This window comes from Thermococcus aciditolerans (assembly GCF_008152015.1).
Classification (GTDB): Archaea; Methanobacteriota_B; Thermococci; order Thermococcales; family Thermococcaceae; genus Thermococcus; species Thermococcus celericrescens.
The window spans coordinates 1701213-1756702 of the sequence record NZ_CP041932.1 but is presented as its reverse complement, the minus strand read 5'-3'; the positions used below and the strand labels follow the sequence as shown (position 1 = coordinate 1756702).

53 protein-coding genes, 3 tRNA genes and 1 pseudogene (2 of these 57 cut by a window edge) are annotated in these 55490 nt (G+C 54.4%); 26 read left to right on the top strand and 31 right to left on the bottom strand.

Annotation, left to right across the window (positions count from 1 at the left end; translation table 11 throughout):
- On the bottom strand, window positions 1–363 hold the 5' portion of the coding sequence (locus FPV09_RS09630; RefSeq protein WP_148883242.1) for a class I SAM-dependent methyltransferase. 237 nt of this gene lie to the left of the window's left edge; 363 of the gene's 600 nt are visible here — the first part of the coding sequence; it begins with the start codon at window positions 361–363; its stop codon lies beyond the left edge, outside the window.
- A gap of 99 nt (window positions 364–462) precedes the next feature.
- Here FPV09_RS09630 and FPV09_RS09625 point away from each other — a divergent pair, with 99 nt between their 5' ends.
- The 7 genes from FPV09_RS09625 to FPV09_RS09595 all read left to right on the top strand — a co-directional run bounded on the left by FPV09_RS09625 (window position 463) and on the right by FPV09_RS09595 (window position 6824).
- Window positions 463–1098: a hypothetical protein gene (locus FPV09_RS09625; RefSeq protein WP_148883818.1), complete on the top strand. Its 636-nt coding sequence runs from the start codon at window positions 463–465 to the stop codon at window positions 1096–1098.
- Window positions 1099–1322: 224 nt separating this feature from the next.
- A complete protein-coding gene (locus FPV09_RS09620) occupies window positions 1323–2342 on the top strand; it encodes a hypothetical protein (protein ID WP_148883817.1) in 1020 nt (339 codons plus the stop codon).
- Window positions 2339–3373, top strand: coding sequence for a hypothetical protein (locus FPV09_RS09615; RefSeq protein ID WP_148883241.1), 1035 nt, complete (start codon window positions 2339–2341; stop codon window positions 3371–3373). The genes FPV09_RS09620 and FPV09_RS09615 overlap by 4 nt, the downstream gene beginning before the upstream one ends.
- Entirely contained in the window at window positions 3370–4956 is a 1587-nt protein-coding gene (locus FPV09_RS09610) for a PEGA domain-containing protein (protein WP_148883240.1), read from the top strand. Before FPV09_RS09615 ends, FPV09_RS09610 begins: the two co-directional genes overlap by 4 nt.
- A 4-nt stretch (window positions 4957–4960) precedes the next feature.
- Window positions 4961–5731 carry an ABC transporter permease gene (locus tag FPV09_RS09605; protein WP_148883239.1) on the top strand — a complete coding sequence of 257 codons (771 nt, stop codon included), beginning with the start codon at window positions 4961–4963 and terminating at the stop codon, window positions 5729–5731.
- Window positions 5728–6165 (top strand): hypothetical protein, encoded by a 438-nt coding sequence (locus FPV09_RS09600; protein WP_148883238.1) that lies wholly within the window; start codon window positions 5728–5730, stop codon window positions 6163–6165. Before FPV09_RS09605 ends, FPV09_RS09600 begins: the two co-directional genes overlap by 4 nt.
- Entirely contained in the window at window positions 6162–6824 is a 663-nt protein-coding gene (locus FPV09_RS09595) for an ABC transporter ATP-binding protein (RefSeq protein WP_148883237.1), read from the top strand. The genes FPV09_RS09600 and FPV09_RS09595 overlap by 4 nt, the downstream gene beginning before the upstream one ends.
- Window positions 6825–6852: 28 nt before the next feature.
- Here the strand turns inward: FPV09_RS09595 and FPV09_RS09590 are convergent, their stop codons facing one another.
- The 8 genes and pseudogenes from FPV09_RS09590 to FPV09_RS09555 all read right to left on the bottom strand — a co-directional run bounded on the left by FPV09_RS09590 (window position 6853) and on the right by FPV09_RS09555 (window position 15675).
- Entirely contained in the window at window positions 6853–8259 is a 1407-nt protein-coding gene (locus tag FPV09_RS09590) for a DUF2079 domain-containing protein (RefSeq protein ID WP_246112260.1), read from the bottom strand.
- A 28-nt stretch (window positions 8260–8287) separates the two neighbouring features.
- Window positions 8288–8584 (bottom strand): DUF2103 domain-containing protein, encoded by a 297-nt coding sequence (locus tag FPV09_RS09585; protein ID WP_148883236.1) that lies wholly within the window; start codon window positions 8582–8584, stop codon window positions 8288–8290.
- A gap of 36 nt (window positions 8585–8620) precedes the next feature.
- Window positions 8621–9664, bottom strand: a complete 1044-nt coding sequence (locus FPV09_RS09580; RefSeq protein ID WP_148883235.1) for a hypothetical protein — start codon at window positions 9662–9664, stop codon at window positions 8621–8623.
- A gap of 2 nt (window positions 9665–9666) precedes the next feature.
- Window positions 9667–11373, bottom strand: coding sequence for an archaeosine synthase subunit alpha (gene arcS, locus FPV09_RS09575; protein ID WP_148883234.1), 1707 nt, complete (start codon window positions 11371–11373; stop codon window positions 9667–9669).
- A 9-nt stretch (window positions 11374–11382) separates the two neighbouring features.
- Window positions 11383–12285, bottom strand: a pseudogene (locus FPV09_RS09570) (coiled-coil protein).
- Between the two features lie 139 nt (window positions 12286–12424).
- On the bottom strand, window positions 12425–13270 hold the full coding sequence (locus FPV09_RS09565) for an SDH family Clp fold serine proteinase (RefSeq protein ID WP_148883233.1): 846 nt from the start codon (window positions 13268–13270) through the stop codon (window positions 12425–12427).
- Window positions 13271–13317: 47 nt separating this feature from the next.
- Window positions 13318–14265, bottom strand: a complete 948-nt coding sequence (arcC, locus tag FPV09_RS09560) for a carbamate kinase (RefSeq protein ID WP_148883815.1) — start codon at window positions 14263–14265, stop codon at window positions 13318–13320.
- Between the two features lie 147 nt (window positions 14266–14412).
- Entirely contained in the window at window positions 14413–15675 is a 1263-nt protein-coding gene (locus tag FPV09_RS09555; RefSeq protein ID WP_148883814.1) for a phytoene desaturase family protein, read from the bottom strand.
- 269 nt (window positions 15676–15944) lie between these two features.
- Between FPV09_RS09555 and FPV09_RS09550 the strand changes: the two genes are divergently transcribed.
- Window positions 15945–17642, top strand: a complete 1698-nt coding sequence (locus FPV09_RS09550; RefSeq protein WP_148883232.1) for a prenyltransferase/squalene oxidase repeat-containing protein — start codon at window positions 15945–15947, stop codon at window positions 17640–17642.
- A 105-nt stretch (window positions 17643–17747) separates the two neighbouring features.
- Here FPV09_RS09550 and gor read toward each other — a convergent pair whose 3' ends face one another.
- The 3 genes from gor to FPV09_RS09535 all read right to left on the bottom strand — a co-directional run bounded on the left by gor (window position 17748) and on the right by FPV09_RS09535 (window position 21358).
- Window positions 17748–19706, bottom strand: coding sequence for a glyceraldehyde-3-phosphate:ferredoxin oxidoreductase (gene gor, locus FPV09_RS09545; protein WP_148883231.1), 1959 nt, complete (start codon window positions 19704–19706; stop codon window positions 17748–17750).
- Window positions 19707–19868: 162 nt separating this feature from the next.
- Entirely contained in the window at window positions 19869–20996 is a 1128-nt protein-coding gene (gene fbp, locus FPV09_RS09540) for a fructose-1,6-bisphosphate aldolase/phosphatase (RefSeq protein WP_148883230.1), read from the bottom strand.
- A 125-nt stretch (window positions 20997–21121) separates the two neighbouring features.
- Entirely contained in the window at window positions 21122–21358 is a 237-nt protein-coding gene (locus FPV09_RS09535) for a hypothetical protein (protein ID WP_058939757.1), read from the bottom strand.
- A 94-nt stretch (window positions 21359–21452) separates the two neighbouring features.
- Here FPV09_RS09535 and FPV09_RS09530 point away from each other — a divergent pair.
- Window positions 21453–21593 (top strand) — tRNA-Trp (locus FPV09_RS09530).
- A gap of 43 nt (window positions 21594–21636) precedes the next feature.
- Here the strand turns inward: FPV09_RS09530 and FPV09_RS09525 are convergent.
- The 3 genes from FPV09_RS09525 to rlmD all read right to left on the bottom strand — a co-directional run bounded on the left by FPV09_RS09525 (window position 21637) and on the right by rlmD (window position 24331).
- The gene (locus tag FPV09_RS09525) at window positions 21637–22467 is read right to left on the bottom strand and encodes a DUF835 domain-containing protein (RefSeq protein WP_148883229.1); all 831 of its coding nucleotides are present in this window, start codon (window positions 22465–22467) and stop codon (window positions 21637–21639) included.
- Between the two features lie 116 nt (window positions 22468–22583).
- On the bottom strand, window positions 22584–23009 hold the full coding sequence (gene lrpA / locus FPV09_RS09520; RefSeq protein WP_058939759.1) for an HTH-type transcriptional regulator LrpA: 426 nt from the start codon (window positions 23007–23009) through the stop codon (window positions 22584–22586).
- 68 nt (window positions 23010–23077) lie between these two features.
- Complete coding sequence (rlmD, locus tag FPV09_RS09515) at window positions 23078–24331, bottom strand: 23S rRNA (uracil(1939)-C(5))-methyltransferase RlmD (protein WP_148883228.1); 1254 nt, start codon at window positions 24329–24331, stop codon at window positions 23078–23080.
- Between the two features lie 108 nt (window positions 24332–24439).
- Between rlmD and FPV09_RS09510 the strand changes: the two genes are divergently transcribed.
- Entirely contained in the window at window positions 24440–24655 is a 216-nt protein-coding gene (locus FPV09_RS09510) for a helix-turn-helix domain-containing protein (protein WP_058939761.1), read from the top strand.
- 49 nt (window positions 24656–24704) lie between these two features.
- Entirely contained in the window at window positions 24705–25538 is an 834-nt protein-coding gene (locus tag FPV09_RS09505) for a MinD/ParA family ATP-binding protein (RefSeq protein ID WP_148883227.1), read from the top strand.
- Here FPV09_RS09505 and pyrE read toward each other — a convergent pair.
- The gene (gene pyrE, locus FPV09_RS09500; RefSeq protein WP_148883813.1) at window positions 25494–26045 is read right to left on the bottom strand and encodes an orotate phosphoribosyltransferase; all 552 of its coding nucleotides are present in this window, start codon (window positions 26043–26045) and stop codon (window positions 25494–25496) included. The two genes, FPV09_RS09505 and pyrE, sit on opposite strands and share 45 nt — an antisense overlap.
- Before the next feature lie 115 nt (window positions 26046–26160).
- On the opposite strand from pyrE, the gene FPV09_RS09495 reads away from it, so the two are divergent.
- Window positions 26161–26904, top strand: coding sequence for a hypothetical protein (locus FPV09_RS09495; RefSeq protein ID WP_148883226.1), 744 nt, complete (start codon window positions 26161–26163; stop codon window positions 26902–26904).
- Here FPV09_RS09495 and FPV09_RS09490 read toward each other — a convergent pair.
- The 5 genes from FPV09_RS09490 to FPV09_RS09470 form a co-directional block, all read right to left on the bottom strand.
- Window positions 26888–28567 (bottom strand): ATP-dependent DNA ligase, encoded by a 1680-nt coding sequence (locus FPV09_RS09490; protein WP_148883812.1) that lies wholly within the window; start codon window positions 28565–28567, stop codon window positions 26888–26890. The two genes, FPV09_RS09495 and FPV09_RS09490, sit on opposite strands and share 17 nt — an antisense overlap.
- Window positions 28568–28611: 44 nt before the next feature.
- Window positions 28612–29514: a pantoate kinase gene (locus FPV09_RS09485; protein WP_148883225.1), complete on the bottom strand. Its 903-nt coding sequence runs from the start codon at window positions 29512–29514 to the stop codon at window positions 28612–28614.
- A 68-nt stretch (window positions 29515–29582) separates the two neighbouring features.
- The gene (locus tag FPV09_RS09480) at window positions 29583–31178 is read right to left on the bottom strand and encodes a Na+/H+ antiporter NhaC family protein (protein ID WP_148883224.1); all 1596 of its coding nucleotides are present in this window, start codon (window positions 31176–31178) and stop codon (window positions 29583–29585) included.
- 308 nt (window positions 31179–31486) lie between these two features.
- Window positions 31487–32074 carry a type-4 uracil-DNA glycosylase gene (gene udg, locus FPV09_RS09475; RefSeq protein ID WP_148883223.1) on the bottom strand — a complete coding sequence of 196 codons (588 nt, stop codon included), beginning with the start codon at window positions 32072–32074 and terminating at the stop codon, window positions 31487–31489.
- Window positions 32075–32083: 9 nt separating this feature from the next.
- Window positions 32084–32434, bottom strand: a complete 351-nt coding sequence (locus FPV09_RS09470) for a hypothetical protein (protein ID WP_148883222.1) — start codon at window positions 32432–32434, stop codon at window positions 32084–32086.
- 186 nt (window positions 32435–32620) lie between these two features.
- Between FPV09_RS09470 and tes the strand changes: the two genes are divergently transcribed.
- The 3 genes from tes to FPV09_RS09455 all read left to right on the top strand — a co-directional run bounded on the left by tes (window position 32621) and on the right by FPV09_RS09455 (window position 37264).
- Window positions 32621–34390, top strand: a complete 1770-nt coding sequence (tes, locus tag FPV09_RS09465; RefSeq protein WP_148883221.1) for a tetraether lipid synthase Tes — start codon at window positions 32621–32623, stop codon at window positions 34388–34390.
- Window positions 34391–34395: 5 nt separating this feature from the next.
- Window positions 34396–34698 (top strand): DUF3213 domain-containing protein, encoded by a 303-nt coding sequence (locus FPV09_RS09460; protein ID WP_148883220.1) that lies wholly within the window; start codon window positions 34396–34398, stop codon window positions 34696–34698.
- Window positions 34699–34954: 256 nt separating this feature from the next.
- Window positions 34955–37264, top strand: a complete 2310-nt coding sequence (locus tag FPV09_RS09455) for a methyl-accepting chemotaxis protein (protein ID WP_148883219.1) — start codon at window positions 34955–34957, stop codon at window positions 37262–37264.
- Window positions 37265–37276: 12 nt separating this feature from the next.
- On the opposite strand, the gene FPV09_RS09450 is transcribed toward FPV09_RS09455, so the two are convergent.
- Complete coding sequence (locus FPV09_RS09450; protein ID WP_148883218.1) at window positions 37277–38743, bottom strand: DUF2139 domain-containing protein; 1467 nt, start codon at window positions 38741–38743, stop codon at window positions 37277–37279.
- A gap of 89 nt (window positions 38744–38832) precedes the next feature.
- On the opposite strand from FPV09_RS09450, the gene FPV09_RS09445 reads away from it, so the two are divergent.
- Window positions 38833–39180, top strand: coding sequence for a CidA/LrgA family protein (locus tag FPV09_RS09445; RefSeq protein ID WP_148883217.1), 348 nt, complete (start codon window positions 38833–38835; stop codon window positions 39178–39180).
- Window positions 39177–39851, top strand: coding sequence for a CidB/LrgB family autolysis modulator (locus FPV09_RS09440; protein ID WP_148883216.1), 675 nt, complete (start codon window positions 39177–39179; stop codon window positions 39849–39851). The genes FPV09_RS09445 and FPV09_RS09440 overlap by 4 nt, the downstream gene beginning before the upstream one ends.
- Here FPV09_RS09440 and FPV09_RS09435 read toward each other — a convergent pair.
- Both FPV09_RS09435 and FPV09_RS09430 read right to left on the bottom strand, forming a co-directional pair.
- Complete coding sequence (locus FPV09_RS09435) at window positions 39813–40256, bottom strand: Tfx family DNA-binding protein (RefSeq protein WP_148883811.1); 444 nt, start codon at window positions 40254–40256, stop codon at window positions 39813–39815. The two genes, FPV09_RS09440 and FPV09_RS09435, sit on opposite strands and share 39 nt — an antisense overlap.
- A 162-nt stretch (window positions 40257–40418) precedes the next feature.
- Window positions 40419–40496, bottom strand: a tRNA-Tyr gene (locus FPV09_RS09430).
- Between the two features lie 70 nt (window positions 40497–40566).
- Here FPV09_RS09430 and FPV09_RS09425 point away from each other — a divergent pair.
- Both FPV09_RS09425 and FPV09_RS09420 read left to right on the top strand, forming a co-directional pair.
- Window positions 40567–41148 carry a transposase gene (locus tag FPV09_RS09425; RefSeq protein WP_148883215.1) on the top strand — a complete coding sequence of 194 codons (582 nt, stop codon included), beginning with the start codon at window positions 40567–40569 and terminating at the stop codon, window positions 41146–41148.
- Window positions 41145–41705 (top strand): aldolase, encoded by a 561-nt coding sequence (locus FPV09_RS09420; protein WP_148883214.1) that lies wholly within the window; start codon window positions 41145–41147, stop codon window positions 41703–41705. The genes FPV09_RS09425 and FPV09_RS09420 overlap by 4 nt, the downstream gene beginning before the upstream one ends.
- Window positions 41706–41764: 59 nt before the next feature.
- Here FPV09_RS09420 and FPV09_RS09415 read toward each other — a convergent pair whose 3' ends face one another.
- Together FPV09_RS09415 and cobO are read right to left on the bottom strand one after the other, a co-directional pair.
- Window positions 41765–42016: a UPF0147 family protein gene (locus FPV09_RS09415; RefSeq protein ID WP_014013138.1), complete on the bottom strand. Its 252-nt coding sequence runs from the start codon at window positions 42014–42016 to the stop codon at window positions 41765–41767.
- 113 nt (window positions 42017–42129) lie between these two features.
- Window positions 42130–42657 carry a cob(I)yrinic acid a,c-diamide adenosyltransferase gene (gene cobO / locus FPV09_RS09410; RefSeq protein WP_148883213.1) on the bottom strand — a complete coding sequence of 176 codons (528 nt, stop codon included), beginning with the start codon at window positions 42655–42657 and terminating at the stop codon, window positions 42130–42132.
- 154 nt (window positions 42658–42811) lie between these two features.
- On the opposite strand from cobO, the gene hsdR reads away from it, so the two are divergent.
- From hsdR to FPV09_RS09380, 6 genes are read left to right on the top strand one after another with little or no spacing between them, the layout of a single operon-like run.
- Entirely contained in the window at window positions 42812–45340 is a 2529-nt protein-coding gene (hsdR, locus tag FPV09_RS09405) for an EcoAI/FtnUII family type I restriction enzme subunit R (protein WP_148883212.1), read from the top strand.
- A gap of 3 nt (window positions 45341–45343) precedes the next feature.
- Window positions 45344–46840: a class I SAM-dependent DNA methyltransferase gene (locus tag FPV09_RS09400; protein ID WP_148883211.1), complete on the top strand. Its 1497-nt coding sequence runs from the start codon at window positions 45344–45346 to the stop codon at window positions 46838–46840.
- Window positions 46837–48156 (top strand): restriction endonuclease subunit S, encoded by a 1320-nt coding sequence (locus FPV09_RS09395; protein WP_148883210.1) that lies wholly within the window; start codon window positions 46837–46839, stop codon window positions 48154–48156. Before FPV09_RS09400 ends, FPV09_RS09395 begins: the two co-directional genes overlap by 4 nt.
- 1 nt (window position 48157) lies before the next feature.
- Complete coding sequence (locus FPV09_RS09390; protein WP_168194754.1) at window positions 48158–49402, top strand: DUF3800 domain-containing protein; 1245 nt, start codon at window positions 48158–48160, stop codon at window positions 49400–49402.
- The gene (locus FPV09_RS09385) at window positions 49392–50588 is read left to right on the top strand and encodes a hypothetical protein (protein WP_148883208.1); all 1197 of its coding nucleotides are present in this window, start codon (window positions 49392–49394) and stop codon (window positions 50586–50588) included. Before FPV09_RS09390 ends, FPV09_RS09385 begins: the two co-directional genes overlap by 11 nt.
- A gap of 46 nt (window positions 50589–50634) precedes the next feature.
- Window positions 50635–51066: an EVE domain-containing protein gene (locus FPV09_RS09380; RefSeq protein WP_148883207.1), complete on the top strand. Its 432-nt coding sequence runs from the start codon at window positions 50635–50637 to the stop codon at window positions 51064–51066.
- 409 nt (window positions 51067–51475) lie between these two features.
- Here FPV09_RS09380 and FPV09_RS09375 read toward each other — a convergent pair.
- Window positions 51476–51552: transfer RNA gene (locus FPV09_RS09375), tRNA-His, on the bottom strand.
- A 142-nt stretch (window positions 51553–51694) separates the two neighbouring features.
- Here FPV09_RS09375 and taw3 point away from each other — a divergent pair.
- The gene (taw3, locus tag FPV09_RS09370) at window positions 51695–52333 is read left to right on the top strand and encodes a tRNA(Phe) 7-((3-amino-3-carboxypropyl)-4-demethylwyosine(37)-N(4))-methyltransferase Taw3 (RefSeq protein WP_148883206.1); all 639 of its coding nucleotides are present in this window, start codon (window positions 51695–51697) and stop codon (window positions 52331–52333) included.
- Window position 52334: 1 nt separating this feature from the next.
- Here taw3 and FPV09_RS09365 read toward each other — a convergent pair whose 3' ends face one another.
- From FPV09_RS09365 to FPV09_RS09350, 4 genes are all read right to left on the bottom strand, one after another.
- Window positions 52335–53084 carry a lipoate--protein ligase family protein gene (locus FPV09_RS09365; protein WP_148883205.1) on the bottom strand — a complete coding sequence of 250 codons (750 nt, stop codon included), beginning with the start codon at window positions 53082–53084 and terminating at the stop codon, window positions 52335–52337.
- Window positions 53085–53296: 212 nt separating this feature from the next.
- Entirely contained in the window at window positions 53297–54610 is a 1314-nt protein-coding gene (hisS, locus tag FPV09_RS09360; RefSeq protein WP_148883810.1) for a histidine--tRNA ligase, read from the bottom strand.
- A 98-nt stretch (window positions 54611–54708) separates the two neighbouring features.
- Window positions 54709–55323, bottom strand: coding sequence for a MarC family protein (locus FPV09_RS09355; RefSeq protein WP_058937699.1), 615 nt, complete (start codon window positions 55321–55323; stop codon window positions 54709–54711).
- Between the two features lie 105 nt (window positions 55324–55428).
- Window positions 55429–55490, bottom strand: partial view of a cation:proton antiporter gene (locus tag FPV09_RS09350; protein ID WP_148883204.1) — the final stretch only. 1081 nt of this gene lie beyond the right edge of the window; the window shows 62 of its 1143 coding nt (coding positions 1082–1143); its start codon lies beyond the right edge, outside the window; it ends in the stop codon at window positions 55429–55431.

Sequence of the window (55490 nt, the reverse complement as noted above, 5' to 3'; positions counted from 1 at the left end):
TTTCATAGCATTCTCCGGGTTGGGAACGGTACAGAAGACGAAGGCAGAAACAACGGTGTCGAAGCTCTCGTCCGAGAACTCCAGCCTCTCGGCGTCCATAACGTAAAAGCTGGCATTCAGACCGAGCTCCTTGGCCTTCTTCTTCGCCACCTCCAGCATCTCTGGGACGGCGTCTATCGCGTGGAGTTCTATGTCCTCGGGATAGTATGGGAGCATGAATCCCGTGCCGACTCCGATTTCTAGAACCCTCCCGGCGGCATAGCCGGCAGCTTTTCTCCTCAACGGGTCGAAGAACCTCTCCAGGGGGCCGTCTATGCGCTCGTACCTCTCGCCCAGCTCGGCGTACTTTTCCCGGAATCCCATGGTTGTGACTCCTCCAGTCCGGTTAAAACCCTAACTGGGCAGTTCCGCGCAGTCGGCAGGCTTTTAAGACCAAAGGGCAAAGCGGGCGTGGTGGTGCTCATGCCGTACCTGCTCATAGAACACCTAGAGGAACTGCGCGACTGGGTCCTGCTCGAGTACAGGCACACGAGCGAGTGGTGGGGGGAGAGACTGATATTCACCAACGTGGAGCCCCACGAAAGGGAAGAACTCGCGAAGCTGGGAAGCGTTTTGAGCCAGAGCGTCACAGAGTTCCCCTTCGACCGCTCGAAGCTGATAATCCTCGACCCCTTCGCGGAGGAGGAGCTGAAACCCGAAGATATAGAAGAGGACAGCATAATCGTCGTCGGGGGAATCCTCGGCGACTTCGAGTTCACCGGAAAAACCAAGAAGTTCATAACCGAGAAGATAGAGGGCGCGAAGGCGAGGCACATCGGGAGCGTGCAGTTCTCCATAGACGGCTCGGCGATAGTGGCAAAGCTCATCGCGGAGGGGAAGAGGCTGGGGGAGATAGAGTACGAGCTTAATCCCACGATAGAGCTGGACGAGTTCAGCGAGATAACCCTCCACTACGCGGTGCCGAAGCTGGACGGGAAGCTTCTCCTCACGCCCGGGCTGATAGAACTACAGAAGAGGGAGCTGGGCTACACGGAAACGGACGATGAGATAAGCGACGAGGAGCTTGAGGCGTTTTTTGAGGGGAAGGGGGAGCTTTAAGTCGAATCCCCCCAAATCCTTTCGGATTCGTTGGGTTTCTACAGGGACATTCTCCGGGACGGCACACGATTACCCAGTTAGAGATTTATCTCCATACGACAGGCGTTGGCTGTTTTTAGACCTATCGGACCCAGTGTGTTAAACACAACCTTAAAACGTAAGACTTATAAGGAACGTCCCAGTACTACAATCGCACCGCACGTCCGGGGGGCACGCGCGTGGGAATGCCGCGGAGGCCAATCGTTTTTTTGCTGGTGGTCTTATCGGTGACCCTGCCCCTAGTTCACGCCCTCCCGTACTGGTTCCAGAACGGAACGTACGCAACCTACGCCCTGAAGGCTCCCAAAGACGCCACCAGGAAGGAGATAAACATCTTCGAAGTATGGCCAACCCTGTTACCGGAGGAAGCTTACGAGAAGATATCAACCGTTGAGGACATAAACAATAGTATTCCCATTTCCCTCTTTGTTCGGGGGGACGTACTTCTAACGTTCCGGATACTGAACGTAACTAAAGAATACGCCCGGATAGAGGTCACCCTGGAACTGAACGATGTGACGGTGGATTGCTTGAACTGCCGATATCTGAAAAAGCTGGTTCTGTCGAGAGTCCTCGTCCTGAACCTGACGGACATGATGTATCACGACGAAAACGGCGCCGTACTAGGAAGGCCCACTTTTTTCGTCGATCCTTCCAACCCGCCCTCCAGAGGTGACCTGATAGCATCTTCCGTTCCCCTAAAGAGACTGGAGATACATACCCAGGATCTGATCGTCTCAAACCTTTCGTTCACCTGGCAGGAGGGAAAGGTACTCCACACATACTTCCGCGACTTTCTGCCCCCATACATTCTGGTGGAAAGCAACCAAGTCCCGTTTTTGTGGAGCAAATACGGGGGAAGCATCACCGCGTCGGCCATGTCTTCAATGGTTTACGACTTTGATACTGGACTGATGATAACCACCTGGCTCCTGGATATAACCCCCGAATTCATATCCCTTGGAATCATAAATGGAGACAGTATGAATTATCAGGCATCAAGAGAACTCCAAAGACTCTTCGATGAGGGCAGGGCGGATAAGGAGTGGTGGCAGCCGGGCTTTAATCTCTACGACACGAACATCAGGTTTCTGAAAACCTCATCATCGGGAGCCCCCAACACTGGAATGAGATACTTCTTCGCGATTTCTCTGGCACTCCTAATTCTCACTGCTTTCCTGAATTGGAGGTGGCAGAGAGAATGAAGAAAACCACCCTTGTTATCCTGGCACTCCTGGCAGTCTCAGCAATCACACCCCCAGTTTACTCGCTCCCGTACTGGCTCAAAGAAGGAGCATACATCAAATACGCAATGAAAATGCCCCACAATCCTGAGAAAAACGAGGTAAACATCTTCATGATCTGGCCAAGACTCCTTCCGAAGGACGCTTACAAGGAGGTTAAAGAGCTCTATGAAGGGGATTCTGGTCTCTTCAAAATCGACAACCGCACCATGATATCACTCTTCGTTACGGGGGATTCGTACCTGACTTTTGAGATTCTCAACGTCACCAACGAAACAGCTTTCGTGAAGGTTACTCTAGAAATGAACAACGTGAGCATAGGGCCGGATGAAATCCTTCCCCGTCTGGTTCTGTCAAAAATCCTTATTCTCAACCTGAGCGACATGATGTATTATGAAGAAGACGGCACTCCCATTGGGCCACCTATGTTCTTCATAGACCCTGCCCACCCGCCGAGGAAAGAGGACTATCTTCTCGCCCCTGCTTTCCTGAAAAAATACAACCTCCGCTCGGACGATATCGTTGTAACCAACGTCTCGTTCACCTGGATGGAGGATAAAATCCTTCACACTCACTACAGGGACTTTATCCCGCCCTACCTGTTTGTTGAGAGCAGGGGAGCATACATTATCCATGACCTGAAGACCGGAAGTGGCCATGTCATAACAACGGAGCTAATTTACGAACCCGATACGGGTCTCCTTATAACAACGCTCCTCGTTGAGATGGCACCAGAAACTACAAGTCTTGGAGTGATAGGCGCAATCGCCCTTGACATGGTAAACTCACGGAAGCTGGAGAGGCTCATCGAGGAAGGAAAGGACGACAAGGAGTGGTGGGCGCAGGGCTTCAACCTCTACGACACCAACGTCAAGCTCCCTGACTATGGAAGCGGACGTTCACCTTCGACGCCGGTTAAGTACTTCTTCGCTTTCTCACTCGTCGTTCTCGCTATGATAGCTTTGTGGACGGAAAGGAGGTGGAAACGGTGAGATGGAAGGTCATTTTCCTGGCATTTTTGGTGGCCGGTCTGCTCGTTCCCCCGGCGTATTCGGCCGGAGAAAGCGCGATGGAGAGGCCCGGCTACCTGTTCGTTGAGGCGCCCGGAACCGTGGCTGAGATAGTTGGGATAGGCTCTTACGCCACCCCCGTTGGTCTGGTGCTCAAGCCGGGAAACTACACCATCAGGATACCCGGAAACGTCACGGTGGCTGCCCGGGTTTCGGTGGTGGCCGAAACGGCCACAATAATTCGCGTGAACCCCGAGGAGATTGAAGAGGCAGTTTCAGGGGAGGGAATCGTGTCGGTAAGGGCAATCTTCAACGAGAGCGCCAACTACAGCCGGGAGAAGCTCAACCCGCCCTTCAATCCCCTTCAGAAAATTACCGGCTGTGGCTTCGGGAGTCTGCACATAAACATATCCAGGCCGGTTCCAATGGCCCTCGTGGAAAGGGGAGAGGAAGAAGTGTACCTGATTCCAAACGGGACGTTCGTGCACCTCGGCGATTCCGAGGGAAAGCCCTGCATCGACTACGTTGAGACTTACGGGGGATCAATCCACGCAGAGAGCGTCAGAAACGCCACCTACCTCGTCCCTTGGGCGCGGCTGGAGATAACTTCGGTTCCCAAGGACCTAACGTTTTACATCAACGGGGGTCATAACATATACATCTTCTACACCCCCATGGGTATTTACGTCCCGGCAATCCCCCACGACGTCTACAACGCCACCGCCGTCGGTTACTACGGAACGATACGGATTCCGGTAATTCACAGGCTCGACACCCACGTCGTTGGAATAGCGGAGAACCACTACCTAATCGAAAGTGTCGTGAAAGTTGCCCCCAACGAGACGTACCACATCAACGTGGACATGGAAAAGGTGAAGTCCGCGCTGACGGTGGAGAGGGAGGCTGTGAGAGCGGTTCCCCTTGAGGTCGATTCCGAGCCGGGCAACGCTTCCACCGTGGTCACAGATGGTGTTCTAAGGGTCTTTGCCACCACACCGGCGACACTGTTCCTTCCCCCTGGGAACTACACGGTCATAGCATCTAGAGACAACCTCTCCGCCAGGGAATCGGTGGTTCTTACGGAGAGCGCAAGCGCCTTCCTGAAACTCTCCCCGGCCAACGCGACCCTCCACGTCGTGACGTATCCGGGCAACGCGACGGTGCTCCTGAACGGCGAGGAGGTCAAAGCTAAAAACCTCACCCTCAGCCCCGGATGCTACAACATAACCGTGGAGGCTCCCGGCTATCTCACGAAGAGCGTGGAGGTAATCCTGGCCCCTAACGAGTCAAAGACGGTTGAGGTGAGCCTGGAGGAGAACCCCTCGGTGGAGGATCCGGAAATCACCATCTCGCCCCCTTCGGGTGGGTCGGACGACATGAAATCGGGGGAAATGACTGAGACCGACGAGAAAGACACCCCCGGCGACACCCAAACCCCCCCGGCGCCTCCCGTCGATGATGTTCCCGGTCCGCCGGGAAGAGACAGCGGCTCCCTGTGGGCCAAGCTGGCCATCCTGGCTGGGGTTGTTGCGGCCGTTTACCTGGTACTGAGAGTGAGGAGGTGAGGCAATGCGGGCACAGATAAGGTGGGAGCTTGAGGATCCCTACAACCTCATCGTCTTTACCTTCGGCTTCATCATGCTCGGCATCACCTTCTTTTCCGGCCTGACGAGCAACGATACCGTGTTCATGGTGGCTGGACCGGACAGTATAATAGTCTCCGAATCGGCCAAGAACATTGGCCTCACTCTTCCAAGGCTGGGAGTCGAGGAGTACACGATATTCGCCCTCACCGGAGCGTTGCTGGTTTCGCTGATGCTAAGATACGACAGGGACACGAGGGTTGCCAAAAGCGTCTACAGCCTGCCCGTCAGGAACCACTCGGTGGTTCTTTCGAAGGCACTCTCGGCCATGGTGCTACTCTTCCTTGCCTCAACCCTGCCGGCATTCTTGGCCTTCATCTACATTCACGGGGACGTCCCCGAGCTGATGAGAAGGGCGCTCTTTGGCGAGGGCTTTTTAGCGGGCTACCTCCTCTACTGGGCGACGATGGTGCTCTACGTGGTGTCCCTTTCGGCCCTGGTGGCTATGCTCTCCCCCAACACCTTCGCCTCCCTCCTGGGGAGTATCACGCTCCTCTACGTGCCCCTCGTGCTTAAACTGAGGAGCCTTCCCCCAGCGGTGATTGACGATGCGTTCTTCAAGGCCTACACCACCCAGTTTTACCCCTCCGACAGGATAGCGGCGTTCCTCGACGGTTCCTTCTACATGGGGCTTCTCCTTCCGGCGGTGATGCTGGGGATAGCCCTCATACTCAGCGAGTGGAGGGACGTCTCATGAGGCTCCTGAAGGCGGTACTGCTTTCGATAGTCATTATGACGGTTCTGGTGTTTCCGATAGAGAAGAACGCGCTGACCCAGCCGATTTCCGAGGTCGTTCTCATGGGGCAGGGAATCATCGTGCCCTCCTCGGGAATGGTCATGCTTAGCTCCAGCGCCGACGAGGGAACCGAATACGCCGTCAGGGTCTTTGACCCCGAGAGCGGCAGGGCAGTCCTTGAGAGGAACGTGACCGGCAGTTTCAGGGGCAGGGTCTTCCTGGAGCACTCCGGCCCCTACTACTTCTCGGTTCAGACCATGACGCCAGTGACGATGGCGGTGAGGGTCATCACCAGGTACCCATCTGTAACGGTCCTCAACATCAGGTACAGCCTGGGGGGAGTGAGTGCCCTCCTTCTGGCGGCAGTTCTGCTAGTGGAGGGGAGGAGAAGATGATAACCGCGAGGAACCTCACCAAGCGGTTCGGAAGGTTGGTGGCCCTGGATTCGGTGAACCTCGAAATCAACGAGGGACTAACCCTCATACTAGGCCCCAACGGCGGCGGAAAGAGCACCTTCCTGAACCTCTGCGCCGGCCTCTACAGGCCGAGCAGGGGGGAGATCAAGGTCCTGGGAGAAAACCCCTGGAGCAACGACGAATTGAGGAAAAGGATAGGCGTTTCCTTCGACCCGCCGGCCCTGCCGAAGCACAGGACGGCCAGGGAATGGCTCAACTACCTGGCCAGGGTCAAGGGACTGGGAGAGAGGGAGGTAAGGGAAGCCGCGGAGCTGTTCTCCGCGGCGAATTACCTCGACAGGAAGATGGGGGAGTACTCGGCGGGCATGCTCAAGAGGATCAGCCTCACCCAGGCGTTTCTCGGAAAACCGGAACTGGTGCTCCTCGACGAGCCCCTGGCGAACCTCGACCTGGAGGGTATAAAGGAGGTGGCAAGGGTAATCGGGGAGCAGGCCCAGGAGGGAACCAACATGGTCGTGGTTTCCCACATCTGGCGCCCTCTGGTGGAGTTCGCAGACAGAATCGTTGTGATAGCCGCGGGGAGGGTGGTGCTAACGGGAACTCCTGAGGAGGTGGTGCCCGAGATCGAGGGGATATGACATTTTTGCTTTTTCCGGGCCCTCTATTTTAGGACCCCTGGGGCACCAGCCCAAAAACCGAGACGTTCAGCCCCTCCCTAACGTACAGCCTCACGCCGTCCCGGGAGTAGACGAGACGGTACTTTACGTTCACCATCTTTTGAAGCCGCTCCAGGTAGAGCCTGCCGCGGTAGGTTTTCACGTTCACGAGAACTGCGTCCGGCTCCACCCCAGCGGGGTAAACGTAAACGTCGGGCTTCGTCGCCAGGGCAGGGTAAAAGGCCGGCTGGGTGTAAACGGAGAGGTTGCTATTGCTGAGAAACTCGATGACCGGTTCCACCGCCTTTCGGCCGGGTATGGGTTCGAGAACCGATGGGTAGACAAGGGGGAGCGGTTTCTCCGGCTGATTCAGCTCAACCGGCATCGTCGCCAGGGAAGCCAGAAGGCCAACACTCAGGAGGAATGGGAGAACTCTCCTGAGGTCGAGCTCCCTGAGCGCGAAGACCGCACCGATAACGGAGAGGGGAAGAGTCATGTAGGAGTAGTGGAAGCCGAAAGTCGTTTGGCTGGGCCTCGATGCCAGGAGGTTTTCGAGCCATGGGAGGGTAAGAAGAAGGGCGTTTTTGGATCTGAATAGTGGTAGGAGGCCCAGACTCAGGTTGAAGAGGAGGAAGTAGAGGAGCTTCCTTCTACCGAACTCCGGTCTGGTGTAGAGACCCTCGTACAGGTAGCCTTTACCAAGAGCCGGGATCACGAGCTTTATGACCACCGCACCATACAGCAGGGAAAGGGCCGCCAGAAGAAGCAGAGGGCGGTTTTTCCTTGCGCTTTCGAGGGAGATTTCATCCCTGAAGGCCCACCAGAGTGAGAGCGAAGTGACGCCTAGGAAGGCGTCCTCCTTCGTGAGGAGCAGCAGGAATGACGTTGCGTAGAAAGCCCGCCACCTGTTCTCTATGAGGAAGTAAGCCGACAGGAAGAAGAGAGGGACGGCGAGGGAAACGGGGTGGAACTCGAAGAGATTTATGCCAACGAGGGAGGAATTGAAAGCGTATAGGACCGTCACCGCCAGCGCCTCCCAAGGGGGCAGAAGCTCCCTCGCGAGAACGTAAGCTAAAAGCACTGAGAGACCAAGGGCTAGAGTCTGGAGAACGAGGAGCGTTTTTGGAGTCGGAAACACAGCGAAAACAGGGACCAGGAGAACGAGGACTGGCTGAAAGTGAACGGCGAGATGATTGGGCACACCGTAAAGTTGTCGTTCAACGGTGTTAAACAGGGGTCTGCCGTGGAGGAAGCCGGCCAGTGACTGGGTAAAGATCCCAAGGTCAAGGCTGGTGTAGCGAAAGCACTCGAACTTAACGAGGCTGAAATGCATCAAAAGAGCCGAATAGGCAAGTGCAATGAAGACCGCAGTGACATCGTAATTAGATAACCTTGTCCAAAATCTCTTTATAACCATCGATAATAGTTACCAGCTGGCCTTAAAACTATTTCGCCCACTTATTGGAGAGGCTCTCAATTTCACCCCACACCCTAGCCCTGTCAGCCTTATCAACGACGAGAAAGACGTCCTGCACAGAGCCGTTACTCTTGGCAACGAGCTTCAGGCCTGTCTTGGTTTCCCTCGAGACCTTTATCTCGAAGCCCCTGGAATCGCTCGCGTAGATCCTCCCCGGGATTACCTTTTTGACCCCGGGTATCGCGGCTATCATCTCCAGAGGTTTCTCAAGACCCTTCAGGAAATGGTGCTCCTTCTTGACGCCTTTCTTGAAGTGCCTGGGCATGGTCTAAGAAGGGAAGTGTCGCTTTTTAGCGTTTTCTCACCGCCGGACCATGAAGAACCAGGTAAAGCCAATCAGTGCCAGCAGAACGACCGCCGCCCAGAATTCAAGCGCGTAGGCCCGCGGTACGCTGCATCCCATGGAGGTCACGTTTTCTGAGGTTACTCGGAATTCGCTCCCCACGGGCTCCCCCAGAGAAAAAGCCTTCAGGCCACCGTCGTAGTAGAGAACGGAGAGGCTGGAAATCCCCCGGATCCCAACGCGCTCGTTTCCAAACTCCAGAAGCTCCCCGCTTGAGTTGGAGTCCGGGGCAAAGTAGTGCATGATGCTGGGGGGCACCAGGAGAACCGCGTTCTCAAGTTCATACGCCCGGAGATACCCCTCCTCCTCGACGGCCCACAGGTGCGCAACCACAGCGTTCATGGGCAGTTCGATGTCCGTCCCTGGAATCACAAGCCCATTCCCGGACACGCTAACGTTCACTCCCCGGGGCGTTTCTTCGGGGGCATCCCCCGCCAGCCTAACACCGTGTTCTCCCTCAACGACGGTCACTCCCTTGAAGTAAGTGCCGCTCTCGGCCCCCCTCAGGTCGAGGATTCCGGCGGTAACGTTCTTGGCGACGTTAACCGCGACCAGTTCGTTCTCCCCGGTCTGGACCACGAGGTACGGGACCGCAACGGCGAAGTTGGGTTCTTCACCTGTGTTCGACTTCACCGTGGTGACCAGCTCAAAGCAGTCCCGTCCCATGCGGTAAACCCTGACCGAGCCGTCCATCGAGGCCACGAACAGGTAGTAGAATCCCCGGTACTGGTAAACCACCGGGGCCTCCCAGGACCTGCCCATGAAATACGCCCCGCTGGAGTTTATGTAGAAGTTATAGTGAATGCAGCAGGTGGATGGCACGAGTGCGCCGCTCATGGAGGGTGAGTAGGTGGTGTATTCAAGCGACAGCACCGCCGCGTCCCCGTAGGTAGCGACGACGTAAAAGCCCAGGCTTTCTGCCCCAAGGTAGTCCGCGGAGCCCGATGGCAGAAAAAGGAGGAGAACGTGGAGAACCAGGAGAAGGCCAAGAATCCTTCTCATACTCACGCCCTCTTCCTGACCTTAACCGCAACACCCTTCCTGGCTCTAACCATCTCATCCCCGCTTAGAACCGCCTTTCCGACGCCTATTACCTTTCCGTCCCTCACTATGCCCACTATGTCGTCCGGTCTTATCGCGGGGTCAGCCTCATCAACGCCGACCGCGAAGACGTCGCCGCGGAGCTCGAAGTCCACCTTCACCCAGTAGGCCTCGAGGGCATCGTATATCCTCTGCATTCCATAGGGTGTGACGCTTATCACGCCGTCTTTGAAGGTTCCCGTCTGCTGGTTTTCAACGAAGAGGCGAAGCATCTTGGAGCCCCTGACTTTCCCGTTATCCGGGAGAACTGCCTCACCCGCCCCCTGCCCGAAATAGAAGTCGAAGACCTTCCTTATCCCCTCGAAGTAGCGGTAGGTCCTGTCCTCCTTGGTCGCCTCAAGCTCGAACTCCTTCAGCGTCTCGGTGAGGGATTTCAGACTCTCCCTGCCCGTGGTGCCGTTCTCCACACGGGTGAAGGTTATCTCCCTGCCGGAAAGCTCGCCCGCGAGCTTCGCTATCTCCACGTAGGCCTCGTCGAGGTGAGCTATAATAGGAACGTCCTTCGGGTACTTCTCAAGGGTCTTCGCCAGGAGTTCGGCCGCAGGCTTAATCTCCTCCTCGCTCCAGTGGCCCGTAACCACTATATCGTACTTGGCCAGCCACTCCCACTCCCTCGGGACAACACCAAAGGGCGAGGTGAGGATAAGCTCGTGGACTTTGGCGATGCCGGAGCCGAGGGCTTCCTTTACGGCCCTCCGGTAAAGTGTGTGACTCCTCGAGAAGGAGTAGGGCTTTTTGGCCGAGCACGGGAAGAGGAGAACCAGCTCGGTGTTCTCAGGGGGAACGAAGCGTTCGGCAACCCTTGAATGCCATCTCCTAACCTCGGGCCGTCTTATCGAGGCGTCGCTGATGAAGTAAACGGTCTCCTTCTGGATCGGCGTGTATTTCTCGAGGTAGTCGGGATGCTCCAAATCGGCTATGCGGAGTATTCCCGCGTGGTACTGGGTGCTGAAGAAGTTCTCAATGAGGTAGCGGAGCTTTCCCTCCCTCAGGGCGTTCCTGACCAGGAGCACGGTCTCCTCCGCGAAATCCATGGAGTTCGACCCTTCTTTCCAGAGGAACGGGCTGTACCCGGTGAAGCCCTTCCCCTCGAAGTCGTAGAGCTTGAGAGAGCGGGTGTCGAAGGCATCGACGCCGAGGTAAACGGCGAGCGGATAGAAGAACGGTTCCAGATCGGCGATTATCATGACGTTGGGGAACCTCTCGCGCAGCTCCCTGATTATCTTCACGAAGTAGCGGTACTCCCTCACCAGAATCTTTGAGTTGCCCAGATAGACGGCATCGAAGTTGTAGCGCTCGATTATCTTGAAGAACTCACCCAGGTAGGAGGTCCTCCTCAGGGCGGGCAGGTAGAAGGCGTTGAAGCCCTCGTAGTTCACGCTCCAGAGCCTTCCGAGGGCCTTCTCTATAACCTCGTCCGGCGTGTAGAAGCCGAGGGGTATCGCGGGGGCGAGGTTGAAGTCGTACTCCCCCTGCCCCCGGGGATGGAAGAAGGAGTTGAACGGGGAGAGCGTGAAGTCTACCCCGGCCAATGCTGGGGCCATGAATGAGCGCTCCCCTATCCTGACGAGACCCAGCCTCCCGGGCCCCTCGTGCCTGATGACTTCCATAGCCAGGCCTCAGACAAGGTTGTACCTCTGGAGGAGGAGCAGTTCGTCAAGGGTGAGCTTCTCGCCCTTCTTGAACTTCTCAAGGGCCTCGACGGCCTTCTCGAAGCTGGCGTCCTTCTTGGCGTGCATCCTGGCAACGAGCCTGTAGGCGATGAGCTCCTTGTGCTTCTCGTCATACTCCCTTATCTTCCTCTCGATGCTGCGGAGCTCCTTCCTGACCTCCCTGATCTTGTCGCGGAGCTCAACGACCTTGGCGTGGTACTCGTCGGCCTCCTTCTTGACCTCGTCGGCCTGGTTGAACGCCGCTATCATCTGCTCGTGGAACTGCTGACTCTGGTTGGCGAGCTTCTGTATCTCGAGGCTGATGTTCCTCCTGGCCTTCTTGAGCTGATCGACCTTCTTCCTGGACTCGACAAGCTTCTTGTGGAAGCGCTCGGCTTGCTGGAGTATCTCAAGTTCGGTGGCGAGAACCTGTATCTGATCCACGATCTGCTTCTCCCTGTCGGGTGTGATGTTCGGGTTGGTCTGGAGCTCCCATTCGAGCTTCTCTATCCTCTCCTGGATCTTCGCCGGCGGCATCTTAAGTCTGCGGAGCTGGTTGTACTCGTCCCTCTTGGTGCGGTACTCGAGTATCTCCTGATAAAGGAGGTCGAGCTTCGCGTTTATCTCCTCACGGTTCTTCTTCAGCTCCTGTATCTACGCGTTGATTTCATCGCGCTTGGCCTTGTACTCCCTGCCCTTCTGGCGGAGCCCCTTGACCTCGTTGTTCTTCTCGTCCCTCTTCTGGATCCAGATTTGAAGCTCCTTTTCAAGCTCATCCAGTTTGGCCCTTATCTCGTTTCTCTCCTTTTCAAGGGCCTCTATCTCCCTCTTGATCCTCTTAATCTCCTCTGGGTCCACTTTCGTCTGCATCGCTCTTACCCCTCTCCCTTTTTAGAACAGCTGACCTGCTCAAACATTTCTGGACTCAAAAAGGAATGAGCAAATAAAAACTTTTTGGCCAAAATCCCCTCAACCGGAGAAAAATGGAAACACAAAAAGGGAAAAGACCTCACTTGCCGACCTCGCCCCCCTGCGTGTACGGCATGAACTCCACCGTGCCCCTCTGCTTCATTGGCTGCTTGTAGAGTTCCATCAGGGCGTAAACCTCCTCTGGAACGTCCGTGCTGACGTGAAGGCCCAGCTCCCTGGCATGCTCATAGGTTATCGGGTAGTCATGCGTCCACCTGCCCTCAGTGAGCACCCGGGCAAGCTCCCGGGCCTTCTCCTCGCCATAGCGGTCCTTCAGCAGGGTGTAAACGAAGTCGCGGACCTGGTTGATGGCCTTCTCCGCAACGTCCGCCAGGATGAGGGTCTGGTCGTCCACCTTGTCAACTCCCTTCCTCTCGACGGCCCTGACGATGCTCGGTCCAGGATACTGGCCGAGCTGCGGGTCAACCGGCCCCAAAACCGCGTGCGGGTCCATTATTATCCTGTCCGCGGCGAGGGCGATGAGCGTCCCGCCGCTCATGGCGTAGTGGGGAATTATAACGCGGGTCTCGGCCGGGTGATCCTTTAGTGCCTTCGCTATCTGCGTGGCTGCTAAAACAAGTCCTCCAGGCGTGTGGATTATCAAATCAATCGGCCTGTCCTTGGGGGCCGAGCGGATGGCCCTGAGAACCTCCTCGCTGTCCTCGACGCTTATGAACTTGTAGAATGGTATTCCGAAGAGTCCTATGCTCTCCTGCCTGTGGATCATGGTTATTACCGTTGATTTTCGCTTTTCCGAGAGCCTCTTGAGCAGTCTCGCCCTGGCCAGCTGCAGGCTCCTGTACTGCATCTGAGGCCACAGCAGGATGTACATGAAGAACAGCCACCACAGCAGCGAACCGAAGAATCCGGTAGCGGCCTCTCCCATGTTATCACCGAAGAAAGAAGGGAGAGGAGATATTTATAGAATTTGGTTCAGCCCTTTATGACCTGCGTTCCGGTCTTTCCTTCGAGGGCCTCAACGGCCCTGTCGAGCGCCGCTATAACCGCCCTCTCGCCGCCCCACTCGACGAATCTTATCGCGGCTAAAACCTTCGGACCCATGCTTCCCTTCTTGAAGTGGCCCTCCTCGTAGTACTTCCTGAGCTCCCCGACAGTGACCTCCCCGAGCCATCTCTCGTCGGGTTTTCCGAAGTTCACCGCCGCGCCGTTCACGTCCGTGAGGATCATGAATATGTCCGCGTTTACCTCCTCAGCGAGTCTCTCCCCGGCCAGATCCTTGTCTATAACCGCCTCTACACCTTTAAGCTGGCCGTCTTCCTCGATGACCGGAACTCCACCGCCGCCGCTGGTGATCACTATGAAGCCCTTCTCAACGAGGTCCTGGATGATCTCCGCCTCGACGTGCCCTATCGGGTCCGGGCTCGGCACAACGCGCCTCCAGCCCCTGCCGGAGTCCTCCACGACGACCCAGCCCTTCTCCTTCGCGAGCTTCTTCGCTGTTTCTTCGTCGTAGAATGGCCCAACCGGCTTGCTCGGGTGCTGGAAGGCAGGGTCGTTCTTATCAACGATGGTCTGAGTGACTATCGTCGCCACCGGCCTGTCTATTCCGCGCCTCTTCAGCTCGTTCCTTATCGCCTGCTGTATCATGTACCCTATCTGCCCCTGGGTCATCGCGCCGGCAACGTCCATCGGCTGGGCCGGAATGCCGTGGGTGGCCTGACCGGCGTCCATGTGGAGGAGCAAAGCACCGACCTGGGGACCGTTACCGTGGGTGATTACGACCTCATAGTCGCCGTCTAGGATTATATCCACTATCTGCCTGGCAGTCTTCATGACGTTGGCCATCTGCTCCTTGTAGGTTCCCTTTTGACCGCGCTGGAGAATAGCGTTACCGCCCAAGGCTATTACAACCCTCTTCATGAGCATCACCTCCGGGATGGATAAATACGCGGGGGAGGATAAAAACGTTCGTTAGGAGCCAGGGCTGTTCACTGGAAAAAGGTTCGAAAGGCTGGAAAATAAGTTGGCAAAGGTAAAGAATAGCAAGCCCCAAAAGGGCGGCTCCCCTCAGAGATACCACTCGGAGAAGCTTCTCACTCCGAGTCTCTCAAGCGTCCTCATGACGCCGAGGGCGATGCCCTCAACCTCTATTCCTCCGGGCGGCTTGTAGGCATCGCCAACGATGTAAACATCGCTTATCGGGAAGTCCTCAACGGTCTGGCCGCTCGCCACCCTATTCACGGGATTCCCATCGAGGTAGGTCTGGACGAGCAGAATCTCACCCCCTTCATCGAGGTTCGGGAAGATGCGGTAGATGTCCTCTATTCCCTTCCTCTGCTCGGCCTTAACGTTTCTGCCTTGGAGTGCGTGGTGGAGCATTATCAGGGTGTAGCCTTCCTTAGCGAGCTCCGGGCTCAGTGAGGAGGGCTCGTTGTAGCCGTTTATCCTCTCCGTGTCGAGGGTGAAGACGACGGTGTTGCCTATCCCCGGCTCACCCTTTAGTGCCACGTTGTACTTTATGCCCTCGCTCGGCTTCAGCGAATCAACGCGCTTGAGATACTCACGGTCGAAGTTCTCCCTGCCGATCAGCTCGACGGTCTCCTTTACTCCGACGTTGGAAATCAGCACGTCGTACTGCAGCTCGTCGCCGTCGGAGGTTACGACCTTCTTGGCATCGGCGTCGATTTCAATGGCTCTCTTCCTTGTGATTATCCTTCCGCTGTTGCCGAGGATTATTGAGCTCAACGCGCCGGGAATCGACTTGCAACCACCTTTCACCAGGCCGGGCCCGCCCCATCTCAGCGCCGCCTTTATCTCCCTCGCCAGCTCCCCCGCCGGAACGTCTAAGACGCTGTCGGCCCAGCCTAGGAAGCTTTTGATGAAGAGGTCAACGAACTCGTTGTCGCCTATCTTTTCCTTTATCCACTCGCGGCCGCTCATCTCGGCCTCTTCCCCGGTTGGCAGTTTGTTCCTCTTGATGTCGAGAAGGAGCTTTGTAGCCCTGGCCTTCTCGGTTAAGCTCAGATACTTCCAGCCATCGCGGTAGTGGAAGGTTTTTCCACCGTAGAGAATCATGCCCTTTGGATTCGAGTTCACGATTTGGACGTCCGCATTGAGAAGCTTGAGGAGGTGAGCCAAAGGCCCGTCCTCACCGTGGGGGAGCATGTGAAAAGCGCCTGTGGACAATCCAAAGCCCTGGTAATCCAGATTCGTGAAGCGCCCCCCGATGTAGGGCGATTTTTCAATGACAGTGACATCGTAACCGTTTTTAGACAGGAAAGAGGCCGTCAGAAGGCCGCCGATTCCGGAGCCTATGACAACTGCCCGCATTGTTCTCACCCGAAAACCTGAGGGAAAGAGGGGGATATAAGGGTTTAGCTATTGCATGACCATACAACTCTTTTACTCAGGCTTATTTTCGTCGATTCCACTGGAAAAACCAACTCCGAAAAAATTTGTACTAGAAAAAAACGAAGAAAGCTTACTTATAGTAAAATGAAAAGCTTATAAAGGTAAGTTGAATTATATATTGCAAAAACGAAAGCCTCTCCGCGAGCACGTATGTGGCAATAGATTCATCCGCGTTTTGAGGTGGAACGATGAGGAAAAAAATCCTGGCTACCCTTTTGATTTTATTGAGCATCACGGCCATCATTTCAATAACGAAAACGCACACTGAAAACGCCACCGCGCTCAATATAACAACCCCCTCCTGGGTAAACTGGACGGTAAAGCGCCTTTACCTCGCTCAGGACCCGGTTACAGGTGGCTGGAACGGCGACGTCTCATTTACAATACTTCCAAGCCTGTATCATACATATCACGGTATCATGACGCTGACCCTCCTGAACCTGAGTCCAACAGACCCCGAAAAAACCAGGGAGTTCCTGAGGGAAGAAGAGGAGAATTTTTACAGCGGTCGGAATTATCCTTCGGTTCTTGATGCTTATTACCTGTTATCACTCTTTAAAGAGTTCAATATGAGTCCCAGAAACAGAGAGGCCTTCGAAAATTTCATCCTTGAGGACATGAAGAAGTCAAATGAGACCTTCTTGCATGCAAAAACCCTCATTCTACTTAATTCCACCCTAGCAAAGAAAGTTTCCATGTTCCTATGGCTCGAGTTGAGACCGGAGCACTCACTGGAGTTTTTGTGGAACTTCCTTCAGCTCAGGGAGCTTCTCCTGGAATCGGGATATTCTCCCGATGAAATACCAAACTATGCCGCGATGAATGAGACTGCGAGAACTGTGTTTAATGAGGCATCCCGTAGAATAGAGAACCTTGGTTTCTTCGACCTCAACACCCTGGCACGATTTATATGGGAGGAACACGTCAAAAACGAAACACTAAGAAGAAAAATACTAACGAGTATTCAGAAATACAAGTGCCCTGACGGCTCATACTCTGGCACGAGAGGTGCTAAAAAGGGATACATCGACACCACCCATTGGGCGGTGGAGACGATAACCTATGCAGAAGGAGAAGTTGGGGCAGATACTGTAAGCTACCTGCGGTCCCTTGAAGGGCCGCTCGGAGGTTTCATAAACATTCCAAACTACATAGTGCCAAATCCCGTGGGCACTGCCTTCTCTGTAATGACTCTTAAGCTTTTGAATTCAACGGTACCCAATGAGACGACAGTCAGAAACTACCTACTCACTGAAATCTCGAGGGAAAGTAAACCGAGCCTAATATGGGCGGAATATGAGGCACTAAAGGAGCTTGGTGTGTCCAACAGCGATCTTAAAACGAGAGTAGAACCCCGTCTGAAAAGCTTCATCGCCAACTTGAACCTTTCAGAGGTTTATCAAAACCACTACCTGCTAAAGGATATATACTATCTGCTTGTAACGAGCAGGGAACTGGGCATTGAGATCGATGAACAATGGAAGGAAACCGTGACCTCTTTCGTTTTGGACTTGAAGGACGATGATGGGGGCTTTGGCAGCAAAATATCAAAAATAAAAATTATCAGGCTCGAAATAACGCTTTATTCCGTTCTAATCCTCAATGAGCTTGGGTACGGGTATAGGGATAAAAAGACGGTTAAGTTCATTAAATCCAACAGACACGGCGCCCTGTGGTGGTCTTTACCAATAACTAGGTACACTTTGCTGGCTCTAAACTCAATGGGGGCCAAGGTTGACGGGAAAGAAGAGATAGCAAAGGCGCTTGAGCTGAGAAAGTGCCCCTATGGCTTTTTCTCTTACGCCCCATGCGAACATCATGAGCAGGGGGGACCAATACCAACGTTTTTAGCGCTCGATATCCTCAGGCTTCTTGATTATCATTAGCCAGCCACATTTTTTACATTTTTAGATTTGAGCCATTTATAGGATAGAAAACCGACAATCGTTCTTTTCGCAAATAGATAGGAAAATGAAAACTAAAATGAAAACTCAAAACCTCCACTCCACTCCCAGAATCTCGCTGTATGCACTGAGCACCCTCTCGAGGTACTCCTTGGCGGTGCCGACCTTGTCGATTCTGAACCTTTCGGCCCAGCGCTCGTTGCCGAACTCCTCGCTTCCGGCGGCGACGAGGTCTATCACGCGCATGCTGTCCCAGAATGCCGGGGTGTAGCCGGCCTTCCTCGCGTACTCTATGAGCCTCTTGAGCTGCTTCCTGGCGTGCTCCTCCATGTCCACGTTGGCTCCGTAGGCGTCCATGAAGAGGGCCTTAAGGACGGGCTTCATCCAGCCCCTGTGGAAGCGGCACCAGCCAACGTTGTCGTACCAGAACTCCCAGAGGGCCGAGGCGATTATCTTCTGAGCCAGCTCCTCGGGCTCGAGGAAGACGCCGAACTGGTAGAACGTCCAGTACCTTCCCTGAATCGGGAGCGGTATGTAGTTGCCTATTGCCCAGTACATCGTCGGCGTCATCTCTCCGTTCTCGCCGAGCGGAACGAAGACACCGTAATCCTTGAAGCTCTCGCCGTACTTCAGCCTGTCCTTGAAGCGCTCGTCGAAGATTACGCTCGCCTTCCTCTTGCCGAGGCCGATTATCTTGGCTGTTTCGTTCTCGGCGAAGGCCACGAGGTGGGCAAGCTCAGCCACAAGCTTGGCGTTGACCTCGCTCGCCTCGACCGGGCGCTCGAGGAGCGCCTCCTTCGTGAACTCCGGCTTTCTGCTTATACCAACCTCCTCCGGTTTGAGCAGACCGCGGTGGACGAGCTCAAGGACCCAGGCGGCGGTTCCGCCGAACTCTATCGCGTCGAAGCCCATCGCGTCTGCCGCGTGGACGCTTATGTCGCTGGCGCGGAGGCTTATGCTTCCGCTCAGCGGACCGTTGGCCTCGTAGGGCTCGTACTCGACGTGGTGGCCGCGGCGGTACTTCTTACAGACGACGGGACACGGCTCGCCGCAGGTCGTCCAATTCTTGGGCTTTATAGCCTCTTCGTTGAAGGGCTCCCAGTAGTGCTTCATTATGTTCTCGTGAATCTTAATGCGCTCCTCCTTTGGAATGTATGGCATCTGCCAATTGAGTATCGGAACGAAGTCGCCCTCGGCCGGGTAGTTGCCGCCGAAGGTTCCGCCGGTGTTGAGCTTGGGGTTGAAGCGGTATTTGGTGGTTTTCTCGCTTATTATCTCGTTGTATGGCTTTTTGTGTACACCCTCAACGATACCCTTGGAGGTTTTGAAGTTGCCGATGTCCTCACCCGGGAAGGGCCTCTTCCTCGGCTTTCCGCCGAAGATTATTCCGACGACGTTGTGAGCACGGAGGAGAACGCTTCCGGAACCTCCGCGGGCGGCCCAGTCCTCGCTGCCTACGAGCCTCTCCCCCTTCCTGAGCGCCTGGGAGAATATCGCGCCGTAGTTGGTGTTTAGAGCAGCGGGGCCTACAACGGCTATGCGGTACTCGAAGTCAAACTTATCGCCAAAGGTATCGATGAGGTACTGAGTGAGGGCATAAACTCCTTCCTCATCCTTGTAGCCCCTCCAGATTTCAACGACCTTCTCAAGCTCGATCTCGTGGAGCTCCACCCGAACGTTATCACCATCGTTGTAGAGGAGAACCACGACGGGCTTCTCGGCCTTGCCCTCGAAGGTCACGAAATCAACGCCGACGTTCTTGAAGGCGTAAGCCGCTCCGCCCATGGCGGAGGGGAACAGGGTTCCGTAGAGGGGGGAACGGAAGAAGAACATGAGCCTGTGGGCCCCAGGCAGGGTCGAGCCCGAGAAGGGCCCCATCCCCATGACAACGACGTTCTTCGGGTCGTATGGCTCAACCTCGTAGGTTTTGAGGTTCTCGTGAACCTCTATGCCGTAGTCTATGACCCCGTATATCCCGTCCCTCTCCAGCTCCTCACTCTCCACTTTCTTCTCGTCCAGATTGAGCCTGAGAATTGTGAACTTCATGACTCCCACCCCTGTGTATCACTCCGAGTGTTAGTTTTGGGCTGAAGAATATTTAAGGCTTCCGATGAGTCTATCAAAAAAGTTGGGCGGGAGGTTATAAAAACCTTAGCAATCGGGACGGCCGAGGAACGTTGCAGAAACCAAAGGAGAAAAGGGAAGGGATCACTCGATCTTCTCGAACCTCTCCTCGAGCCTCTTGAGGACGCCCGGGAGGGTGGTGTACTCCATGTCCTCCATCGGGAGCCTGTGGGGCTCGAACGGGCCGTGCCTGCGCATGTACTCGGCGATCTCGACGGCCTTCTGCCTGGCGCCGTCGAAGGCCGGGTCGTCGAAGAGGTCAACCGGACCGACGAGCTTTCCTTCTGGGCTTATCTGCCAGCCGAGGGCGACGACGCGCGGCGGGCCGTCGAACCTCGTCGGGTTGGCCTGGTGCATCGCGACTGGCATGACCGGGCCGTTGTGGGAACCCCTCATCCATCCGCTGACGAGGTGCGGGAAGGCGAAGGGCTCAAGAACCTCGCCAAGGGCCGGCAGTCCGCTCTGGGCGCGGACGATGGCGACCGGGTCGTCCTTCCCTATGTACTCGCCGGCTATCTCAAAGAGCTTCTCGGTGCTCACAACAGCGACCGGCTCGTCCTTGGCTATCTTGTGGCCCTCCTTCGGGAAGACGCGCTTGATGACGTACCTGCTCTTGGCGCCGATGAGGGCGAGGAGGTCGTAGACTTCTTCCGGCGTGTTAAGGATCACGCGCTTGTGCTCCTTTATGTCCCAGACCTCGAAGCGGAAGCCCATGTGCATGTTCGGGTCGATGACGAGGCCGGCGGTGTTGAACGGGTCCGCGAACATTCTGAATATCGGCAGATTGAACGCGCCGGGCTCGGTCTTGTCCATGTGGAACGTGACAACGGGCTCGCTCTTCCTGAGGGTTATCTCCATCTCGGCTATTCCCGGACCCATTCCACGGATGTTGCCGCTGAAGGCGTCCTTGAGGAGGTCCTGACCGGCACCGTAGAGGCCGAGCTCCTTGGCAACCTTGGTGGCCTCCTCGAAGGCCTTCCAGGCCAGGCCGTGTATCTCGGAGCTGTCAACACCCTTCCTGTGGGTCATGATGAGCTGAAGGTCATCTCCGCAGGTAGCGACGTAGAAGTCGATGATGGTTCCGTCCTCGACGGCCTTTGAGAGGACTTCCTCGGCCGTCTCGACGAGCTGCGGGTGCACCCTCGAGTGCCCCGGCCAGCCGCCGATGTCGGCCTTGATCACGCTGAGGGTTATCTTTTCTCCAACTGCCATTGGCAACCACCGATAGCTTTAACCACTTTTATGCTTATAAAACGTTAATATCACCGTCGATGATACACAAAAAGGAGTCAAAATTCGGGAAGCCTAAGGGTGTGGGAGCAAGAACGAGAGGGACCTCACTCGCAGATGTCCGTCCAGCCAAACTCCTCCCTGGCCACCTTGATGAGGTTTTTGAGTTCCTCCTTCTTAATGTTGACACTGGAACTCGCCCCGACGAGGGCTATGATGCCGTGCACCTCTTCCTGAACCTGAATCACGTTGTCGCTGACCTTGACTATGCGGAGCTCCCTCCTGGCGGTCTCGTCGTCGCTTATCTTGAATTTGTCCTTTCCAATAACCACGGGCTCCTCCATAGTAATCACCAGAATATTTTTGTAAGCCAAAGTTAATAAAACTTCCGCCAATCATAAAACTTATAAACCTGCCCCTGCTAAGGTTAAGCTGGACGGGGGCATGGTGTAGCCTGGTCCATCATCGCGGGCTCCAGAGGTATGAGGACTTGCGGGTTTGCTGATTTGGGGATGAGCCTTTGGAGCTCTGACCCGGAGAAACCCGCGGACCGGGGTTCAAATCCCCGTGCCCCCACCAATTCTGAACAATCCTAAAACGGCTGGATGGAACGTGGGCCAGTTCAGCGGGCAAGGGTTTTTTCAAGATCGGCAATGGGCTTCAGCTCAGAGGTTAGTATGCTGAATGTTCTCTCGTTCAGGGATTCCTTATCAACGGTCACGATAACAAGTCCCCGATTAAGAGTCGCAAAGTCTTTGATGCTGGTTATGAATTTAAGAACCGCATCCTCTCCGTTCTCCAGGATAAAGTACTCCACACAGTCGATCAGGATTACCTTATCAATATTGGCCGTCTCAAGGAACCTCCTGAGATTGTCCATTATAACCTCCAGCTTCGTTGGACTCACTGCATCGCCGTGTTGAACCGTAGATACCCACATCACCGGGATTAGCTTGAGACCGAGCTTTCTACGGAACATGTCGGGAGGATCCCTGGTAACGGCTATCCCCGGCATGCGGTAGCGTTTCGTAAGTTCCGTAAAAATCAGGTGCGCCCTGCCCCTCTCCCCCCAGTACGCACCGTACCTGATGGAGTCCGCCGGTTCCGAGGCTATCGGGACTATCATGTATTCACCGCGGGCAAACGGCAGGTATATCATGACGGAGGAGACGAGGAGCAGCAGGGCACCGGCGGTGAGCATAGCCGAACGGATCCATGAGTACGTGGGGTCGTTGTTCAGTACGGTAGTCCTTAGGAGAACGCCTATCACCTGAGCCACCACGATCAGCGAAAACGCGAGGAGGAGCGAATTGAAAGCCCGAATAAAATAGCTGAATCCGAGGTTTTTCTTTGTTTTTCCTCCCATAGCCAGCAGAACAACAACGATTATGGACGTCGCCACGAGAACGATTAAATCTCTGATAAAATATCCTATCGATATTATTTCCGGCATAGTAATAGTTTTGCAGATGGAATATTTAAACTTTTAACCGACTTCCATTCCCGAAAGGCAAACTCATGAAAAGAAAAGCAGAGCAAGATGCCCAAGTCAATGTCCGAACCGAACGGTCACTTCAACCTCTCAAGGATTATCGCCGGACAGACCTTGGTGACACCCTCAAGTCTGCCTATCTTGTTGGAGATTATGTCGGACAGGTCCTCTCCGTCTCTTGCCCAGACCTCGGCCATTATCATGTGGTCGCCGCTGGTCAGGTAAACCTCCCTCACAAAATCGAACTCCTTGATCTTCTCGGCAACGTCAAATATCTTCTCGGGCAGCGTGTCAACGCCCGTAAGGCTGACCAGGTTGTAGCCCAGCTTCGCCGGGTCAACGATGACGGTGTACTGCTTTATAACCCCCGCCTCCTCCAGGGCCTTTACGCGCTTCCTTACGGCAGTCTCACTTATGCCCAGGACCTTCGCTATCTCCGTGAACGGAGTGCGGGCGTCCTTGGTGAGCATCTCGATTATGATGTTATCTCTCTCGTCAAGCATTTTCATCACCCCTGTTTACCTCTATGCTGACCAAGTATATTAAGTTTTTGAACCCAGGGGTTCTAAAATTAAACCCCAAGTTTAAGTTTGACAACCGTCTCCACGTGGGGTGTGTGCGGGAACATGTCAATCCCCACAGCCCCCTCCAGGGAATAAACCCCCGCCAGTTCGTCGAGATTGGCTCTGAGGGTCTTTGGATTGCAGGAGACGTAAACGATGCTTTGCGGTTTGTCTTTTAAGATTTTCCTTATCAGTTTGGGATGCAATCCCGCCCTTGGCGGATCAACTATTATGGTATCGTATTCCGAAAGATTTTCAACATCCCTGTCCTGCCCCACCCTGAACGCGGCGTCAACGCCGTTGAGCTCGGCGTTTCTGTTCGCCATCTCCACCGCGAAGGGATTTATCTCGATTCCCTCAACGGAGAATCCCCTTTTGGCCAGATAGATGCCGAAGGTCCCCACACCAGAGTAGAGGTCAAGAACTCTCTCACCGTCAACGAGCTCAGCCACCTTGCGCACCAGGGTGACCGCCTGATGGCTGTTCGTCTGGAAGAAGCTGTTTGGATGGATCAGGTAGGTAACGTCGTCGAGCCGCTCCCGTATGAACTCACTGCCCCAGAAGCGCTCTATCTCCCCGTAGGAGACGTCGCTCGGGGTCCGGTTCACGCTCCAGTACACCGAGTCCGCATAGCCAAAATAGTCGGGGAAGGACTCGGGGAGACTGCCCTCCGAGGTGACGAGGTTCACCATCAGCTCGCCCGTGAACTTGCCCTCACGGATGACGATGTAGCGCAGAAAACCCTCGTTCTTCCGTATCTCGTACAGACTAGGGGTGTGGTCTTCTATAAACTCCCTCAGGGAGCGGAGAACCCTCCTGCTGGATTCGCCGAAGGCGGGGCACCACTCGATGTCAACCGCGTCCCACCATGTGCCGCGCCTCCTGAACCCAATACCATTTGTCGAAATGACAACATCGATGCGGTTTCTGTGACCGTAAATCACGGGCGATGGAATAACTTCGACGTCCATACCAAGAAGGGCCGAGAGCTTCTCCGCCTTGAACTCAACCTGCCTCTCGTAGGGGATGTGCTGAAGAAGGCACCCGCCGCAGACCCCAAAACTGGGACACACCGGTTCCACTCTGCTGGCGGAGGGTTCTACGACCTCAAAATCAGTGGCGGTTAGCTTCCGTTTTTTCTTCCGCCATTTTCTCACTTCAACAACGTCGCCGGGTGCAGTGAAAGGAACGTGGATTTCCCTCTTTCCCACACGTACAACGCCCAGTCCCTCATGGTCGAGCCTCTCAACGATTCCCCGCATACTCCTCCCTCCCCGATACGCTTTATAAACCTGCCCTTAGATACCTGCCAACCATGCTCACGGAAGGTTTATTTAGTTCGTTAACGTAACTAGTAACGGTGCCACCGAATGTTCGGCAGGCATAAAGATGCTGTGTATAAGGTACTCGCCACAAAAAAGAGGGCGGTCGCCCTCCAGAGTCTGAGCGCTGAACTCGAAACACCCGCACCCGCGGTCTTTAGGGCCGTGAAGGAGCTGGAATCCGACGGTCTCGTTGAGGTCTTCTACGGCCAAGACAAGGCCGCCATAATGGTTCGCGCCAAAACAATAGGGGACTACATCTGAGCCCCTTTCAATAATTTTCTTGGAATTAATGCAGCCGGAGGCCCAGTTAATGGTATCCATAGTCATCACCGGGAGGGGAGGTGCGGGAAAAACAACGATGAGCGCAAACCTGAGTACGTACTTCTCACGGAGGAGCTACCGCTCGCTCGTCGTGGACGGTGACCTGTACCTCCCAAAGCTCGCCTTTCACTTCGGGATATATAACCCCCAATACAACATCCACACCCTTCTGAAGAATCCGAACATGAGGGTTGTTCAGGCGGTGTACCACGACCCCAGAACGGGTGTTGACATACTCCCTGGCAGCTCGAAGCTTTACGACGTCATCAACCTGGATCAGAAAAGACTGAGGGAGATAGTCAGGGAGATTGGAACCCGGTACAGGGTTACCATAATAGACTCCCCGGTCGGCATACCCTTCGATACGATATCGACCTTTCGGCTCGCCCAGTACCAGCTCATCATAGTGGAAATAGAGCGCTGCCCGATACACTCCGTCCACAGAATGATCGAGAACGAGGTCGTGAAGCTTAAATCGCTGGGGGACGCATACGGCCTCAAGGTCGGCGTGATACTCAACAAGGTGCGGGAATCGTCCCAGAGTGTGGACGACATAATCGACTTTCTCGAGTACAGCGTGGACGTGCCCGTGGTCGGCGTCATACCATTTGATCACAGGGTTCCCGAGGCGACGAACTACGGAAGGCCGGTCATCGACTACGCGCCCCACGCCAAGGCATCGAGGGCGATAGCCGAGAGCGGTGACATCCTGAACGAGTGGATATTCGGAAGGGAGAAAAAGGAAGGTATGCTCCACAGGCTCTACGAGGCGATAATCTCATTCCTCCACTCCGGCAGAGTCCCTGCGGGCAAAAAGCTCTGAAACCGTGACCAGAGGGATAAACCGGTACTTCTCCCCTATTCTCTCACCGGCCCCTTCTTCCCTGTCAACCACCACGCTTATGGCGGCTATCTCCGCCCCAGCCTTCTCCAGAACCCTGGCCGCGCGCAGAACGCTTCCGCCGGTCGTTGTGACATCCTCGACCAGGAGTATCCTCTCGCCCGGTTTTACCTCTCCCTCGATCTGGCTTCCGGTGCCGTGTCCCTTGGGCTTCTTGCGGACTATGACGAGGGGCTTTCCGGTTTCCAGCGATAGGGCCGTCGCTATCGGCACGGCTCCGAGCTCCGGGCCGGCGACGCGGTCGAACTCGATGCCAAGGGCCTTGGCCTTCTCGGCCATCAGCCTCGCGATTATCCTCAGCGCCCCGGGATTCGTGGAGAGCTTCTTGACGTTGATGTAGTAGTCGCTCTCCCTGCCGGAGGTGAGAACGAAGCGGCCGAAGAGTATGGCCCCCTCCGAGAAGAACATATCAACGAGCTGGCCCTTCATGTCCCCCATTTTGAACACCTTCATGTAAATTTCTCGGCAGTTCCAGAGGAAAATCCACACGGGATTTAAAAAAGTTGACGCCAACGTTAATAAGGGGAATGGTGGAGAAAATACCATGCTCACACCGGAAAAAGTCATCGAGTACTACTTCGGAATCATAACGGTGGTCGGCGGCCTGTCAGTTCTGCTGGCAATCAAGTACACCCTCCAGAGATGGCGCTCCTTTCCGGAGAGCGGCTGGAAGGTTCAGGGATTTGCCTTCGGCATCCTCGGTCTGGTCGTGGCATCCTTCCTTGAGGCGCCCCTCCTGTTCCTCAAGACGTGGATTGCGCTGGCCTTCGCTGCCGGGATAATCGAGGAGTCGGTGAAGCTCCTGCCCCTGAAGTTCTTCGGGCGCTCGCCGGAATGGGAGAGGTGGAAGCTCGTCATCGGGGCAGGCCTTTTCCTCGGGATTGTAGAGGGAATAATGTACACCGCAGGAATCTTCGCCCTGAACCAAGAACCCTACCTGGTGGCCGTTAGGGTAGTGCTTATGGGACTGCACACCATCTGGGCGGCTATTTCCGTTGGCTTCCTGCTCGGCGAGACCGGGTGGAAGCGCTTCACAGGGCTGGCCTTTTCGATGGTTGCCCACGCCCTCTACGACCTTCCCTCCCTGGCGATGGTGGATGGCTATTCCGGAAACGTGATCGCGTATCTTGCTGGACTCTCAACGGGCTTCCTGCTGGCCACCCCACTCATGGCAAAGAAGGCCGCCGAGCTGGCTGGAAAACTGGTTCCCGAGGAAGGTGAAGAAACGAGCGAAGTGCGGGAAAACGCTGAAGAAACTGAGGAAAGCGAGGTCACCTCTTCGCCTTGAACCTCTCCTGGAACTCGTAGAGCTGGGCTATGCGCTCGATTGTGTCCACTTCCTCCGGACTCTTGTCCTCCCTCAAAGCGACGTAGCGCGGGAAGCGGAGGGCAAAGCCGCTCTCGTACTTCGGGCTTTTCTGTATCTCCTGGTAGGTGACCTGGATAACAACCTTCGGCTCTATCTCGACGTACTTGCCCTCCTCGCGGACTATGAGGGGCTTGAGCATCTTGGTGAACTCGGCCAAGTCCTCGTCGGTGAAGCCACTGCCGACCTTTCCGACCGGGACGAACTCGCCGCTGTGCGGGTCGAATGCCGCAACCAGGAAGGAGCCGAGGAGGTGTGCGCGCCTTCCCTCGCCCCATTCGGCGCCGATTATGACGAGGTCGAGGTCCTCCATAGTGGGCTTTATCTTGAGCCACTTCTTGCCCCTGTTTCCGGGCTCGTAAACCGAATCCAGGCGCTTTGCCATCAGACCCTCGTGGCCGAGCTCAAGGGCGCGCTGGTAAAAGGCCTCTGCCTCATCGGCGTTATCTGTAACGAGCTGCTCCGCCAGCCTTATCCGCTCACCCGGGGAGATTATCCCTTCAAGTCTCTCCCTGCGCTCGGAGAAGGGGGTGTCTATCAGCCCCTCACCGTCAACGTAGAGGACATCAAAGAGGTTCAGCTCAAGGGGAATCTTCTCTATCATCTCCTCGATGTTGTACTTCCGCCTGAACCTCCTCAGCACGTACTGGAAGGGTCTGGGCTTTCCACCTTCACCTACGGCGACGAGCTCGCCCTCCACGATGGCCTCTTCAGCTTTTACGCTCTCCAGGACGGCGTCAACAACCTCCGGAATGGACTTCGTCACGTTCTCCAGCCTGCGGGAGTATATAACAACCCTACCGCCGTCCTTGTGAACCTGAACGCGTGCCCCATCGTATTTTATCTCGAACGCCGCCTTTCCGCCCATCTCCGTCAGCGCTTCCTTCACGTTGGCCGCGTTCTGGGCGAGCATCGGCCTTATGGGCTTGCCCACCTGGATTCTGACCTTTGAGAGGCCGTCGTTGCCCTCAAGCTTGGCCACCCTCGCGACGTATCCGAAGTCGCTCGTGAGCATGTAGGCCCTCTCGACGAGCTCGGCCTTGACGCCAAAGGCGCTCGCTATGGCGTCCCTCATGAGTCCCTCTGCAACGCCGGTTCTCATGGTTCCAAGGACAGTCCTGGCGAGGTACTTGCCCTCCTCCGGTCCGGCGTCCATGAAGAGGTTGGCGAGGTACTTCAGCTTCCTGTCCTGACTCCCCTGCCCACTGGCCTCGGCTATCTTCACGAATGTGTCATAAACGCGCTTTATGGTCAGCGGCTGGGAGAAGAAGCTCTTCTGTCTTTTCTTCTTCAGGGCTAAAGCAACACTCTCACCGAGGTCGCCGGTGTCTCTCACGGAGTCCTCGATTTCTCGCTCGGAAACTCCCGTTGCCATGGAAACGGCCTTTATGAGGAGCTTCTCACCGACTCCAAGCTCTCTCTCATCCCAGTCCGGGAAGACCTTTCCGAGGATGAGGTAGGGGATTATCTCGAGGAGCTCATCGGATGCCTTCTTGAGAAAATCAGAGACGAATCTGGTCTTGAGGGTCTTGAGGGTCGTTTTTTCCAAGCGCCTGTAAAGGTCGGCCAGTTCGGCGTATTTCATCTTCACCACCTGAGACGGAGTTAGGGGGAGGGGGATAAAAGGGTTTAGCCAACCCACCTGCCAACCGTTGGCCTACCCTCGTGGATTCCAGTCACGTCGTAGGGCAGGTTGAGGTCGGAAAGGAGGTTTCTGGCATTCTCCACCTCGTCTTTGCGGAGAAGGGCAAAGAGGCCCCTACCAAGCATTATCATGGAGCTGGGGATGGAAATCGCCCTGTCAAGCTCCCTCGCCAGTTCCAGGAGTTCACCGTTTAAGAGGCCGGTTTTCTCCGCGAATTCCCTCGCGAGGGCCATCATCCTCTCCGGCTTCGGCTCTCCAAGGAGCTTCTCGAGGGCTCCCCTCCCCTCGCGCTCTATGGCCTTCACGACGTCACCGTCCAGAACTTCTCTGGTTGAGAGCTTGCCCAGGGGAACGACGAGAACCTGGTAATCCTCGAAGAAAAGGTTGTCAACGACACCAACGCCGGGGCCGCCGGCCCTAACCCTGACCTCTATCCCGCCGGCCAGCTGGCCCACAACGTCCCCGAGGCCGCCCCTGTTGAGGACCTCGTACTTGTGCGCTACCTGAGCCGCTTTAAGCCACGTTCCCCCAAAGGCATAGCCCAGCGCCAGAGCGGTTCCCAGGGCACCGCCGGCGCTGTTGCCAAAGCCGTAGCCGTTCGGGAAATCGAAGTACTGCCAGATTTCAACCTCTCCAGTAAAATCATCGGGAACTATCTCATCCGCGACGGAGTAGCTTATGACCGCCCTTTCCCTCCCAACCGGCTCGCCGTTGAAGGAGATGTGCACGTGCCTCTCGAGGGTGCCGGTTTCTATGCTCGCGAAGACGTTGACGCCCTTGTCAAGGTTTACCCCGGCCCCAAGGGAGCCGGCCTTGAGCGGGTCGTCGTGAAACTTGGGAACGAAGAAAGCCGTTATGTGGGCCGGAACGAAGGTTCTAACGAGCAACCTCTCACCTCCGAGAAAAGTGCGCCCTTGGCCTTTTAAAAGTGGCGAGAAAAGGGAAAAGAAAAGGTTCACTCCTCGGCCACGTACACCGGAACCTTTCCGTGCGGTATGCCGTATTTCTTGCCGTACCACTCGCTGAGGAAGTACCAGGCGCCGACGAGGAGGATCAGGCCAAGCGGCAGGAGTACCGCCCAGCTGTGGACACCGAAGCCAAAGAGTATGTAGAGGAATACTCCGACGCCCGATGCGGTTACCGCGTATGGCACCTGCGTTGTGACGTGGTCTATGTGGTCCGAACCGGAGAACATCGAACTCATGATGGTCGTGTCGCTGATCGGTGAGCAGTGGTCACCGAAGATACCTCCTGCGAAGACCGCACCGATGGCCGCGAAGACCTCCGGGCCAACGTAGCCCGTAACGCCGTAGGCGAGCGGTATGGCGATGGGCAGCATGATGCTGAAGGTTCCCCAGCTCGTTCCGGTTGTGAAGGAGATGAACATGGCGATGAGGAACACTATCAGCGGCACCCAGCTGCCGGTGACGCCGGCGCTCTTGGCGATGTCAACGATGTACGGGGCGGTCCCGACGGCGTCGGTGGCGCTCTTGATGCTCCACGCCAAGAGCAGTATCGTGTTAGCTATGACCATCTGCTTCATACCGCGGACGATGGCGTCCTCGGCCTCCTCGATGGTCATGCGCTTCATGACCAAGACGAGGAAGAAGGCGACCACGACCATCGCGAAGGAACCCCAGAGAAGCGCCAGGGCGGAGTCGGAGTTTCCAAGGACCTCCATGAGGCCGCCTTCAGCGTAGGCCGCGCCACCGCCGCCGGTGTACCACATGCCGTAGAGGGTGACGAAGATCAGCGTCAGTATCGGCCAGATGAATATGTGGACGCTGCCGTCCTCCTTCGGCATGCCGAGGTCAACCTCGGTTGTCATGAGTGGCTTCGCACCGTCGCGGAGGACCTTGCCCTCGGTCCTGGCGCGGTACTCCGCGTGGAGCATCGGGCCGTAGTGCCTGTGGGTGAAGGCCACGATGAAGACCAGTATTATCGCGAGTATCGAGTAGAACCTGAAGGGAACGCTGTGCATCCAGGCGACGTAGGCGCCGTAGTCAACGTTGAGGTCCTTGAAGGCGTCGCCGATGAGGCCGACCTCGTAGCCTATCCAGGTCGAGACCAACGCCAGTCCCGCAACGGGTGCTGCAGTCGAGTCGTCTATGTAGGCGAGCATCTCACGGGAAACGCGGGTCCTGTCTGTGATGGGCCTCATGGTGTTACCGACGATGATGGTGTTGGTGTAGTCGTCGAAGAATATGAGCACACCGAGGAGCCATCCCATCATCGCGGCGCCGCGGCTGCTGCGCACTTTGCTCGCCAGGGCGCGGCCTATTGCCATCGCTCCTCCTGACTTGTATATCAGTCCCACGCCCGCACCGATGAGGAAGTCGAAGAGCAGTATCTTGACGTTCCAGTCATCGATGGCGTTGCCTACTATCCAGTCGAGGGTTTGGGTGGTTCCCGTCACCGGGTTCCAGCCGGAGACCATTACACCTCCAATCCAGACACCTGCAAACAGCGCCAGGATAACCCTCTTCGTCCATATCGCCAAGATAATAGCCACCAGCGGTGGCAGCAGAGACAGTATCCCGAAGTCCGACACGGTTTCACCTCCAACGGGTTTCAAACCCATAAATATCGGCGATATATAAATTTTCCTGGAATATTTTTGGCATATTGTCAGCCCTTCGAAAATACTGCTGAACTGCCATGCAGATCCATGATATTGTATGGCCATTTCAGTGAACATTCCTGTTGCCCTGCATTATGAGATACTTTCAAGTACATTAATGCGCACCACTACCATAAAAACCTTTCTCAGAAAAAGCTTCATCTAAATCCGGAGGGGCCTTAAAAAAAGCCAGATGTTTCCCGTTCACTCGGAATAGTAATTGAAAGGTGAAGAAAGGTTCATAGTGAGGAACCGATGAGCTCCCCGAGCCTAAGAAAGTCCTTTCTGAGCTCCTCCTTTATGGGCGGCCTGTAAAGTGCGGCGGCCGGGTGATACATCGGCATTATGATTATCTTCCCGAAGAGAGTGTGGGTTTCGAAGGTTTTTCCGTGTATCTTGCTTATGGGTTCGGGGTCAAAGCCGAACTTCTCCAGGATGTACCTCATGGAGTGCCTGCCGAGCGGAACTATAACCCTGGGCCGGATGATGTCTATCTGTCTGTCGAGGTAGGGGGAGCAGGCCTTTATCTCATCCTCCAGCGGGTCACGGTTCTCGGGCGGGCGGCACTTGACTATGTTGGTTATGTAAACCTCATCCCTGGTGAGACCTATCTCAGCCAGGAGCTCGTCGAGTACCTTCCCTGCCCTTCCGACGAAGGGTAACCCCTTCTGGTCCTCCCAGTAGCCCGGCGCTTCGCCGACGAACATCACCTTGGCGTCATAGCTCCCGGAACCGGGAACGGCGTTGGTTCTAAGGCCCCCGAGCGGGCATTTCTGGCAGTTCCTTATGCGCTCTTCAAGCTTCCTCATGAGTTCTTCCTTCCCCATGGGAGCACCTCATGAGAGCATCTTCTGGGAGAGATAGGCTTTGAGGAACTCGACCCAGGCGGTGTAGTAGCCCTTCTCGTACTCGTCCCTGAACTCGTGCTCGAGTATCCCCTGGAAGTGCTCGAGGAGCTTCTCCGCCTTCTCCCTGTCGTGCTCGCTGATGAGCTGGACTATGAGGGAGTTGGGGTCGTTGTCCTTTATGGCGCTCATGAAGCCGTTTATGGCCTTGCCGTAGCCCCTGCCCCACTCATCGGGGCCGGCCATCTTCTGGAGCTTCTCCAGGTGCCCCTTGGCCCTGGAAAAGTCCCGCTTTAGCAGAGCCCTCAGGAACATCTCCATCCTCATCTCTCTCGCCGGCATTCTACCACCTCTCAAAGGATAGTACGGCCGGCTTTTAATGGTTTCCTCGGATCGAACGGTTCCGTCGGCTACCCACATATGTCCCATACCTATGCAGGAAAATTTGCATATTTACGCAAAAGCTTTTATACCCCGGGATTGGAGGAATAAGCAGACAGGGAGAAGTCAAACGCAGGGGTGAAACCCATGGCCGAAAGTGTTGGTGAAGTTCCAAGCGGCGAAAAAGAGTTCGCCGAATCAACCCGCAGGATAAGGGATATTATCGAATTCCCAGAGATAAATGAGGAAGAGTTTGAGCGCATGCTCAAGAGTGCAAGCAGGGCCTACGGAGGGCCCCTGCCCCACAGGACGTATTCTATCTGTCCCGAAACGAGGAGGGTCGTTCCGGCCCTCATATGGGAGAACGATGGGAAGGTTTGGATAACCAAACGCTGTCCCGAAGGTATAATAACCGACGTTTATTACGAGAGCGTTGATCAGTACTACCGCTTCCAGAAGTGGAAGTTCGATTTCAAGCTCATGAGCACAAACGTTGAGAACACGGGCGTCAACTGCCCCTTCGACTGCGGTATGTGCGCTAGACACCTCTCCCACACGAACCTCATCAACATAGTTCTGACGAACCGGTGTAATTTGAGTTGCTGGTATTGTTTCTTTTACCTCAAAGAGGGCCAGCCCATATACGAGCCCACCCTCGAGCAGATACGCATGATGCTCCGCAACGCCAAGAGGCAGCACCCGGTTGGGGCGAACGCCGTCCAGCTGACCGGCGGCGAGCCCACCCTCCGCGAAGACCTCATCGAGATAATCAAAATCGCAAAGGAAGAAGGCTACGACCACGTCCAGCTCAACACCGACGGAATAAAGCTCGCCTTCGAGCCAGAGCTGGTAAAGAAGATCCGCGAAGCGGGCGTTAATACCCTCTACATGAGCTACGACGGAATGACCCCCCAGACCAACTGGAAGAACCACTGGGAGGTTCCACTCATCCTCGAGAACGTCAGGAAGGTCGGCGGGCCCGGCATAGTCCTCGTCCCGACCACCATCAGGAACGTCAACGACCACGAGCTCGGTGCCATAATCAACTTCGGCCTCAACCACATCGATATAATAAGGGGTGTTAACTTCCAGCCCATCTCACTCGTCGGAAGGGTTCCGCGGAAGGAGCGCCAGCGCTTCAGGATAACGATTCCCGGGGCGATAGCGAGGATCGAGGAGCAGACCAACGGGGCAATAGCCATGGACGACTGGTACCCGATTCCGATAGCGGGACACATAGCGCGCTTCTTTGAGGCGTTCACCGGCTCCCGCTACTACATGACCAGCCACTACTGCTGTGGCGCTGCCACCTACGTCTTCCTCGACCGCGAGAACAAGCGCGTCGTCCCGATAAGCAGGTTCCTCGACGTCGAGGGCTTCGTCGAGTACCTCGAGAGCAAGGCTGAGGAGATAGAGAACTGGAAGACCATGGGCAGGTTCCAGAGGCTCAAGCTCGGGGCCGAGATCTTCATGAAGTTCCGCTCCTTCTACGACGACAAGTACGCACCTGAGGGCATCAAAGTCCTCGACCTCATCAAGAACGCCTTCATGTACGGCAACTACGACGCCCTCGGAAAGTTCCACACCAACGCCCTCTTCCTCGGAATGATGCACTTCATGGATGAGTACAACTACGACGTCGAGCGCGTCGAGCGCTGCGTCATCCACTACGCCATGCCGGACGGCAGGACGGTGCCCTTCTGCACCTTCAACGTGATTCCCGAGCTCTACAGGGACAAGGTGCAGGCCCAGTTCAGCTACACCTGGGACGAGTGGAAGGCAATGCACCCGGACTGGGACTACCACAGGGACAAATACATCAGGACGAAGGAGTTCGTTGAGCGGATGAAGAACAGCGAGCTTTACAGGAAGACCTACATAGACATAGAGGACTACTTCGGCCTGAACACGAGGTGATTGCGATGAGCGAGAGGGTTTACAACAAGACCCTTATCAGGATGGACCTCAAGTTCGGCAGGATAACCCCCGAAGAGGCCCGCGCCAGACAGTACGAGCTCCTCAAGGACGGACGGATATGGAGGGCGTTCATCAACGGCTACGCAAAGAACGGCTTCGTGGTCTTCGACGGGGAAACCATCTCAAAGGAGGAGGTGCTTGAAAAGCTGAGGGACTTCGAGCCGGAGGTAACCTCCATTGGGAGGCTTACCGTCGCAGAGCTCGTAGAGTCCAGCTACTCATGGAACAACATCCTTTCAAAGGCATGAGGTGCATTCTTATATCTTTATTCTCCGCCTTTTCTCCATCGTGAATGATAGACGAACCTCACCACGTAAACTGCTGTTTTCTGTTGTTGAATCTCCCCCGAAGGACGAAGCTTCTAGAAGAGAAAAGTAATTACCTACATACCGCCCTACACAAAAGCGATTTAAGTGTTAAGCAGTATAACGTCAATAGTCAGACATCGATATACTATTTAGTCGCCTGACTACCGTAGCAGACCACAGGGGAGAGGTGGTTTCCATGCAGTTTAAGAAAAAGATCATCCTGACCATGGCCGCTGCCCTGATCATCACCATACTGATAGGCTCCCTCATCGTGGTCTACTCCTCAATGGTGATGAGGGACAGCATACGAACCTCCCTTGACAAGGAACTGAACACCAACCTTCCCCAGCTCATGGCGCAGGGAATCAAGGAGCCCGTGACTGAGGAGGCGGGGATGATAGCAACGGGATCCGCTGAACTGGGTGCAAAGCTGTTCGACGACTACTTCGAAAAGATGCGCGTTATGGGAACCGTGGCCATAGAAGCTGTTAAAGTTGCGTATTCAAACTACGACGAGAGCGATCCACAGTTCAGAGCGTTTCTTCTGGACCGCTTCAGGTCCGTGAAGGACCTTGACCCGAACATAGCCTACGTTTATTTCGGAAGCACGAGCGGCGGGATGTACATGTGGCCCGACGAACCCCTGCCTGAGGGTTACGACCCGAGGGCCAGACCGTGGTACCAGGAGGCGGTGGCAAAGAACGGCCCGATATGGACGGAGCCGTACCAGGACGCGTCAACCGGAAAGTGGATAGTCACGTACTCGGAGCCTATTTACATCAACGGTAAGCTCGTCGGTGTCATTGGCGTTGACGTCTTCGTCTCCACCCTCATAGAGCAGTCAAAGGAAATAACGATAGGTCAGAGTGGATACCTAGCGATAATAAACAAGGATGGTACCATCATCGTGCACCCCAACGAGAGCCTGGTTCAGACGTTCAACATAAAAGACGACCCTAACCTGGCGTCCCTGGTCGAGGAACTGAACAAGAACAAGGACAAGGGATGGGTCGTCTACTCCTTCCAGGGCGTGGAGAAGGTCGCTGGATACAAGAGGATGAAGACCACAGGGTGGATAGTCCTGGCCACGGTGCCGCTCCACGAGCTTACAGACCCGTTGACCCAGGCGATATCCGACACCCTCGACCAGAGCACGGATAAGATAACCGGGTCCATCCACGCGGTCGTCGATAACAGTCTCAAAACAACGGTGATGGGGTCCCTCATAGCGTCCCTGGTTGGAATCCTGATGCTGTTCCTCGGTTACAGAACCCTCAAAGGAACCCTCAGGCCGCTTGAGGAGCTTAGGAGTGTCGCGCAAGCCCTCGCGGAAGGAAGATTAAGCGACGTGAGCAAGCAACTCAACCAAATCCACTACATTGAAGACGATGAAATTGGAGCCCTCATAAAAGCCTTCGAAGCCGTAGGAAAAGACCTAGTAGGAACACTCAACACCATAGGCGAAAAACTCGAACGCCTCGCCGAAGGCGACTTAAGCAACGGATTAACCGTCGAAGCCAGGGGCGAACTCCAAGAAATCATCCAAGACTTGAGAGACACAACCCACAAACTCAAGGGCTTAATCAGTGAGATAGTCAACGTCACCAACGAACTGGACAAGAGGGCCAACGTTCTCACCCAGATTACGACTGACGTGACTGAAGCCATTAATCAGGTTAACGAAGCGGTACAGCAGGTTAGCATTGAAGCACAGAGACAGCAGGAAAGCATCAACGAAATAACCGAAGGAATGCGCTTCGTCTCAGAAACAAGCGCCGAAAGCGTCAGAGCAATGGACGAATTCGAAGCAGCAGTAAACGAAGTCGTCACAATAGCCAACGAAGGCAGACAAAAAGGCGAAATCTCAGCCAAACAAATCGAAAGCATCCAAGAAATGATGAGCAGCATCGAAAGCACAGTCAGAAAAGTCTCTGAGATGAGTAGGAGTATTGAGGAGATTACGAACGTGATTACCAACATTGCCGAGCAGACGAACTTACTCGCCTTAAACGCGGCCATTGAAGCAGCGAGGGCTGGCGAGGCTGGAAGGGGCTTTGCGGTTGTCGCACAGGAGATTAGGAAGCTTGCGGAGGAGAGTAAGCAGGCTGCAGACAACATCAAGAACATTATTGACCAGATCACCGGCGAAATCCGCGACGCCGTCGACAGCACCCAGAAGGGCGTCACCGTGGTAAGTGAAAGCGCGGACACGCTCAGAGAAACCATAACGTACCTAACCAACATAGCCGACCTGCTTCAGGATGCTAGTTCGAGAATGAGTGAGGTTAAGGAGCAGATTGTTAAGACGCAGGATGAGGTTGAGAATGCTTTGAAGTCACTTGAGAATTTAGCCGCCAGTGCTGAGGAAACCACCGCCTCGGCAGAAGAAGTCAGTTCAGCAGTGGAAGAACAAACCGCAGCAACCGAAGAACTCGAAAGAGCCGCCAAAGACCTCAAAAACATCGTGTCCCAGCTGCGGACAATAATAAGCAAGTTCAGGCTGTGAAAAAAAGAGAGCTCAGCGGAGCTCTATTCTCAATTTTCCTTTCATATCCCCTTTCTCCAGCTCGAAGCTGACGATGCCGCTGAAGGAGTCCAGCTCAAGGATGTTCTTCCCCGCCCTAACGTCGAACCTCTCGGCGACTGCCTCCCCCGCCGGGAGCGATAGGTCGTACTCGTAGACCGTCAGCCGGTTGTCGCCGCTGAGGTGAAGAACCATTCTCGGCTCACGGTAGCCGTCCAGCGGGATTCCACCGAAGGTCCCCGCCCCAAGGCCCTTTGCGGCGCTCGGAAGCGCGAGCGGAAGGGAGAAGCTCACCGCCGGCGGCCTCTCTTGAATTATCCTCTCGTCGAGAACCACTACCTCCCTGTTCCCCGTGTCGAAGGGCGTCGCCTCCGTCGCGCCCGTGTTGGGGGCGGTGTTGGTGGCAACGAGGAGCCTTCCGCCGACTTTCTCGATGCTCGTCACCCTGGCGCCGAATGCCCCGACTATCCTGACCATCGGCGGGGCAAAGTAAACGAGGACGCTCGGCCCGACGACGGTGTTGGTGGCGGCCCACTCGATTCCGGCATCCTGGGAACCTGGCCTGTAAACCGCGTCGTGGTGCGCGTTGAAGGCGGTCAGAATGCCCCCGCCGACGTTTATCGCGTTCACCCTGAATGGGGCGTAGAAGGTGTAGAAGTCGAAGAGCCTGAAGAACCTGAACTCCTCGCCCATGAGGGGATTCCCCGCCAGAACCCCTCCCCTGACGAAGGCGAAGGCCCTGTTGTACGCCGAGGCCATGGCCCCGAGCTCAGGCCTTATGTACGGCCGCCCGTCAGCGCTTCCACCGGGCTTGAACGTCTCCCATCTCCCATCCACCAGGTCGAGGGCCCGGAACTCCCTCAGACCGCCGGTGAAGTTGTTCCCAACGCCGAAAAAGGCAGCATCGTGAACCGTGGTTCCCTTGGGGACCGGCTCGTGAATCAAAGGTTCGGCCTTTCCGGTTCTTCTGTCCAAGGCATAGACGCCGAGGTTGGCGTGGCCGTCCTCCCTCGCGAGGAGAAGCCTGTCGCCGTAGGGGTCGTAGAGTATATCGCTCACCTCTCCCGCCCAGTCGGTCTCGTGGTGGATGGAATCCTTCCAGAGCAACCTTATGGAGTCGTTCTCGGTATCGTAAACGTGAACGTGGGAGTACTTGTTGTAGAAGAGTATCCTCCTGTCCTCCCTGTAAACCGCCGGTGCGTGAACCCAGCCGCCGAAGTATATGAACTCATCAACCGTCTCGACCGCGTTGTAGGTGTCGCCACCGCTAGCCGGGGCGTCTCCGAGGAGGGTGAAGTCGTAAACATTTTCCTCCCCGCTCCCGAGGTCTATGAAGTGCGCCTCCGCCTCAAAGGCCAGCGTGAAGTAGAGCGTCCCGTTGTGATATTTCAGCCCGAATATTCCCCCGCTGCCCCATTCTGGACCGTAGCGACCCGGAAAACGATAGTTCCTCATGAGCATGGTATCACCAGTGGTGTTACGCGGCAGGGGCTTATTGGTCTTTCGCATCACCCGGGATGCTTTTATATGTGAGTACCCTAGATTGGAGCATGAGGCCCTACCGCGGACTGGCGATAATATTCGGCTTCTACGCTCTGGGTGAGTTTACAACCTATGTCCTCAACCTGACGATTCCGGGGAGCGTTCTGGGGATGCTCTTCCTCCTGGGAGCGCTGCTCACAGGTGCCATCAAACTGGAGTGGGTGGAGGGCGAGGCAGAGCTGTTCGTCAGAAACATGAGCGTCATGTTCATCCCTCCCGGCGTCGGGATAGTGGCCTACCTCGGCCTGATAAAGAGCCAAGCGGTGCCGATATTCGTCGCCCTGATACTGAGCTTCCTGGTTACGCTCGTCGTAACGGCGAAGACCGTCGAGTTCCTCAGGAGGGAGGAGAAATGAACCCGCTCGGAATAACCCTCACCCTGGTGGTCTTCTACCTGTTCTCGGAGATTCACGCCAGGAAAAGGGCCTTCTATACCAACCCGGTTCTCCTCTCCATAATCACGATAGCGGTCATCCTCAAGTGGTTCGGAATCCCCTACGGGAGCTACATGGATAGCGCGGTTATACTCAAGTTCCTCCTCGGGCCGGCGGTGGTGAGTTTGGCCGTTCCGGTTTACAAGGGCAGGGAGACCATAAAGGCCTACGCGAGGGAGATAGCGCTCGGAGTAGCCGTCGGCGGAACGGCTGCAATCCTGAGCGCGTTCTACATCGCGCAGCTCCTCGGCGGTAGCGAGGAGGTCCTCCTCAGCATAGCCCCAAAGAGCGTTACCACGGCCATAGCGATCGGCATAAGCGAGAAGATAGGGGGCATTCCAGCTTTAACCGCGGTCCTCGTGATACTCACCGGGATAATGGGGAACGCGGTTGGGCCGGAGCTGCTGAGCGCGACGGGGGTACGGGACAGAATAGCACGCGGTCTGGCGATGGGCGTGGGCTCCCACGGCCTTGGAACGGCGAGGATAATACTGGACGATGAGCTCGCGGGAGCGGTGAGCGGCCTTGCGATGGCCCTGAACGGCGTCTTCACGTCACTCCTGCTTCCCCACCTTATCGAAGTCCTCAAGTAGGCACTCGCTTATCCTGAGCCTGTCCTTGGCGTCAAGGAAGAGCGTGAAGTCACGCTTCGCTATCCTGTCGCTTATCGGGGCGTGCTCCACGAGAAAGGCTATTATCTCCGCCGTGCTGTACGGCACCTTCACCCTCAGCTCGTCGGCCTTCAGGAAGAGCCTCTCCGGAACGTTGAAGATGTCCTCCCCCTTCCTCACTTCTACGCTTATCTTGGAGTTTATCTGCTCCCATATCAGGAGGGTGTTTCTGGCCTTCTCAATCTTGTCAAGCGCGCGCCTCTCAAGGATGCTTATGTTGGCCCGGCTCGTTCCGAGCATCTCGGCTATCTCGCTCTGTTTGAGGCCCCTGGCGCGGAGCCTGAGAATTTTAATCTGCTGCTCGGTTAGAAAGCTCCCCTTCCCCATTTTAAACACCAGAGTTTAACAACACGCCAAAGGTTAAAAGTTTTTCTCGATACCCCTAACTGGATACCCTGAAAAGATACCCTGGAAAACCACTCGCTCAAAATCGAGTGCGGTAGAAGAACGCTGCAGTTCAGGACTTCCAGGACAGGAGAAGGTTTCTGGTGGTCCCGCGGCCCGGATTTGAACCGGGGACCTGCGGATCTACAGTCCGCCGCCGCTCCCAGGCTAGGCTACCGCGGGACCTCTGCCCGTTCCATAGTGCCCCGGGTAGGTTTATAAATTTTTCTCCTGATTTAGTGGGGGTGAGAGCATGAAGCTGTACGAACCGGTCACGCTCGCGATGCCCCTTGCGAAGAGAATCGGCGAGCTTATACTTGAGAAGGGCCGCCTTCCAGAGGGGGACGAAATCAGGGAATTCATGAGGGAGTTCGGCCTCGAGGAGAGCTGTCTCGACAGGGGGATGGCGATATACAGGACAAAGTTCCTGGTCGCCCTCGCGTTCCCGCGCGGAGAGAACGTTGTCATCGATGTTATATCATCCAGCGGAGAGCTGAGCGACGCCCTCGAGGTCATAGCGTACAGGGACAGGGAGCTGGGTGCCTTCGTCGTGGAGATACTGCCCGCCAACGACCTCGAGTACGAGGGCAACATCGGGATAGAACCGATAATCATAGACGAGAAGACCCTCGAGCCGGAGAGCAACCCCGTTCTCGGCCACTTCGAGGAGGATTCAGAGGGGCTCTTCCTCGTCATAGACCGCGAGACATACTCGAGGTGGAGGAAAAACGGCGACCCGCACACCTGCCCGATATGCGGCGGAGAGCTCGCCTGGAAGGGGGAGAAAGCCTACTGCCGGGACTGCGGCTACGGCGTGAGGGTGGTGAAAGGATGAGCAGGGCAATCAAAACCCAGCTGGTGAAGTACTCCAGGCTGGCCCACGAGAGGGGACTTACAGCTGCATTCGGTGGAAACCTGAGCATCAGGAGGGGAAACCTCGTCTTCATCAAGGCCACCGGGGCGGTGATGGACGACATGACGGCAGAGCAGGTCGCCGTAATCGACATGAGCGGAAGGCAGGTCTCCGGGGTGAGGCCGTCGTCGGAGTACAGGCTCCACCTTGCGGTTTACAGAACGAGGCCCGACGTCAGGGCCATCGCCCATCTGCACCCGCCGTATTCCATCGTCGCCTCGACTCTGGTGGATGGGGAACTGCCGATAATAACCCCCGAGGCCGAGATATACCTGAGGAGAATCCCGATAGCTCCGTTCAGACCCGCTGGGACGAAAGAGCTGGCGGAGGTCACCTCCGAGGCCCTCCAGAACTCAGACGCAGCAATAATGGCCAAGCACGGCATAGTGACCGTGGGGAAAACCCTCAGGGAGGCGTTCTACAAGGCCGAACTCGTCGAGGAGAGCGCGAAGCTCTGGTACATGGGCAGAAAAGTGTGAGCCTGCCGTTCATTTATTCCGTCAGAAAACGCAGGGAAATGAGCGTAAAAAGAAAACGCTCACTTGACCTGCTCGAGGGCACCGAGGACCTCCCAGATGATCGTCCTCGTGTGCATCGGCATGTTCGGGTCCTCGCTTATCTCCTCGAGGATCGCTATGGCATCGGCGGCCCTGACGGCCGGCTCCTTGCTCTCGTCCAGGAGGGCCTCGATTGCCTGCTCGGCGGCGCGCCTTATGTTCCTGGGAACAACGGTGTCCTGAACGACCTGCTCCTTAAGAACCTGCACGATCTGGCCGATGAGCTCGCTCATTCTATCACCCCCTTTTCTAAAGAATTGTTACTAAAACCTTCCCGGATTATCTTAAGCTTTCCTAACTAAAAAGCTTTTCGGTCAACGTCGAAATCGGGGATGGGGGGATGGGATCAGAACTCAACGCCCCTCCTCGCGAGAATCCCCCTCTGGTAGGGGTGCTTAACTTCCCTCATCTCCGTCACGTAGTCGGCCAGCTCAAAGAGTTCCTCCGGGCAATAGCGGCCGGTCAAGACCAGCTCCGTGTGCGGCGCTTTGTTCTTGATGAGCCCCTTGACCTCATCAACATCGAGCATTCCGAAGCCGAGGGCGACGCAGATTTCGTCGAGAACCACCAAATCCCACTCGCCGCTCGAGACCACTTCCCTCGCGCGAGCCAGGGCCCTCTTTGCAGCTTCTATGTCGTCTGGCTCGGGCTCCCCGTGGACGAACTTGGGTAAACCGAAGGACTCTATAACTGCACCGCACTCGGCTATCTTCTTCTGCTCGCCGTAAACGTCCGGCGCCTTCATAAACTGGAGGATTATGACCTTCCCACCGGAGCCGAGCATCCTCACGGCGAAGCCGAAGGCGGCGGTGGTCTTTCCCTTCCCGTTGCCGGTGTAGATATGAACCAGTCCGAGCTTGTCTTTCCAGGGCATGTGGATTCACCGAGGTGGATATAATCGCCAGGGGTTTTAAGGGTGTTGGGTACCGATACCTTTCTGTAATGGAGATAATATATATAAAATCTATCCCTATGCCCAAAAGTAAACGTTATATATCTCATGAGGTCACAGAATATGGGTCTCAAACATGGTGGAGTATCCAGATTACAATGAAACGGATACGAGGACTAAGCTGATCGATCCAAAGCTTCATGAGAGCGGATGGGACGAGGATAAAATCCAAAGGGAATATCAAATCTCAGATGGGAGAATTCTCAACAGTGACGGAAGCAGAACTCCTCCCAAGAGAGCCGACTACGTGCTGTTTTATCCGGATTTCAGAAGGCACATTATAGCTGTGGTAGAGGCGAAGAGGGCCAAAGAGGATCCGTACCAAGGCCTCGAACAGGCAAAGAGATACGCCAAGATGCTGAACGCCCCCTTTGCATATGCCACCAACGGTCTAAGAATTATCGAATACGACTTCTTCACAAAGCAGACGCGTGAACTCGATAGGTTCCCCGGCCCGGAGGAATTATGGAACAGATACAACCAGAGGAGAGGATTGGATGAGGTTATAAAATGCCTTGATTCCAATCCCCTTGAAGTTCCATTCTACATTCGCGATAAAAAGCCCCGTTATTACCAGGAGGTAGCTGTTAGGCGCGCAATAGAGGAGATACTCCTCGGGAGAAAACGTCTGCTCCTGACGATGGCGACGGGAAGCGGAAAGACGTTCGTAGCGTTCCAGATAGCGTGGAAACTCCACCAGAGCGGCTTTTTGAAAAAGATACTCTTTGTAGTGGACAGGGTCTACCTGCGGGGACAAGCGTACAACGCGTTTGAAGCCTTTGGAAACGCGCGCTGCGAGCTCACGGGAGATAACATCAACTTCGCTAAGGACGTTTATTTTGCTACATATCAGACATTATATTCAGAGAAAAACGGTAAGAAGGTTTACCAGCATTTTGACCCAGACTATTTCGATCTTGTAATAATAGACGAGTGCCACCGCTCGGGCTGGAATAGATGGCATGACATCCTAGAGCACTTCGGCAACGCCATCCATCTCGGTCTAACCGCAACTCCAAAGAGAAAATACAACGTTGACGTTTACAGGTACTTCGGTGAGCCCATCTACGAGTACAAGCTCGCCCAGGGCATAGAAGACGGCTACCTTGCCCCGCCGGAAGAAATCATAAGGGTTTACACCAACGTGGACAAAGAGGGTAGAATAACCTTCAAAGAGCTCAGAAGTGCAGGCATTCAGCTGGAGATACCGGAAGGAGCGGAGCTCAAGGAGTATTATACTGCAGAAGAATTTGAAAAGAGCATAATCCTTCCCGATAGGACGATGGCCATAGTGGGCTGGATAGCGAAGTTCCTTGAGGATACGGATCCCTTTGCCAAGACCGTTATTTTCTGCCCAACCCAAAGACACGCAAGGGAAGTGGCGGACCTTCTAAACAACTATTTCAACCCGAAGTTCCACGTTGACAACTACGCCTATCCGATAATCTCGGACGACCCCGAGGCCCACCGGGTTCTTAGGAACAGCTTCGCAAACGCCGAGGAACAGTTTCCGGCGGTGGCGACGACCGTTGACGTGCTGAGCACCGGAATAGATGTCCCTCCGATAAAGAACATAATCTTTCTGAAGCACATTGGCTCCAAGGTGGAGTTCCACCAGATAATTGGCAGGGCTTCAAGATTGTACCATAAAACCGGGAAGTTCACTTTCAGGGTAGTAGATTTCACGGGAGCAACGAGGCTCTTTGACCGGTGGGATTTCCCCAAGTTCAAACCAGATGAAAACCGGCCCACGGATTGGTACCTGAACTTGCTTATAGTCGATGATGAAACGCTAAGACCGATCAAGGGCGCAGATATCGTGGTTCATGTTAAACCCGGAAAGCCACGTCACATCGTCGCAGACGACAATGGAAGAATATTCCTCAGTAACGTGCCGAGGGAAGCAGTATTCGTTGATATACGGGCGAGCGGATACCGGCCAAAGAAAACGTACGTCTCGACCTTCCCGAGACCAGATAACCAGGCAACTGTAACACTCAGAAAACTGAAACCTGAGAACAAAGAACCGATAACAGTGAGAGGCATCAACGTCTACATCCAGGAGGAGAACAAGATAAAGATAGAGATCAAGGGCAACAAGGTTCTTGAGGCCGAGTATGTGAAGTACACCAAGGAGCAGGTGAAGAGGAGGATTACCAGCCTGGCCGATCTCAAGAAAATCTGGTTGAACCGAAAAGCGAGGCTTGGATTTAAGGAAGACCTGAAAAAAGCGGGCATAGACCTCAAGCTGCTCTCACTCATCGAGAAGGTTCCCGAGGCGGATGAGTTCGACCTCTTGGCCAACCTGCTCTTTGACGCCCCGATAGTTTCGAGGGACGAGAGGGCGCACCTGTTCCTTGAGCTGAAGAAGGAGTTCATGGACAAGTTCGGCGAGAAGGGCAGGGAAATAATCCTCGACCTCATAGACCACTACCGCCTCTACGGCCTGAGCGAGATTGAAGACCCAATGGTTTTTGAACTTCCGGAGTTCAAGGCCTACGGTGGGCTGAAAGGCATTGCCAAGCTGTTCGGCGGAGGGAAAGGCCTTCGCAAAGTCCTGGAGGAGATTGAAAAAGGCCTGTACGCCGATTTAATGGAGGGATGATTAATGGAGAGGCAGACCCTTGCGAATAGAATCGAGCACATCTACGAGATAATGCGAGCCGAAGGGCTTTCAATTCTCGATTACGTTGAACAGCTCTCATGGATGCTTTTCCTTAAAATCCTGAGTGATAGGGAAGAGGAGAGAAAGCTTGAGGCCGAGCTGAGAGGTGAGCGATACAGCCCGGTGATAAAGGAGGAGTACCTCTTCCACAACTGGCCGAAGCGCTTCAGTGTTGACAGCCTGAAGAGGGTAAAGGACGTAAAGGCCTTCTACGATTTCATAGCGAACGAGCTCTGGCCGTATCTCAGCTCCCTCGGCGGGAGCGACGAGCTGAACAAGATAGGGGAGATATTCTCCAACGTCACGCTCAAGGTTCACGACCCCCACAACCTGCTTGAAATATTCCAGAACATCGAAGACATAAGAACCGACGAAGAAGATACGCAGATAATGTCCCAGCTCTACGAGGAGACCCTGATGCTCATGGGCCGTGAGGGAGGGGCGGCCGGCGAGTACTACACCCCCAGGCCCATTGTCAGGTTCATGGTTAAGGTCGTCGACCCAAAGATCGGGGAAACCGTCTTCGACCCATTCTGCGGCTCAGGCGGCTTTCTCGTCGAGGCCTACAACCACATGTACAAACAAGCCAAAACCGCCGAAGACCTGAGGAAGCTTGAGAAGGCCTTCCACGGCCAGGAGCTCAAGGCCCAGCCCTATTTAATAGCCAACATGAACACCCTCCTCCACGGGGTCAATGCGAAGCTCGTGAAGACCGACACCTTCAGCGAGGACCTGCACAATCCGGGCGAGCGTTACGAGGTAATACTCACGAACCCACCGTTTGGGGGCAAAATAAAGGAATCCAACCTTCAAAACTTAATCGTTAGAACCCGCTCGACCGAGCTGGCGGCGCTCCAATACGTAATGAGAAAGGTGAAGCCCGGGGGCAGGGTGGGCATAGTCCTGCCGGACGGGGTCCTTTCCAACGTTACCAAGGCCTACGTAAGGGTTAGAAAAGATCTCCTCGAAAAGAACAACGTCTTCGCGATAGTCAGCCTCCCCCAGGGTGTCTTCGCCAACATCTCACCCAAGGGCGGAACCGGGCCGAAAACCAGTTTGCTCTTCTTCGAGCGCGGAAAGCCCACGAAGGAAATCTGGTACTACGAGCTTATGCCGCCTAACGGAAAGAACTACACGAGGGCGAACCCGATTAAGGATGAGGACTTAAGCGATGCACTCAAAAAGTTCGAGGCGTGGAGGAAGTACCTTGAAACCGGAGACGAGGAGTGGAAGAAGAAAGCTCTCTCCGAGAACTCTTGGGTGGTCAGTATAGAAGAGATAAAGGAGAGGGACTATGATTTAAGCGCGAGGAACCCGAACAGGAAGCTAACGATAGAGTACCCAGCGCCCGAAGAGATTATAGCAAGCCTTGAGGAGAAAGAGAAGAGGATAAGCGAGCTTCTGGCAGAGATTAAGTCCGTCCTCGGTGAGAAGCCATGAGGGAGAAGCCACTCACGGAGTTCATGGGTTCGAAGAAGGTCGCCAAAGGGCAGGGGGAGAAACCCGCGGAGCCGAAGGTCGCGGGTCTGAAAGGACCGTGGGAGCTACCCGAAGGGTGGAGATGGGTTAGGTTGGGGGAGGTTGCAGGAATACGTGGTAATTCAGGAGTTAAAAAGAAAATTGCCCAGTCTATGGAGGCTGTGTTTATACCAATGGAGTTGATCCCAGAACGGGGTATTTTCGCTCGATATGAAATACGAAAATCTGAGGAAGTTAAAAGCTATTCATATTGTGAACCTGGGGATATCTTGCTTGCAAAAATAACGCCTTCTTTCGAAAATGGAAAACAGGGAATAGTCCCAGAAGTTCCGAGCGAATTTGCGCTAGCAACAACAGAAGTTTACGCCATCTACCCAAAAGATAAGACCTTAATTGAAACAATGTATCTTTTTCATTTTCTTAGGAGCTCATACGCTAGAAGAATCCTTGAAGAACAAATGCTTGGGACCACTGGGAGACAAAGAGTGCCCAAAGAAGCTGTGTTAAAACTTCAAATCCCCCTCCCCCCTCTCAAAGAACAAAAACACATCGTCGCCAAGCTCGACGAGGTGAGCAAGCGCCTTGAGGAGGCGAAGAAGCTCGCGAGGGAAGCGAGGGAGGAAGCGGAAAAGCTGATGGCCTCGGCGCTCCACGAGGTCTTCTCGAAGGCGGAGGAGCGGGGCTGGGAGTGGAGAAAGTTAAATGAAATCTGCGAGAAAATTACAGACAGAGACCATAAAACACCAAAGTACACTCCACAGGGAATACCTGTTATTTCCCCTGAGAATTTTACTCCATTTGGAATTGATTTCAAAAGCGCTAAAAAGTACATTCCCGAGGAGGACTATAAAAAGGAACTGCGAAGGGTTGATCCCAAACCTGGGGATATTCTCTACTCACGCATTGGGACTATCGGGGAAGCTAGACTCTTAAAAGAATTCCCACCTTTCATCCCACTTCATAGCCTAGTGCTTATCAGACCCAATACTCAAGTTGTCACTAGTGAGTACCTCTTGTATGTACTTAATTCCCAGATAGTCAGAGTCCAAGCAAAAGAGAAGACAAGAAGCATCGGAACACCAGATCTAGGAATAAGAGAGATTAGAAGATTCCGGATTCCCCTCCCACCCCTCAACGAACAAAAACGCATCGTCGCCTACCTCGACTCAGTGAGTGAGCGCGCTCAAAAGCTCGTCAAGCTCTACGAGGAGCGGGAAAAGGAGCTTGAACAGCTCCTCCCCGCGATACTCGATAGGGCGTTTAGGGGTGAGTTATGAGGTGAAAAAACGCTTCTATGTATTTTTGGATGAAAGTGGAAATACTGGAGATTTAATTCTTAACAAAGAGAATATCCGTCATTTTAATAATCAACCATACTTTGTACTAGGCGGCTTTGGAATAGAAAACGATGAAAGTAGCTTCGAGGAATTAACAAGTGCCATAACTAGGTTAAAAAAGGACAACCACATCTACTTTAAAGAGCTAAAAGGAGCCCGTCTTTGGCCAAAGAAGATTAAGTTTATCTATGAATTGTTCAAATACCTGTATGAAAACGATTTTCCTGTTTTTGTGGAGTTAATGGACAAGAAATTTTTCATTATTGCCAACATTGCGAATATCGTCGGTTTGACTTCTGGAGTACTCGATCATCCTAAAGCATTGTTCGACAAGAGAATTTTCTTTAACAGATTCGCTGATTATTTATATCTAAACTTGTCTCCTGAGACTATTATATGGTTCTCCAAAGCTAGCAGAGAGCCCTCGCAAGAAAATGTAGAAACGTTCTTAGCATTCTTAAGAAGAGATTCGGAGAAGTTCCCACTGAAGTTTAAGGAACCTATTGATAGGATGATAGACAGATACTACTATCAGCTAACTAATCATCTTATAAGCCCAACACAATATTCGACTCCCCCTTGGGAATATTATGTACCCCCCGCAGATCCTAAATCCGGATCAAAGAGAGTATCTCTTCTACCCCACACTACTGCAGCAACAAATGTGTTCATGAGAGTTAACAGATATTCAAATGATCGGGGATATGAGGGGGTGGTTATTATCCACGACCAACAAGAACAGTGGAAGGAAATACTACAAAACGAACTTCATATTCTGTCAGACCCCTCATCTAACGTCTCAAAGAAATTAAGGGAGAGAGGTATCCCTTATCCGTTAAATTTAAGACTAGATTACAATTTTGATCGACATTATCGTATATTCTTTGGCGATTCAGAGAAAACAATATTTCTGCAGTTAGCCGATGTAATATCAAGTTCCATAAATAAGCTCTGGGAGAAATTCAAACGAAATTATAGACTTAGGCCATACTCTAAGAAGATCATTGATATTATCCTTAACTTCCCCGCTAAAGTCCATACTAGCACCGGGACAAATTTCGTAATAGCAAAGTTTGAATTTGAAAAATTAATGGAGAACGCCACAGGAAGAAGTCTTCCTTGGGAATACATAGAATATGGACCCTTATTCCCAATGTCCGGGAGAGGGAGTACTTATGAGAATTGACAAAAAGATCATAGCGCTGATCAAAGGTGTTCTTGGACTTATAGAGATCGCAGGAAGTATTTACATAAGTTACTATCTCAAGAATCCTTACTATCTTATCCCCGGCATTGTGCTCTTTGTAATAACAGTAGCAATTTTATCATACCTCACTGAGCCCGAAACGAATGAAGTTCCTGAGACCATTATTGAAATAATCGCAGAGAAATCCGAAGAATCCGGGAGAAAGACACAGGAAAACGAAGAGCTAAAAATGGAATTGGAAAAGTATCAGAAACTCGCAAAGATACTGAATCTTCTCGTAGAAGATGGAAAAATCCCTGTGTGGCAGATTTATCAGATTTGGGAGAATACCCTCAAACACAGGGACACATATATGATATTTGAAATGGGAGACGCTTTTCCTCTCTCAAAAGCCCTAGATGAATCAAGAAAGAAAAGAGAAATAAAGTTCTCAAAAGAAGCTAGGAGATTAATAGTAAACTCATTGAGGAATAAGGGATTCATTGCAACTAGATCGATGTTTTCAAACTTTGTAACCTCCAAAATGAAAGCTATCCGACTGTTCAGTGATAGGGCTCTAAGGATGGTTCCATTATATGTAATTAAGATCCCCAAAAATGTAATTACCTCCGAAAATGAAGTGAAACAAGTAATCGTGGATGGATACATGGAATATGCCCATAAAACAAAGCGAATCTTGATAGAAGAGCTGAGAAAGATTTCATCAAAATTAGAGGATAACGACAAAGAGAACATGGAAAAACTGATATCAACTATCGAGTTGTGGCATCCTACTGGGTCAGTCCTCTTGGTAATGCCTCTAGATACCATGCCAGTAGTCCTTGGTTCGGATAAAGTGTCTCCAGAGGCATTATTTCTTTTAGCAGGTAATGAAAGAAATTTAGAGAAACTTAAGGAGTACCTAAAAGAAACAATATTTCCATATCTGACAATCTCCATTTATGGCAAATATGCAGATTTATACATAGCAAAGATTCGAAAACTGGAACAACAAGAAAATGAACTGTTAAATCAACTAAACATCTCTTCGTGGTCTGAACTGCCAGTATTGTGGGAGAAAGACCCAAATACTTGCATTTCAGTGCTTAGCACAGCTGATCTTATTCCAGGAGAAATTGAAAAACTTGTTGGTGCTATCAGAGAAATACAAGATGTTTTGAGCTAAGAGAAACCTCAAACTGTCATTCCATCCAGTCTTCTTGGTGACCTCCATGACCTACTGGCTCTGCATAACCAACCGCGACAACTGGGAGGCTGTCAGAAAGAAGAACGTCTGGGGAGTGGCGAAGAGGCACAGGAACACCATCGCCAAAGTTAAACCCGGCGATAAGCTCGTCTTCTACGTCAAGCAGGAGCGGAAGAACAAAGAAGTTCTCGAACCCAAGATCGTCGGCATCTTCGAGGTCGTTAGCGAGCCTTACCCCGACTCAACAAAGATATTCAAGAGCCCGCCACACCTCAATGAGACTTACCCCCTCAGGGTTAAGATCAAGCCCGTAAAGCTCGGCGAGCTCGACTTCAAGCCCATTATTCCAAAGCTCAGCTTCATCACCAACAAGAAGCGCTGGAGCGGGCATCTAATGGGCAAAGCTATGCGCGAGATCCCCGAGGAGGACTACAAACTGATTGAAGGCCTGCTTTGACTTTTCATTTTGAATAACAATCTCGAATTTTTTGATGGTTGTTATTCATTCTGCCAATAGTGTAGCCGAAGAAGTGAACCCCCATTCAAGGTTCAAGAGTATAGCAACTGTTACCAGGCAAAAATTGATCACAGTTTGTGACCGCTTTGAAATGTTGTTTGCTGAAGAGTGCATACTCCAGATTCATACCTTTAATGCTAGGAGGTCTCATGGAAATTACCGTATATTAAAGTCCACTTTTCTTTTTTGACGCCCGTAGGGCGTCGTATTTGAGGGACTTCTTTTGGTGGCTAATTAACGAGAATCCAAACTAAAAAATTAGTCTCTTGTTAGATGCACACTGGAAGAGGGCACTTGAAAAGCGGTCACGAACCTTGATCAAACTTCGCGAAGGCGAAGTTTGTGATGATGGGGCCAGGGCCGGGATTTGAACCCGGGCTAGGGGATCCACAGTCCCCTGTGCTAACCAGGCTACACCACCCTGGCCATTTCCAGCTAAACCTTTTGGGTTAGCTTTATAAAGTTTTCGACAGAAGGGGCTGAAAGAGGAAGCTGAGACCTTTTACTTACCCCAACCCCCGCTTAACGACGCTTTCGCGGGAATTAAGAATCGTCCGGAGGTTTCGACATGAAAGCCAAACGCGAAGCCCTTGTGAGCCTCTTCACGGCTATGAGGGAAGGAAAGGTTGACGCGGATATAATCGATCACCTCCTGCTCATCAACTCGATAAGGGGAATCTACACGACCTCCTCCTGCTCCGGCAGGATCGGCATAATGGAGGAACCGGACCTCGGGGCCAAGCCCCTCGCGAGGTGGCTGATCAAGGTCCACAGACCGATGGAGTTCGAGGAGGCAAGGGAGGCCCTGAGAAACGCCGAGAAGGGCCTCATATTCCTCAAGAGCCAGCCGCCCATATTCCACATCGTCGCCGAGGACGTAGAGAGGGCAAAGAGACTCCACGAGCTCGGTTTGGCCTCGGGTTTTAAGTACACCACCTTCAAGGTCGTCTCGAAGCGCTACCTTGTGGAAATAAACGCCACTGAGTACCTGACGGCACCGCTCGGCAGGGATGGAAGGATACTCGTGGACGATGAGTACCTCCGTTTCGCCGTTGACCTCGGCAACGACATGCTGAGACGAAGTAAGGGGCGGCTGCCCCAGCTTGAGGAGAAATTCAGAAAGCTGAGAGAGGAGCTCGGCGAGGACGAACTGTTCTACGAGCTGGCGGAGCGGTATATGATAGAAGAAAACTGGAAGCTACCTTAAATCACCGGCTCTCGTTCCACTCCGGGTTCCCATATTTCTCCTCCACCAGCCTCTCGGCGAGCTCGAGCTCATAGTCGGTGAGCCCACCCTCCTCGGGCTCAAAGGCACTGAAGAAGCTCTCCTTGAGCAGCTCGTAGGCCTCCCAGCGGCTCAGATTTATGCCCTCGCGCTCCAGGGTGGTTACCCTCTTCCAGATGCTCGAAACGCCCTTGTCGGCGAGCTTGGCCTTGGAGACCCTGAGAACCCTTCCGAGTACCTCAACGCGCGTGGAGTACATGAACGTGCCGTGCTGCAGGATGACCCCCTTCCGCCTCGTCTGTGCGGAGCCGCTGATTTTTTTCCCGTTGGCAACGATGTCGTTCAGGCCGGAGAAACCCGCCTCAAGGCCAAGCTCTTTCAGCGCATCAACCAGCGGGCCGGCCAGATAGCGGTAGCTCGTCTCGACGTTCCTGAGCATTGGGTGGTAGTCCTCGCCGACAACGACGGAGTAGGTCACCTCACCGTATTCGTCGTGGAACACCGAGCCGCCGCCGGTCACCCTGCGGACGACGGGGATTCCGAGCTTCCGCGCCTCGTCGAGGTTGACGTCGTGGACGACGCTCTGGAAGCGACCTATGGTCACGGAGCTCGGCGAGAAGGTGTATAGCCTAACCGTGTCGGGAGCCTTCCCCTCGATCCTGGCCCTCATTATCGCCTCGTCTATGGCCATCTGGACCTCGGGCCTTGCAACTATGAGCGGGATGAACCTCATGGCACCACCAGGGTTAAAAAGTTCGAAGTGTTTTTAAGCCCAGCGATGATGACGCCCAAGCCCTTCCGAGGTGACGATGAGGAGAGCGGTCACCACTGAGCTGCTTTCATCCTCTCTAACCCGGGCCCACGATAAAGACATTTCCTGCCCGAATAGCCTTCAAGCGACAAAATTGGGTCAAAGAAATGCTGGGGGCGACAAAAGCAAACCCCTCAGCCCTTCAATAACCCAACCACGGCCTCCGCGACCCGAGCCTTCTCGACGGTTCTCTGCTCGCCGCTCTCCATATCCCTTACCGTGACCTTTCCCTCCGCCAGGTCCTTCTTCCCAACGAGGACGACGTACGGAACTCCGAGCTTTCCCGCGTAATCGAGTGCCTTCCTGAGCTTTCTTCCAGTTAGCTCGCAGTCGGTTTTGACGCCCGCGGCCCTTAGTGCGCTCGTTATCTCGACGGCGGCCCTCCTCAGCTCGACGTCCTTCCCTATGGGCACGACGTAGACGTCAGGCCTGAGCTTCGGCTCCGGGATGAGCCCCTTCCACTCGAGTATCGGAATGAGGCGCTCGATTCCAATGGCAAAGCCCGTCGCCGGGGTCGGCTTTCCGCCGAAGACGGAGATAAGGTTGTCGTAGCGGCCGCCGCCGCCTATCGAGCCTATGCCGAGGTCGTCGGGGGCGATGGCTTCAAAGACTATGCTCGTGTAGTAGTCGAAGCCCCGCGCTATGCCGAGGTCTATCCTTATCCACTTCGAGACGCCGTAGGCATCGAGCAAATCGACCAGCTCGTAGAGGCGCTTGATTTCCTCCTTAGCTTTCTCGCCCGTGAAGAGCCCCTCTGCCTTCGGAAGAACCTCTTCGGGGAGGCCCTTTATCTCCACCAGCGCCAGGACTTTCTCGACGCCATCATCGTCCAGCCCGAACTCCCTCAGGGCGCCGGTGAAGTCCTCCCTGCTCATCTTATCCTTCTTGTCTATGAGCCTCATCAGGCCCACGTCGTCCTCAACACCGAGCATCTTTGCGAACTCGTCGAGGAGAACGCGGTCGCCTATGTTCACGGTGAAATCCTCGAGGCCGGTGGCGAGGTAGCTCTCAACGAAGAGGGCTATGACCTCCGCATCTGCCTCAACTTTATCGCTTCCGAGGAGCTCTACCCCGGCCTGCCAGAACTCGCGGTAACGGCCGCTCTGGGGTTCCTCATAGCGGAACATGTTGGCCATGTAGTACCATTTAACGGGCTTCGGGGCGTTCTGGAAGCCGTTGACGTAGAGCCTCGCGACGCTGGACGTCATGTCCGGCCGGAGCGAGAGGTTCCGTCCGCCCTTGTCGTCGAAGGCGTAGAGCTGCTCGACCACCTCCTCACCGCTCCTCAGCTTGAAGAGCTCGGTGTACTCAAAGGTGGGCGTGAGGACCTCGTGAAAGTTATACCGCTCGAAGACTTCGCGGATTCTCTCGAAAACCCATCTCCTCTTCGCCATCTCCTCCGGGAGCAGGTCTCGCGTTCCCTTAACCTTTTCAAGCCTTACCTTCATTCTCAACCCTCCTTTCCTGGAAAAAGCGGAAGGGGTTAAAAGGTTAGCCCAGGAGTTTTGACTTTGGCCGGTCCTCCGGGCAGTAGGCCGAAGGGTTGTCATCCAGCAGACGTCATCAGGAGGTATATCCCGACGACGCCCTGAACCATCATCTGGGCCCCTATCGCCATCGTGAACATACCGATTATCCTTATGAAGACCCCCAGGGTCGTTTTGCTGACGTTCTTGATCAGGTACAGCGTCACGAACATGACGAGGGCCGTCATCAGGATGGCAAGGAACACCGCCGCGGTCGCGTGGTAGAGGCCCTTTTCGGCGGTGAGGGTTATCGCGGTCGTTATCGCGGCCGGGCCGGCTATCAGGGGCGTCGCAACGGGGACGGCGGCAAGGGCGAGTATGTTCTTCTCCTTTTTGAGGGTCATCATTCCGCCGCTTTCGAGGGCCTCTAGACCTATCTTGAAGAGGACGAATCCCCCGGCAACGCGGAGGGCGTTTATGTCGATGTGGAATATGTCCTGAAGAATTATCTGGCCCGAAACTGCAAAGAGGAACAGGAGGAGGAAGCCTATCAGGTTCGCCCTGACGATAAGCGTCCTTATGTCCTCTATGTGGAAGTCCTCCCTCAGTAGGCTGACCAGGAGTATCTTGTCGCTCGGGTCTATCATGATGAGCATGAAGAGTGCGGAGCTCAGTATTGAAAGCCACTCGCTCATGCTCCCCACTGCGGTGAGGGTTTTATAAACCTATGCCCGGAAGTGTACCTTGGCGATGACGAGACCGGCACTGGCTGAGGTGTGATGAGCACTCGGTTGGCCGAGCTAACGCCTCGAGAAGGCCAGCTTGAGGAGCGGCGGCGTGACCAGCGTCGTCGCCATGACCA

What these genes read in the sequence shown, in the direction of transcription:
- FPV09_RS09625 (WP_148883818.1), top strand. Translation starts at nt 463, where the DNA reads ATGCCGTACCTGCTCATAGAACACCTAGAGGAACTGCGCGACTGGGTC.
- FPV09_RS09620 (WP_148883817.1), top strand. Translation starts at nt 1,323, where the DNA reads ATGCCGCGGAGGCCAATCGTTTTTTTGCTGGTGGTCTTATCGGTGACC.
- FPV09_RS09615 (WP_148883241.1), top strand. Translation starts at nt 2,339, where the DNA reads ATGAAGAAAACCACCCTTGTTATCCTGGCACTCCTGGCAGTCTCAGCA.
- FPV09_RS09605 (WP_148883239.1), top strand. Translation starts at nt 4,961, where the DNA reads ATGCGGGCACAGATAAGGTGGGAGCTTGAGGATCCCTACAACCTCATC.
- FPV09_RS09600 (WP_148883238.1), top strand. Translation starts at nt 5,728, where the DNA reads ATGAGGCTCCTGAAGGCGGTACTGCTTTCGATAGTCATTATGACGGTT.
- FPV09_RS09595 (WP_148883237.1), top strand. Translation starts at nt 6,162, where the DNA reads ATGATAACCGCGAGGAACCTCACCAAGCGGTTCGGAAGGTTGGTGGCC.
- FPV09_RS09590 (WP_246112260.1), bottom strand. Translation starts at nt 8,259, where the DNA reads ATGGTTATAAAGAGATTTTGGACAAGGTTATCTAATTACGATGTCACT.
- FPV09_RS09585 (WP_148883236.1), bottom strand. Translation starts at nt 8,584, where the DNA reads ATGCCCAGGCACTTCAAGAAAGGCGTCAAGAAGGAGCACCATTTCCTG.
- FPV09_RS09580 (WP_148883235.1), bottom strand. Translation starts at nt 9,664, where the DNA reads ATGAGAAGGATTCTTGGCCTTCTCCTGGTTCTCCACGTTCTCCTCCTT.
- arcS (WP_148883234.1), bottom strand. Translation starts at nt 11,373, where the DNA reads ATGGAAGTCATCAGGCACGAGGGGCCCGGGAGGCTGGGTCTCGTCAGG.
- FPV09_RS09565 (WP_148883233.1), bottom strand. Translation starts at nt 13,270, where the DNA reads ATGGGAGAGGCCGCTACCGGATTCTTCGGTTCGCTGCTGTGGTGGCTG.
- arcC (WP_148883815.1), bottom strand. Translation starts at nt 14,265, where the DNA reads ATGAAGAGGGTTGTAATAGCCTTGGGCGGTAACGCTATTCTCCAGCGC.
- FPV09_RS09555 (WP_148883814.1), bottom strand. Translation starts at nt 15,675, where the DNA reads ATGCGGGCAGTTGTCATAGGCTCCGGAATCGGCGGCCTTCTGACGGCC.
- FPV09_RS09550 (WP_148883232.1), top strand. Translation starts at nt 15,945, where the DNA reads ATGAGGAAAAAAATCCTGGCTACCCTTTTGATTTTATTGAGCATCACG.
- gor (WP_148883231.1), bottom strand. Translation starts at nt 19,706, where the DNA reads ATGAAGTTCACAATTCTCAGGCTCAATCTGGACGAGAAGAAAGTGGAG.
- fbp (WP_148883230.1), bottom strand. Translation starts at nt 20,996, where the DNA reads ATGGCAGTTGGAGAAAAGATAACCCTCAGCGTGATCAAGGCCGACATC.
- FPV09_RS09535 (WP_058939757.1), bottom strand. Translation starts at nt 21,358, where the DNA reads ATGGAGGAGCCCGTGGTTATTGGAAAGGACAAATTCAAGATAAGCGAC.
- FPV09_RS09525 (WP_148883229.1), bottom strand. Translation starts at nt 22,467, where the DNA reads ATGCCGGAAATAATATCGATAGGATATTTTATCAGAGATTTAATCGTT.
- lrpA (WP_058939759.1), bottom strand. Translation starts at nt 23,009, where the DNA reads ATGCTTGACGAGAGAGATAACATCATAATCGAGATGCTCACCAAGGAC.
- rlmD (WP_148883228.1), bottom strand. Translation starts at nt 24,331, where the DNA reads ATGCGGGGAATCGTTGAGAGGCTCGACCATGAGGGACTGGGCGTTGTA.
- FPV09_RS09510 (WP_058939761.1), top strand. Translation starts at nt 24,440, where the DNA reads ATGTTCGGCAGGCATAAAGATGCTGTGTATAAGGTACTCGCCACAAAA.
- FPV09_RS09505 (WP_148883227.1), top strand. Translation starts at nt 24,705, where the DNA reads ATGGTATCCATAGTCATCACCGGGAGGGGAGGTGCGGGAAAAACAACG.
- pyrE (WP_148883813.1), bottom strand. Translation starts at nt 26,045, where the DNA reads ATGAAGGGCCAGCTCGTTGATATGTTCTTCTCGGAGGGGGCCATACTC.
- FPV09_RS09495 (WP_148883226.1), top strand. Translation starts at nt 26,161, where the DNA reads ATGCTCACACCGGAAAAAGTCATCGAGTACTACTTCGGAATCATAACG.
- FPV09_RS09490 (WP_148883812.1), bottom strand. Translation starts at nt 28,567, where the DNA reads ATGAAATACGCCGAACTGGCCGACCTTTACAGGCGCTTGGAAAAAACG.
- udg (WP_148883223.1), bottom strand. Translation starts at nt 32,074, where the DNA reads ATGGGGAAGGAAGAACTCATGAGGAAGCTTGAAGAGCGCATAAGGAAC.
- FPV09_RS09470 (WP_148883222.1), bottom strand. Translation starts at nt 32,434, where the DNA reads ATGCCGGCGAGAGAGATGAGGATGGAGATGTTCCTGAGGGCTCTGCTA.
- tes (WP_148883221.1), top strand. Translation starts at nt 32,621, where the DNA reads ATGGCCGAAAGTGTTGGTGAAGTTCCAAGCGGCGAAAAAGAGTTCGCC.
- FPV09_RS09460 (WP_148883220.1), top strand. Translation starts at nt 34,396, where the DNA reads ATGAGCGAGAGGGTTTACAACAAGACCCTTATCAGGATGGACCTCAAG.
- FPV09_RS09455 (WP_148883219.1), top strand. Translation starts at nt 34,955, where the DNA reads ATGCAGTTTAAGAAAAAGATCATCCTGACCATGGCCGCTGCCCTGATC.
- FPV09_RS09450 (WP_148883218.1), bottom strand. Translation starts at nt 38,743, where the DNA reads ATGCTCATGAGGAACTATCGTTTTCCGGGTCGCTACGGTCCAGAATGG.
- FPV09_RS09445 (WP_148883217.1), top strand. Translation starts at nt 38,833, where the DNA reads ATGAGGCCCTACCGCGGACTGGCGATAATATTCGGCTTCTACGCTCTG.
- FPV09_RS09440 (WP_148883216.1), top strand. Translation starts at nt 39,177, where the DNA reads ATGAACCCGCTCGGAATAACCCTCACCCTGGTGGTCTTCTACCTGTTC.
- FPV09_RS09435 (WP_148883811.1), bottom strand. Translation starts at nt 40,256, where the DNA reads ATGGGGAAGGGGAGCTTTCTAACCGAGCAGCAGATTAAAATTCTCAGG.
- FPV09_RS09425 (WP_148883215.1), top strand. Translation starts at nt 40,567, where the DNA reads ATGAAGCTGTACGAACCGGTCACGCTCGCGATGCCCCTTGCGAAGAGA.
- FPV09_RS09420 (WP_148883214.1), top strand. Translation starts at nt 41,145, where the DNA reads ATGAGCAGGGCAATCAAAACCCAGCTGGTGAAGTACTCCAGGCTGGCC.
- FPV09_RS09415 (WP_014013138.1), bottom strand. Translation starts at nt 42,016, where the DNA reads ATGAGCGAGCTCATCGGCCAGATCGTGCAGGTTCTTAAGGAGCAGGTC.
- cobO (WP_148883213.1), bottom strand. Translation starts at nt 42,657, where the DNA reads ATGCCCTGGAAAGACAAGCTCGGACTGGTTCATATCTACACCGGCAAC.
- hsdR (WP_148883212.1), top strand. Translation starts at nt 42,812, where the DNA reads ATGGTGGAGTATCCAGATTACAATGAAACGGATACGAGGACTAAGCTG.
- FPV09_RS09400 (WP_148883211.1), top strand. Translation starts at nt 45,344, where the DNA reads ATGGAGAGGCAGACCCTTGCGAATAGAATCGAGCACATCTACGAGATA.
- FPV09_RS09395 (WP_148883210.1), top strand. Translation starts at nt 46,837, where the DNA reads ATGAGGGAGAAGCCACTCACGGAGTTCATGGGTTCGAAGAAGGTCGCC.
- FPV09_RS09385 (WP_148883208.1), top strand. Translation starts at nt 49,392, where the DNA reads ATGAGAATTGACAAAAAGATCATAGCGCTGATCAAAGGTGTTCTTGGA.
- FPV09_RS09380 (WP_148883207.1), top strand. Translation starts at nt 50,635, where the DNA reads ATGACCTACTGGCTCTGCATAACCAACCGCGACAACTGGGAGGCTGTC.
- taw3 (WP_148883206.1), top strand. Translation starts at nt 51,695, where the DNA reads ATGAAAGCCAAACGCGAAGCCCTTGTGAGCCTCTTCACGGCTATGAGG.
- FPV09_RS09365 (WP_148883205.1), bottom strand. Translation starts at nt 53,084, where the DNA reads ATGAGGTTCATCCCGCTCATAGTTGCAAGGCCCGAGGTCCAGATGGCC.
- hisS (WP_148883810.1), bottom strand. Translation starts at nt 54,610, where the DNA reads ATGAAGGTAAGGCTTGAAAAGGTTAAGGGAACGCGAGACCTGCTCCCG.
- FPV09_RS09355 (WP_058937699.1), bottom strand. Translation starts at nt 55,323, where the DNA reads ATGAGCGAGTGGCTTTCAATACTGAGCTCCGCACTCTTCATGCTCATC.